Origin of the sequence: Streptomyces sp. NPDC047981 (assembly GCF_040653315.1) — a bacterium.
Classification (GTDB): domain Bacteria; phylum Actinomycetota; class Actinomycetes; order Streptomycetales; family Streptomycetaceae; genus Streptomyces.
On record NZ_JBEZNQ010000017.1, the window covers coordinates 1 to 57671 of the forward strand.

Sequence of the window (57671 nt, forward strand, 5' to 3'; positions counted from 1 at the left end):
GTGACCAGCCAGGCGATCCGGCGCGGGGTGGCGCGGCTGCCGAGTGCGGGGCCGAGGACGTAGAGCGCGGCGAGGGCTCCGGAGAGAGCGACGCGGCCGACGCGCCCGCGCCGCAGGGCGGCTACGGCTATCCCCAGCCCGGTCAGCCGGGTCAGCCGGGTCAGCCCCTCCCGCAGCCGCTGCCCACGCCCGTGCCTCCGCAGGCGCAGGATCCGGCGCAGCCGCAGGGCGGTTACGGTTTCCCGCATCCGGGTGCCCAGCCCGCCGCCCCCGGGCAGCCGCAGCACGAGGCGCAGCAGCTGCCCCCGCAGGCGGCGCCTGTCGATCCCCGGAGCGGTGCCGGGTGGCCCACTCCTGTCGCGCACGACCAGCGTGAGCGGTCCGTGCCGGGGGCTCCGCTCGGATACACCGCGGCCGTCGAGCTCTCCTCCGACCGGCTGCTGCGCAACAACAAGCAGAAGGCCAAGTCGAGCCGGAACCCCGGCCCCTCCGCCCGCTTCAAGCTCGGTGGGAAGCGCGAGGAGGCCGAGCGGCAGCGGAAGCTCGACCTGATCCGTACGCCCGTCCTGTCCTGCTACCGGATCGCGGTCATCTCGCTCAAGGGCGGTGTCGGCAAGACCACGACGACCACCGCGCTGGGCGCGACCCTGGCCAGCGAGCGGCAGGACAAGATCCTCGCGATCGACGCCAACCCCGACGCCGGTACGCTCGGCCGCCGGGTGCGGCGCGAGACCGGGGCCACCATCCGTGACCTCGTGCAGGCGATCCCGTACCTGCACTCGTACATGGACATCCGCCGCTTCACCTCGCAGGCGCCCTCCGGTCTGGAGATCCTCGCCAACGACGTGGACCCGGCCGTCTCGACGACGTTCAACGACGAGGACTACCGGCGGGCGATCGAGGTCCTGGGCAAGCAGTACCCGATCATCCTGACCGACTCCGGCACCGGTCTGCTCTACAGCGCCATGCGCGGTGTGCTCGACCTCGCCGACCAGCTGATCATCATCTCCACGCCCTCCGTCGACGGTGCCTCCAGCGCGTCCACCACGCTCGACTGGCTCTCCGCCCACGGGTACGCGGAGCTGGTGCAGCGTTCGATCACGGTCATCTCGGGGGTCCGCGAGACCGGCAAGATGATCAAGGTCGACGACATCGTGCAGCACTTCCAGACGCGGTGCCGGGGTGTCGTCGTCGTACCGTTCGACGAGCACCTGTCGGCCGGCGCGGAGGTCGACCTCGACATGATGCGGCCGAAGACCCGCGAGGCGTACTTCCACCTCTCGGCGATGGTGGCCGAGGACTTCGCGCGGGCGCAGCAGGTCCAGGGGCTCTGGACGGGTGACGGCGGTCAGGGTGGCGGCGTGCCGCCGCAGATGGCCCCGCCGGTCCCCGGTCAGCAGATGCCCGGCCAGCCCATGCCGGGTCAGCCGATGCCCGGCCAGCCGATGCCTGGTCAGCCGATGCCCGGCCAGCAGGGTTACGCACCGCAGGGCATGCCCGGTCAGCCGGTCCCCGGTCAGCCCGTGCCCGGTCAGCCGGTCCCCGGTCAGCCCGTGCCCGGTCAGCCGGCCCCGGGTCAGCCCATGCCCGGCCCTGCCGACCCCGGTCAGCAGCAGCCGTACCCGCCGCAGCAGGGTCAGCCGTACGCGCCCCAGCCGTACCCGCAACCCCAGCAGCCCCAGCAGCCCCAGCCGTACCCGCAGGCACCGGGACACCCCCAGCCCTACCCGCCGCAGCAGGAGCAGCCCGGCGCGCCGCAGGGCTGGCAGCAGCCCCCGGTGCAGCCGCAAGCGCAGCCCCAGGCGCAGCCGCAAGCGCCCGTGGATCCGAACGCTCCGGTACCGCAGCCGGGTTGGCCCCAGCAGGCTCAGCAGACGCCTCCGCAGGCTCCGCCAGCCCCTCAGCAGTAGGGCGTCACAGGAGTAGACCAATGAGGCCCCGCACCGGCTCCCCGGTGCGGGGCCTCCTTGCATTACCGCAGCCCACAAGGGGTTTGAGTCATCGTTGACGATGCTTGTCCACCGCTGATAAACCTTCGCTTCATCAGTTGGCGCCCAAGATCCACGACGCGAGGTACGTCCTATGGTCATGGTCACGAAGGTCCCGCCCAGCCCCGCAGCCCCCCGCGGACGCGCTCCCCGACGACTCCCCCGGCTGCTCCTCGCCGCAGGCGTCACCGCCACCACGCTCATGGCCGTCCCCCAGGTCGGCACCCCGTCCGCCGTCGCCGCCGAGGGCGACGCGAAGAGCGGCGGCACCACGCTCACCGTCGCCGTCTCGCAGAGCGTCGACTCCCTGAGCCCGTTCCTCGCCCAGAAGCTCGTCTCGACGAGCATCCACCGGTTGGCGTACGAGTACCTGACCAATTACGACGCGAAGGACGCCAAGCCGATCCCGGGGCTCGCGACCGAGTGGACGTCCTCGCCCGACAAGCTGACCTGGACGTACACGATCCGCAAGGACTCGAAGTGGTCCGACGGGAAGCAGGCCACGGCCGAGGACGCCGCCTGGACCTTCAACAAGATGATGACGGACGAGAACGCCGCCACCGCGAACGGCAGCTTCACGGCCAACTTCAAGAAGGTCAGCGCGCCCGACCCGCAGACGCTCGTGATCGAGCTGAAGAAGCCGCAGGCGACGATGACGGCCCTGGACGTGCCGATCGTGCCCAAGCACGTCTGGGAGAAGGTCGGCGACTTCTCGAAGTTCAACAACGACAAGCAGTTCCCGATCGTCGGCAACGGCCCGTTCGTCATCACGGACTTCAAGGTCGACCAGTACATCAGGATGAAGCCGAACAAGAGCTTCTGGCGTGGCGCACCCAAGTTCGACGAGCTGGTGTTCAAGTACTACAAGGACGGTGACGCGGCCGTCGCCGCGCTGCAGAAGGGCGAGGTGTCCTTCGTACCGAACCTGACGCCCGCTCAGGCCGCCGCCCTGAAGTCCATGAAGAACATCAAGGTCAACGACGCCCCAGGCCGGCGCTTCTTCGCGATCGCCACCAACCCGGGCGCGCGGGCGCAGGACGGCAAGACCTTCGGCAACGGCCATCCGGCGCTGCTCGACCCGGCCGTCCGCAAGGCGCTCTTCCTCGCCGTCGACCGGACCACCATCGTCGACAAGGTCTTCCAGGGCCACGCCGTCGAGGGCGAGGGTTACATCCCGCCCCGCTTCGGCTCGTACTTCTGGAAGCCGAGCGCCCAGCAGAAACTCGGCTACGACCCCGCCAAGGCCGCACAGCTCCTCGACCGGGCCGGATACAAGAAGAACGGCGACGGCAAGCGGACGGGCAAGGACGGCAAGGCCCTGGACTTCCGGATCCTGTGCCACGCCACCGACCCGAACGACAAGGCGATCGGCAAGTACCTCCAGGAGTGGTGGGGCGCGCTCGGCATCGGGCTGAAGGTCGAGTGCCTCGACAACGTCAGCGACCCGTGGATCAAGGGCGACTACGACCTCGCGTTCGACGGCTGGTCGGTCAACCCCGACCCCGACTACGTCCTGTCCATCCACACCTGCGGCACGCTGCCCGCGACCCCGAAGGACACCGGCGCGACCGACAACTTCATCTGCGACCGGCAGTTCGACACGCTCTACGCGCAGCAGGCGGTGGAGTACGACGCCGCCAAGCGGGCGGATCTGGTCAAGCAGATGCAGTCCCGGCTGTACGACACGGGGTACATGAACATCATGGCCTACCCGAACGCCCTCGAGGCGTACCGCACGGACCAGATCAAGTCCATCACGACCATGCCGGAGGCGGCAGGCAACCTCTGGGGCCAGGACGGCTACTGGAGCTGGTGGTCGGCCGTGCCGACCACGTCCGCCGCCGGGTCCGAGTCCGGCTCGGGCGGCGGTTCCTCCACCGGAGTGATCGTCGGCATCGGCGCGGCCGTGGTCGTCGTGGTCGGGTTCGGGATCTTCCTCTCCATGCGGCGCCGCTCCTCGGCCGACGACCGCGAGTAGACGAGCAGAGCCGTGACGACAGCGAGCACACCCGCCGACGTGGCGCGGACCGAACCGGTCCGCGCCACGGACGGCGCCTCCCGTACCGGTACGACGCTCCAGTACCTCCGTTACGTGGCCGGCAAGCTGGGCGGCGCGGCCGTCTCGCTCTTCGCCGTGCTGGTCACCAGCTTCTTCCTGTTCCGGATCATCCCCGGCGACCCGGTCAAGGCGATGACCCACGGCATCCCCACCTCGGCCGAGCAGCTGGCCACCCTGCGGCGCCAGTTCGGCCTCGATCTGCCGCTGTGGCAGCAGTTCACCGACTACTGCGCCAAGGCGCTGAGCGGCGACCTCGGCACCTCGTACCAGTTCCGGGCCCCGGTCGGCGAGCTCATCGCGCAGAAGCTGCCGGCGACGCTGCTGCTGACGGGGGTCGCCGTGGTGCTCTACTCGGCGCTCGGGCTCTGGCTCGGCACCCGCTCCGCGTGGCGCCACGGCGGGCTCGGCGACCGGCTGAACACGGGCGTCGCGCTGACCCTGTGGTCCGTGCCCTCGTTCTGGCTGGGGCTGCTCCTGATCATCGTGTTCTCCGTCGGCATCGGCCCGGTCCCGGGGCTCTTCCCGACCGGCGGCATGGAGTCGGGGACGGGCGCGACGGGCTTCGCGTACGCCCTGGACGTCGCCCACCACATGGTCCTTCCGGTGGTGACCCTGGTGGCGGTCGGCTACGCGCAGACGCTCCTGGTGATGCGCTCCTCGCTGCTCGACGAGATGGGCGGCGACTATCTGACGACCGCGCGGGCGAAGGGGCTGCGCGACGACGTCGTACGGCGCCGGCACGCCGTACCGAACGCGCTGCTGCCGACGGTGACCATGATCTTCATCAACCTCGGCCATGTGGCGGCCGGTTCGATCCTGGTGGAGACGGTGTTCTCCTGGCCGGGGCTCGGCGGGCTCTTCTACCAGGCGCTCAGCGTGCCCGATCTGCCGCTGGTACAGGGCCTGTTCGTGGTCTTCGCGGGCGCGATGATCGTGGCGAACCTGATCGCCGACCTGCTCTATCCGCTGCTCGACCCCCGGGTGGGCCGATGACGTCTCTTGTCTGGGAGCGCCGGCGCGGTTCGGTCTCCCGCTTCTGGAAGCAGTACCGCACCCACCGCGCGGGCCTCTACGGTCTCGCCGGGCTCGCCCTGATCGCTCTGCTCGCGCTGACCGCCCCGCTGACGGTGGGCGCGGACGTGCAGTCGGTGACGAACGCGCCGGGTTCGGCCCTGGAGTCGCCGAGCGCCGAATTCCCGCTCGGGACGGACCAGTTCGGGCGCTCGCTGCTCGGGCTGCTGATCTGGGGCGCGCGGATCTCGCTGCTCGTCGGGCTGCTCGCGGCGGTGCTCTCGGTCGCGATCGGCACCCTCGTCGGGATCATCGCCGGGCACTACGGCGGCTGGTTCTCGACGGTCGTCATGCGGATCACCGACTGGTTCCTCGTGATGCCGACGCTCGTCCTCGCGATCGTGCTCGCGACGGTCATGTCCCGTTCGATGTGGACGGTGATCCTCGCGATCGGGGTCACCAGCTGGCCGACCACGGCCCGGCTCGTCCGCGCGCAGACCATCGCGGTGGAGTCCCGGCCGTACATCGAGCGGGCCACGGCCCTCGGCGGCGGGCACGGGCACATCATGAGCCGGCACGTGCTGCCGAACGTGATGCCGCTGGTGCTCGCCCAGACCACGCTCGGCATCTCGACCGCGATCCTCACCGAGGCGACCCTGGCCTTCCTCGGCCTCGGCGATCCGACGGTGGTCTCCTGGGGCGGCATGCTCCAGGACGCCCGGGAGGCGGGCGCCGTGTCGTCCGGCCACTGGTGGTACCTGGCCCCGCCCGGGATCGCGATCGCCCTGGTCGCGCTCGCCTTCACGCTGTGCGGGCGGGCGGTCGAGTCCGTGCTGAACCCGAAGCTGGGGGTGGGGCGATGAGCCTCCTGGAGGTACGGAACCTGAGCGTGACGTACGGCTCGGGGGCGGGCGACGTCCCCGCCGTGCGGGGCGTCGACCTCACCCTGGCCGCCGGGCAGAAGCTCGGGGTCGCGGGCGAGTCGGGGTGCGGCAAGTCGACGATGGCGCTGGCGCTGCTGCGGCTGCTGCCCGCCTCCGCGCGGCTGAGCGGCCAGATCCTGCTCGACGGCGAGGACGTCCTCGCCATGAAGTGGGGGCGGCTGCGGGCGGTGCGCTGGGCGGGCGCGTCGATCGTCTTCCAGGGCGCCATGCACTCACTCAACGCGGTGCGCCGGATCGGCGACCAGATCGCCGAACCCCTCCTCGTACACGGGCGTCCGACACCGGCGGCGGCCCGCAAGCGGGTCGGCGAGCTCCTGGAGCACGTCGGTCTGCCGGCGGCGCGCGCGGCGGCCTATCCGCACGAGCTGTCCGGCGGTCAGCGGCAGCGGGTGATGATCGCGATGGCGCTCGCCTGCGATCCGCGGCTGATCGTGGCGGACGAGCCGACGACCGCGCTCGACGTGATGATCCAGGCACAGATCCTGCGGCTGATCGAGCGCCTGGTGGCCGACGACGACATCAGTCTGCTGATGATCAGCCACGACCTGGCGGTCCTCGCCGACACCTGCGACCGGCTCGCGGTGATGTACGCGGGGCGGGTGGTGGAGGAGGGCCCGGCGCGGGCGGTGTACGACGCGGCGGAGCACCCGTACGGGCGGGCGCTGTCCTCGGCGTTCCCGCGGATCGGCGACCCGGCGTCCCGGCGGGCGCCGCGCGGGCTGCCCGGCGATCCGCCCGACCCGGCCGACCTGCCGGGCGGGTGCGCGTTCCATCCGCGCTGCCCGGTGGCGGTGGCGGACGTGTGCGGGACACGGGACCAGGAACTGCGGGACGCGGGCGCGGGGCGCCGGGCTGCCTGCGTACATGTGGGGAGCGGCTCATGAACCCGTTGACACCGGACGGCGCGCCGTCGGGCGCGGGGGCGTCGGCGGCCGGTGCGTCCGTGGACGGAGCGTCGGGCGGCGGTGCCTCGGTGGATGGTGCACCGGGCAGCGGTGCGTCGGGCGGCAGTCCCTCGGCGGACGGTGCACCGGGCGGCGGTGCGTCGGTGGGCGGTGCGTCGGTCGCCACCGAGGTTCCCGCGTCGGAGGCCGTTCCGCTGCTGTCGGCGCGCGGGCTGCGCGTCACCTTCCCGGGGCGGCGGGGCGCGCCCGCCGCGCGCGCGGTGGACGGGGTGGACCTGGACATCGGCCCCGGGGAGATCGTGGCGCTCGTCGGCGAGTCGGGGTGCGGCAAGACGACACTGGCGCGCTCACTGCTCGGGCTCGTGCCGCCGACGGCCGGCGCGGTCGCCTTCGCCGGTGAGCCGCTGGCGTACACCTCGCGCGCGCTCAAGGCCTACCGCAGGCGGGCGCAGCTGGTCCTCCAGGACCCGAGCGGCTCCCTGAACCCGCGGCACACCGTGTACGACGCGGTGGCCGAGGGGCTGCGGATCCACGGGTACGCCGGGGACGAGCGGGCGGCGGTCGCCGAGGCGCTCGCGCGGGCCGGGCTGCGCCCGCCGGAGCGGTTCTTCCTGCGGTACCCGCATGAGCTGTCGGGTGGTCAGCGGCAGCGCGTCGTCATCGCGGGCGCGCTGGTCCTCCAGCCGGAGCTGATCGTCGCGGACGAGCCGGTGGCCTCGCTCGACGCGTCGGTACGGGGCGAGATCCTGGCGCTGCTGCTACGGCTCAGGGACGAACTGGGGCTCTCGGCGCTGGTCGTGACCCACGACCTGGGGCTCGCGTGGAACATCGCGGACCGGGTGGCGGTGATGTACCTGGGCCGGATCGTGGAGACCGGGACGGTGGAGTCCGTCCTGACGGCGCCTCGGCATCCGTACACCCGGGCCCTGTTGTCGGTGCTGCCCGAGTCCGAGGGCGCCCCGGTGGTCCTGACGGGCGAGCCGCCGGACCCCACCCGTATCCCGTCCGGCTGCCGCTTCCACGCCCGCTGCCAGGTCCTCGCCTCGGGTGAGGCGGCCCCGGTGGCGGACCGTTGCCGCACCGAGGACCTGCCGGTCCTCCCCGGTGGCGGCGTCCGGGGCGTGGCCTGCCACTGGGTGCGGGAGGCGGGCGCGCAGGGCGCCGGATAGGGCCCCTGGCACGCGCCCGGCGGGCCTCCTCGTGCGACGAGACCCGCCGGGCGGTGGGGCGAGTGCGGCTCGTCCCGTGTCAGTGGCCGGGGGCCGCGGGCTTCGCCGCCGCCGGGGCGGCCGGGGCCGGCTCGGCCGCCGCCGGGTCCGCGGGCTTGGCGGCCGCGGCATCGGCCGGCTCGGCCGCGGCCGGGTCCGCCGGCTTCTGGGCCGTGCTGGTGCTGGTGGCCGCCGGAAGGATCTCGCAGCCATTGATCGACGTCCGGGTCGAGACCGACTTCACCCGGCAGTCGTCCTTGCCGACACCGGCGTCGACACTGCCCCAGTGGCTGCGCTTGGGCCGACCGTGACCGGTCGGGGCCGACCGGCCGCCGAGCGGGCCGGGCGTGTGGCCGGGGCACCGGTGGTCGACAGCAAGGCGGGCCGATGGCCGCCCACCGCGACCCGGCGGTCTTCGACGACCCGCACAAGGTGGACTTCGATCGGGAGGGCACCGGCCATGTCTCCTTCGGCCACGGGCCCCACCACTGCATGGAATCCGAGGTGATGATCTCCACGCTGCTGCGGCGCTGTCCGGAGCTGCGGCTCGCGGGTCCGGCCGAGGAGACGGTGTTCCAGTACAAGGGCCTGATCCTCGGCCCGAGGGAGCTGGTCGTCACCCGGTGACGCGGCGGGCGCCTCGCACGGGCGGGGCGCCTCAGCTCTTCGCGTCGTACGCCCCGGTGAGTTCGCGACAGCGCTCCACATCCCCGGCCATCGCCGTGAGCAGGTCGTCCAGGGTGTCGAACTTGAGCATGCCGCGTACGTACGCCAGGAAGTCCACGGCCACGTGCAGGCCGTACAGATCGAGGCCCTCGCGGTCGATGGCGTACGCCTCGACGGTCCGCTCGGTGCCGTCGAACTGGGGGTTCGTGCCGACCGAGATCGCGGCGGGCATGCGCTCCCCCGCGGCGGTCAGCCAGCCGGCGTACACGCCGTCGGCCGGGATCGCGGTGTGCGGGAGGGTCTCGACGTTGGCCGTCGGGAAGCCGAGCTCGCGGCCACGCTGCGCGCCCCGGACGACGATGCCCTCCACGCGGTGCGGGCGGCCCAGGATCTCGGCGGCGCCCTCCACGTCGCCCTCGGCGACCAGCCGGCGGGTGAGCGTGGAGGAGAACGGGTCGCCGCCGCCCGCCGTACCGCTCACGAAGAGGTCGATGACCTCGACCTCGTAGTCGTAGGTGGCGCCGAGCTCGGTGAGGAAGCCGACGTTGCCCGCGGCGCGGTGGCCGAAGCGGAAGTTCGGTCCCTCGATGACGGCCTTCGCGTGCAGCTTGTCGACGAGGACCTTCACGATGAAGTCCGCCGGGGAGAGCTGCGAGAACTCGGCCGTGAACGGCAGGACGAGGACCGCGTCCACGCCCAGCTCCGCCATGAGCTCCGCGCGGCGGGGGTGCGGGGCGAGCAGCGGCGGGTGGCTGCCGGGGCGGACGACCTCGGAGGGGTGCGGTTCGAAGGTGACGACGACCGAGGGGACGCCCAGTTCACGGGCGCGTTCGACGGCCCGTCCGATGATCAGCTGGTGTCCGCGGTGCACCCCGTCGTAGGAGCCGATGGTGACGACGCTGCGCCCCCAGTCCTGGGGGATGTCCTCCAAGCCACGCCAGCGCTGCACTGTGACCGCTCCTCGTCCGCCTGTTCGCCGATTAAGCAGGTCTAAGACTGCCATGCCCACGGCCGTCGGCCCGCATCGGCATGGATCTGCCGAGCCGCTCGACCGTGCGGCGGGTGCTGGGACCGACGACGACGGCCCAGTCGTCGGGTGCGGCGGCCAGCCACCCGGTCAGGAGGTCGGCGAACGCGGGGACCTCGCGGGCCAGCTCGACGAGAGCGCGGTCGAGGCGGGTGGCGCCCTCGGGCGTGCGGACGAGCAGCAGTCCCGTGCGATGGACCAGCTCGCGGGAGCGGACCTCGGGGCGCCGTTCGCAGTCGAGGGCGGCGGCCCTCAGCAACGCGTCGAGGACGCTCGGATCCCGTGCGGCTCCGTACCGCTCGTGGTCGAGGAGTACGTCGAGGAGTTCGGTGCGCATCAGGCGGGAGGCGCCGGTGCCGGGGGCGGCGAGGACCGGGGCGAGTGCGCTGCGGACCTGGGCGGGACGGCCCCGGATCAGCCCGCAGACCAGGGGGAAGAGGACGGCCCGGGCGGCGGGCCCGTGTTCGAGGCGGCGGTCGACGAAGGCGGCGGCGTGCCGGGCGCCGTCGGGGTGGCGGTCGATGTAGGCGCGGACCAGGTCGGCGGCACGGCGGGCGAGGGCGGGGGTGGTGACCTCGGCGAGCGCCCGCAGCACGGCCCCGGCGTCCTCGCCCGGGCCGTGCAGCCGGGCCCGGAGGGCGGCGAGGACGGGTTCGGGGTGGGCGGCGAGCGCGGTGGTGAGCGCTTCGGCGGGGACGCGGGGGTCGGTCAGGGCGCGGGGCAGATGGCGGGAGCGGGTGTGCGGGTCGCGGACGAGGAGGCCGAGGGCGGCGCCGTGCAGGGCGGCGTCGGCGGGGCGGGCGAGCAGCGCGAAGGCGGCGTAGCGCAGGAGTTCGCGGTCGGGCCCGGTCGTCGCGTGCACGGCGACGAGGGCGCCGTACGTGGCGGCGGCGGCGCGGCGGGCGGGTCTGCCGTCGTCGTGGGCCCAGCGGTCGACGGCCCGGCAGAGGGCGGCCGGCTCGTCCTCGGCGAGCGCGGCGAGCAGCCCGTCGGCCAGCGGGTGTGCGGTGGCGACGAGCGCCTCGCACAGGTCGTCGACGGCGAGATGGCGGTGGGTGTGCAGCAGGGCTTGGGCGGCGGTACCGACGGTGGCGTGCGGGGCGGCGCCGAGGGCACGGCCGTCGCCGAACCAGCGGCAGAGCAGCGGCTGGACGCCCCGCGGCTCGGCGACGAGCCGTTCGGCGACGACGTCGAGGAACCGGGGCGCGGTGTGCGTGCCGGGCGGCGGGTCGGCGGGCACGATCCGCCGCAGCAGATCGAACCGCTCCCCCTCCCCGACCCGCAGCGCCGCCCAGAACTTGGGCCCGAAGAGGACGGAGGGGGCGGGGTCGCCTGCCTGGGCGGGCTCGGCCGAGGGGGACGGGCCGGTGGAGACGGCTGAGGCAGGATGGGCGGGGTCGGTCGAGGGGGACGGGCCGGTGGAGGCAGCTGAGGCGGGGTGGGCAGGCTCGGCCGAGGGAGACGGGCCGGTAGAGGCGGCTGAGGCAGGGTGGGCGGCCGGGTCGAGGTCGGCGGCCGGGTAGGCGGCTCTCGCGACCGGTCCGTGCCGCGGAGCGGGGATGGTCGCCGGAGCAGGGACGGTCGCCGGACCCGAGGCGGTCGCCGGACCGGAGGCGTTCGCCGGACCGGAGGCGGTCGCCGGGCCGGGAGTGGGCGGCAGGGCGGCACCGGGCGCCCGGCCGGGGACCCCCGCCACGCCGGGCGCGGGCGGTCGGCCGCCCAGGTGGTCGGCCAGGTGGCGGAGGGTCGGCAGGTAGGGCCGGGGGTCCGGGAGGCCGAGCAGGGTTCGGTGCAGGAGCCGGGAGGCCCACCAGGCTGCTTCGGTGGCCGTCCGGCCGTCCGCGCGGAGCCGGTCGAGCGCCTCGACCAGGTCGGTCAGCCGGTGCCCGAGCCGGTCGGCGCCGTGCTCGCGGTCCATCAGGAGGAGGGCCTGGACGACCGGGCCGATCCGGTGGCGCGGTACGGGGAGGGGGTCGGGGGTCGCGGTCGTGTGCGGGGTGCCGGGGCGGGCCGGGAGGCGCACCGGCGCGCCCTCGCCCCGGCGGTGCACCAGCGCGCGCAGGGCCGCGTCGACGTCCAGATGGGCGCCCTGGATCCAGTCGGCGATCTCCTCGTGGCCGAAGCGGTAGCCCGCGCCCGCCGGGACGAGGAGCCCCTCGGTCAGGACGGCGGAGGCCCAGCCGGTCCGCCACGGGAAGACCTCCTCGAAGGAGCCCCGGTCCAGCTCCCCCTGCCCGGGCCCCAGACACCGGCGGGCGGCCTCGTGGACCCGGCCCGCGACCCGCGCCGCGAGCCGGCGCACGTCGGCGCCGCGCGGGACTGGGCGGGTGCCCGCGGCGATCCGTACCGCGATCCGCAGGCACATCAGGGCGAGATGGGCGCCGAAGACCTCCTCCCGCCCCGGCCTGCCGGGCGCTCCTCCGGGCACGGCCGCCCGCACCTCGGCGAGCAGCCGCAGGACGAGCGGGTGCCGGGCGTCGTCGGCGGCCAGATCGCCCACGGCGAGCCCGTACCGCTCGCGGGCGAGCGCCGCCTCGTCCTCGGTGAGGTCGCCGAGCGCCACGGCACGGTGCGTGGCCGCCGCGGCGTGCGGGCGGGCGGCCCCCTCCCAGAACTCCGGGCGGCAGCCGAGGAGCAGCCGGCCGCCGTGGTCGCGGAGCCAGGCTTCGGTGCCCGTCGTCCAGGCCTGGAGCCGTCGGGCCAGGGCGGGGGGCATCTCCTCCGGGCCGTCGAGGACGACCAGGAGGGGGCGGCCCGCCGTGCGCGCGAGCGCGGCGGCCCGTTCGGGGGTGGCGGTCGACATGTCGGCATGGACACCGGAGGCGGTGACGATCCGGCCGGCCTGCCGCAGGGCGCGGCCCACGGCGTCGGCGACCGAGGCGTCGTCGGCGCGCAGGTCCGCGCCGCGCAGCCAGACCGTGGGGGCGGGTTCGGGGCTCCGGGCCCGCTCGGCGCAGTGCGCGGCGAGGGCGGTGGTCCGTCCGGTGCCGGGCGCGCCGACGAGGGCGAGGACCAGGGTGTCGGACGCGGTGAAGGCCGTGAACTCCCGGGCGCAGTCGGCCCGTTCGACCGGCGGTGGCCACGCCGACCGACTGCCCGCGCCGTCGGCGGCTCCGGCGGCTCCGGCGGCTCCGGCGGCTTCGGTGGCGGAGGCGTGGGCGGTCGCGGTCGCCGTGGCGGTCGCCGTCAGTTCCAGGACGCCCGCCAGGTTGAGTTCGCGGCCGTAGCAGGGCGCGGTCGCCGCGTTGCGCCTCAGCAGCTCGGCCAGTGGGCCCACGGGCGGCAGGGGCAGCGCGTATCCGGCGGCCCGGTGGTCGCCGTGGAGCGCGGTGCCGAGGACGCCGAGGACGGCTCCGGTCTCCGGGTCCACGACGGGCCCGCCGGTGGCCTGCCCGCCGAGCCGCAGGGCGTCGGCGCCCTCGGTGCCGATGGCCAGCTCCCAGGCCTCCCGGCCCAGGGCCTGCCGCCTGCCACCGGTGGCGTCCGTGACGGGTGCCGTGCCGAGCACCCGCGCCTCCCGCCAGCCGTGCGCCGCGATCCGTACGTACGTCCCGGCCTCGATCTCGGTCCGCGCCGAGACCGGCAGCGGACGGACCCCGATCCCCTCGGCCCGCAGCAGGGCGAGGCCGGATCCGGGCAGCAGGGTGACGGCGTCGCCCTCGGCGACCCGGTCGGACGCTCCGGGGACCCGCAGCAGGATCCGCGCGAGTCCGTCCACGGCCTCGTGGCTGGTGACGACCGTCCCCCGGTCGTCGGCCACGAAGCCCGTCCCGCGGGGGCGGCCCGCCGGATCGCAGATCCGTACCAGCGTTCCGAGGTCCCCGCTTCCCATGGTGTCGACGGTAGGTCGGCGGTGATCACCGCGAGAACCACACCGGCCGAACGCGCCCCCAAGCGCTCCCCCGTTTCACTCCGAGCGCCTGCCCGATGGAGTGAAAACGACGATCGGAATGGATAACACTCCTCTGGGGGAGGGGAACGTGGGGCGGCACGCATGCGTGCCGCCCCACGAAATACGCCGCGTGATCACTCACCGCGTGATCACACAAATGACGCGCCCGAGCCTCAGCCGAACACGGCCAGACTCTTCGCCTTGCCCTTCTGGTCCTCCACGAGCGCCAGCAGCCGCCCGTCCGGACCGAAGACGGCCACCGGCCCCGCGGGGTACGACGGCATCTCCAGGCGTACGCCGTTCAGCAGCAGCCGGGCCCGCTTCTCGTCGACGTCCCAGCGCGGGAACGCCGCCGAGGCCGCGTCGGCGACCGGCATGACCGTCAGCTCCTCCTGGAGCTGGTCGAGGGTCCTGGCCGCGTCCAGCTTGTACGGGCCGACCCGGGTGCGCCGCAGCGCGGTCAGATGACCGCCCACGCCGAGCCCGGCGCCCAGGTCGCGGGCGAGCGCCCGGATGTACGTACCGGAGGAGCAGACCACCGAGACGACCAGGTCCACGACCTGCGTGCCGTCCTCGGCGACGGCCTCCCGGACGTCGTACACCCGGAAGGAGGAGACGGTGACCGGCCGCGCCGGGATCTCGAACTCCTCGCCACCGCGCACCCGCGCGTACGACCGCTTGCCGTCGATCTTGATGGCGGAGACCTTCGACGGCACCTGCATGATGGCGCCGGTCAGCTCGGCCACGCCCGCGTCGATCTGCTCGCGGGTGACCTTCGACGCGTCCACCGACGCCGTGATCTCGCCCTCGGCGTCGTCGGTGATGGTCGTCTGGCCGAGCCGGATCGTGCCGAGGTACTCCTTCTCGGTCAGCGCCAGGTGACCGAGCAGCTTGGTCGCCCGCTCCACGCCGAGGACGAGGACGCCCGTCGCCATGGGGTCGAGCGTTCCCGCGTGGCCGACCCGGCGGGTCTTGGCGATCCCGCGCATCTTGGCCACGACGTCGTGCGAAGTGAAGCCCGACGGCTTGTCGACGATGACAAGCCCGTCGGGCGTCTTCCCTGCGGTGCTCATCAGGCGGTGGTGCCCTCTTCGTCCTCGTCCTCGGGCTTGCGGTACGGGTCGGCCCCGCCGGCGTACGTCGCCCCGGAAGAGGCCTCGCGCACGGCCGCGTCGGAGGCCCGCGCCTTGTCGAGGAGGTCCTCGATCGTCTTCGCGGTCTCGGGGAGGGCGTCCGCGACGAAGGTCAGCGTCGGGGTGAACTTCGTCCCCGCCGCGGCACCCACGGCGGACCGGAGGATGCCCTTGGCGCTCTCCAGGCCGGCGGCCGCGCTGGCCCGCTCCTCGTCGTCGCCGTAGACCGTGTAGAAGACCGTGGCCTCCCGCAGGTCACCGGTGACGCGGGTGTCCGTGATGGTCACGTGCGTACCCAGGCGCGGGTCCTTGATGCCGCGCTGCAGCTTCTCGGCGACCACCTCCCGGATGAGGTCCGCCAGCTTCTTCGCCCGCGCGTTGTCGGCCACTGGTCCTTCTCCTTCTTTGCCTTGCTCATTCAGTCTTCATCAGTGTGGAGCCTGCGTCGCACCGACAGCAGCTCCACCTCGGGCCTTGCCGCGACCAGCCGCTCGCAGCGGTCCAGCACGTCCGACACGAACCCCGCGTCCCCGGCCACCAGAGCGACCCCCAGACGGGCCCTGCGATGGAGGTCCTGGTCGCCCACCTCTGCCGCGCTCACGGAGAACTTGCGCTGGAGCTCGGCGACGATGGGCCGGACGACGGAGCGTTTCTCCTTCAACGAATGAACATCGCCGAGGAGCAGATCGAAGGACAGAGTCCCCACGTACATGCGGTGCCGGATGTCCCGCCGGTTCGGGTTCGATGGCCTGCCACGCCGTCGCTTGGCAGGAACACCAGAACCGTACACGCAACGGCCGGGGCCGATCGACGGAATACTTTCCCGCCGACCGGCCCCGGTACTACCGCTGCCGTCAGGCGCGCGGCTTCTCGCGCATCTCGTACGTCGCGATGACGTCGTCGATCTTGATGTCGTTGAAGTTTCCGAGGTTGATACCGCCCTCGAAGCCTTCGCGGATCTCGGTGACGTCGTCCTTGAAGCGGCGCAGACCGTGGATCGTGAGGTCCTCGGCGATGACCTTGCCGTCGCGGACGAGGCGCGCCTTGGTGTTGCGCTTGACCTCGCCGGAGCGGATGAGGACACCGGCGATGTTGCCCAGCTTGGACGAGCGGAAGACCTCGCGGATCTCCGCCGTACCGAGCTCGACCTCCTCGTACTCCGGCTTGAGGAGGCCCTTGAGCGCCGCCTCGATCTCCTCGATGGCCTGGTAGATCACCGAGTAGTACCGGACGTCGACACCCTCGCGCTCCGCCATCTGCGCCGCACGGCCGGCAGCCCGGACGTTGTAGCCGATGACGATGGCGTCGGAGCCCATGGCCAGGTCGATGTCGGACTCGGTGACCGCACCCACACCGCGGTGCAGGACACGGATGTCGACCTCTTCGCCGACGTCGAGCTGGAGCAGCGAGGCCTCGAGAGCCTCGACCGCACCGGACGCGTCGCCCTTGATGATGAGGTTGAGTTCCTGGACCAGACCGGCCTTGAGCACCTTGTCGAGGTCCTCGAGGGACACCCGGCGGACGCGCTTGGCGAAGGCGGCGTTGCGCTCACGCGCAGCGCGCTTCTCGGCGATCTGACGCGCCGTACGGTCCTCGTCGACGACCAGGAGGTTGTCGCCGGCACCCGGCACGTTGGTGAGACCGAGCACCAGGACGGGAGTCGACGGGGCCGCCTCCTCCACGTTGTTGCCCTTGTCGTCGAGCATCGCCCGGACACGGCCGTACGCGTCGCCGACCACCACGGTGTCGCCGATGCGCAGCGTTCCGCGCTGGACGAGGACGGTCGAGACCGCACCCCGGCCGCGGTCGAGGTGGGACTCGATCGCGATGCCCTGCGCGTCCTGGTTCGGGTTGGCCCGCAGGTCGAGCGAGGCGTCCGCGGTGAGGACCACGGCCTCGAGCAGGGAGTCGATGTTGAGACCCTGCTTGGCGGAGATGTCGACGAACATGGTGTCGCCGCCGTACTCCTCGGCCACCAGACCGAACTCGGTCAGCTGACCGCGGACCTTGGTCGGGTCGGCACCCTCGACGTCGATCTTGTTGACCGCGACGACGATCGGCACGTCGGCCGCCTTGGCGTGGTTGAGCGCCTCGATCGTCTGGGGCATCACACCGTCGTTGGCCGCCACCACGAGGATCGCGATGTCGGTCGACTTCGCACCACGGGCACGCATGGCGGTGAACGCCTCGTGACCCGGGGTGTCGATGAAGGTGATGGCCCGGTCCTCGTCGTTGACCTGGGTCGTGACCTGGTAGGCACCGATGTGCTGGGTGATGCCACCGGCCTCGCCCGCGACGACGTTGGTCTTGCGGATGGCGTCGAGCAGTCGGGTCTTTCCGTGGTCGACGTGACCCATGACGGTGACGACCGGCGGACGGGAGACCAGAGCCTCTTCGCCGCCCTCGTCCTCGCCGAACTCGATGTCGAAGGACTCGAGGAGCTCGCGGTCCTCCTCCTCCGGCGAGACGATCTGAACGGTGTAGTTCATCTCTTCGCCGAGCATGGTCAGCGTGTCGTCGGAGACGGACTGCGTCGCCGTGACCATCTCACCGAGGTTCATCATCACCGCGACGAGCGACGCCGGGTTGGCGCCGATCTTCTCGGCGAAGTCGGTGAGGGACGCACCGCGCGACAGGCGAATGGTCTCGCCGTTGCCGCGAGGCAGCATCACGCCGCCGACCGACGGGGCCTGCATGGCCTCGTACTCCTGGCGCCTCTGACGCTTCGACTTGCGACCGCGACGCGCGGGACCACCGGGACGACCGAAGGCACCCTGCGTGCCACCACGGGCACCGGGACCACCGGGACGGCCACCGAAGCCGCCGGGACGACCGCCGAAGCCGCCGCCACCGCCGCCGGGACCACCCGGACGACCGCCGCCGCCACCGGGACCGCCGGGACGACCGGCGAAGCCGCCGCCGCCACCACCGGGACCGCCCGGACGGCCGGCGAAGCCGCCGCCACCGGGACGACCGCCGCCGCCACCCGGACGACCGCCGGGGCCACCGGGGCCACGACCGCCGGGGCCACCACCGGGACGCGGGCCGGCAGCGGGACGCTGCGGCATCATGCCCGGGTTCGGACGGTTACCGCCGGGCGCGCCGCCCGGACGGGGAGCCTGCGGACGAGGCATGCCACCGGGGGTCGGACGGGGACCGCCCTGACCCTGGGGACGCGGGGCGCCACCGGGGCCGCCCTGCGGACGCGGGGCACCCGGAACGGCACCGGGGCCGCCGGGACGGGGGGCGCCGCCACCCGGACGGGGCGCCTGCGGGCGCGCCATTCCGGTGGAGCCACCCGAGGTGAAGGGGTTGTTGCCCGGACGCGGACCGGCCGGACGGGCACCGCCCGGACGCGGAGCGCCCTGGCCCTGCGGACGCGGGGCACCCTGGCCCTGCGGACGCGGCGCGCCCTGACCCGGACGGGCCGGACGCTCGCCGGTGGGCCGGGGGCCCGGGGTGGCGCCACCGGGGCGCTGACCGGCGGCCGGAGCCGACGGGGGCGCGCTGAACTCGGGGGCGGCCGGAGCCGGCGTGACCGGCTTGGGCGCGGGCTTCGGGCCCGGGCGGGGGCCCGAGGCGGCCGGAGCCGGAGAGGGGGTGCTGCTCGCGGGGGCCGCCGGCGTGACCGGGGCGGCCGGGGCCGCAGGCGCGGCGGGGGCCGGCTTGGGGGCCGGTGCGCCGGGCTTGGGGGCAGCGGGACGTGCCGCGGCGGCCGGAGACGGCGCCGCGGGCTTCGCGGGGGCGGCCTTACGAGGCGCGCCAGGCTTCGCAGCGGTCTTGCCGGCGCCACCGCCGGGACCCTGCAACGCATCAGTCAACTTGCGCACGACCGGCGCCTCGATCGTCGAGGACGCCGAACGGACGAATTCACCGAGTTCTTGGAGCTTGGCCATGACGACCTTGCTCTCCACACCGAACTCCTTGGCGAGTTCGTATACCCGGACCTTAGCCACTTCGCTCCTTTTAGGTCCGGTTACCGCCGGACCGTCGCTACTTCATGGGCGTACTCATCGCGTACTCATCGAGTGCTCATCGCAATCTCGACCTACTTCCAACTCGCGAGGTACCTGACCGCACGGTGTTCCGTGCCGTACTTCTTCTTACAAAGTGAGCTGCTCTGCCAGCAACGCCGTTTCGAGCGGCCCCTGGACCTTGAAGGCCCTCGGGAACGCCCGGCGGCGGACCGCCAGGTCGAGACAGACCGAGGCGGGGTGCAGATACGCACCCCGGCCGGGCAGCGTACCGCGATGATCGGGGACGCATGCGCCCTCGACCGCCACGATGCGCAGCAGATCGCTCTTGGCCGCTCGCTCCCGGCATCCCACACAGGTTCGCTCAGGGCACGCGCGGGCTTGCGTCCGGCCAGACACGCTTAAGTCTACCTCCCCGTAACGACCTCACCCGTTTGGGGCAGAAATCGAACGGTCGTCTGTCGTGATCTCGCCGTCGCACAACGTGACGACGGCGGGATTCATTCCTCGGGGCCCTCCCGGGCCCCCTCGCAGCGCGCGCTCAGTCGCGGGCGGGCGCGTCCTCGGCCGGGTGCTCGGTGTCCGGCCGGATGTCGATGCGCCAGCCGGTGAGCCGGGCGGCGAGACGGGCGTTCTGGCCCTCCTTGCCGATCGCCAGCGACAGCTGGTAGTCCGGCACCGTCACCCGGGCGGAGCGGGCGGCCAGATCGACGATCTCGACCTTGGAGACCCGGGCCGGGGAGAGCGCGCTGGCCACCATCTCGGCCGGGTCGTCGGACCAGTCGACGATGTCGATCTTCTCGCCGTGCAGCTCCGCCATCACGTTGCGCACCCGGCTGCCCATGGGGCCGATGCAGGCGCCCTTGGCGTTCAGGCCCGAACGGGTGGACCGTACGGCGATCTTGGTGCGGTGGCCGGCCTCACGGGCGATCGCCGCGATCTCGACGGAACCGTCGGCGATCTCGGGGACCTCCAGGGCGAACAGCTTCTTCACCAGATTGGGGTGCGTGCGCGAAAGGGTGACGGACGGGCCGCGGACACCCTTGGCGACCCGGACGACGTACGTGCGCAGCCGCAGACCGTGCGTGTACTCCTCGCCCGGCACCTGCTCCTGCACCGGAAGGATGGCTTCCAGCTTGTCGTCCAGGCGGACGAGGACGTTCTTCGGGTCCTTGCCCTGCTGCACCTGTCCGGCGACGATGTCGCCCTCACGGCGGGCGTACTCGCCGAAGGTGACGTCGTTCTCGGCGTCCCGCAGCCGCTGCTGGATGACCTGGCGGGCGGTGCTGGCCGCGATCCGGCCGAAATCCGACGGCGTGTCGTCGAAGTCCTTGGGCTCCTGGCCCTCCTCCAGCTCGGAGGGGTCCTCCTTCGCCCACACCGTCACATGACCGGTCTGCCGGTTCAGCTCCACGCGCGCGTGGCGGCGGGCCGAGGGGGTGCGGTGGTACGCGATGAGGAGGGCCGACTCGATCGCCTCGACCAGCATCTCGAAGGAGATCTCCTTCTCCTGTGCCAAGCCCTTCAGGAGCTTCACGTCGATGTCCACGGCTACGCCTCCTCTTCCTTCTTGTCCTTGCGGTTGAACTCGATCTCGACACGCGCCTTGGCGATGTCCGCGAACTCGGCCCTGCGGGCGGTGGGCTTGCGCCCCTTCACGCCCGGCACCTCGAGGTCGACGCCGGTCTCGTCCACGGCGAGGATCCGGGCGACGAGCTCGGCGCCGTCGGTCAGCTGCAGCTTGGCGAGGCGGCCGGTGGCGCGCACGTAGTGGCGGGGCTCGGTGAGCGGGCGCTCCGCGCCCGGGGTGCCGACCTCGAGGGTGTACTCCCCCTCGCCCATCGCGTCGGTCTCGTCCAGCGTCGCCGAGAGCGCGCGGCTCACATCGGCGACCTGGTCCAGGTCGGCACCTTCGTCGGAGTCGACGACCACGCGCAGCACCCGCTTGCGCCCCACGGAGGCCACCTCGATCTCTTCGAGGTCGAGTCCCTGCGCGGCGATGAGCGGCTCAAGGAGTGCTCGCAGCCTGTCGCTCTGGGTGGTGCTCATCCGGGTGACTCCTCGGCCGCGTGTGCTGTTGTGGGTTTCGTCGCGTGTCAGACCAAAGGGTATCCGGTCGCGGGGGGTGTTGCCGTCCACGGGCCCGGGGGCCGCGGGTACGCTCGCCTGCGGTGATCTTCGAACGGGCCGAGGGAGTGAATGTGGGGCGCACGGGGACCGTGGGCAGGCGCGCGCTCCTGGCCGCCGGGGCGGTGACGCTGGTCGGCTGCACCGCCGAGAGCGGCCCCGGGCGGCCGAGGAAGCCGAGCGCGGACCAGCTGGCGGCGCGGGCCGAAGCGGCGCTGCGGCGCCGTTCGGCGGCGACCAGCCGGACCCTGCTGGAACGTTACGACGCGGTGCTCGCCGCCCATCCGGTGCTGACCGCGCGGCTGACCCCGCTGCGGACGGCGGTGGCGGCGCACGCCGCCGCGCTCGCGGAGGGCGCGGAGGCCCTGGACGCCTACGGCCGCTCCGGGAGCGGGGCGACAGCCGGCCCGCCCGACGCGGCGGGGAACGGGACGGACGGGGACGCGACGGCCGACGGCGCGCCCGGGGACGCCGGGCAGGCCGGGGACGCCGGGAGCGCCGGAAACGCCGCTCCTTCGGCCGACACCCGGTCGGCCGATCCGGGCGACGCGCGGACCGCGACACCCGCCGCCTCCGCCCCTGCGACCCCCGCGCCGCCCCCCGTACCGGCCGATCCGGCGCTCGCGCTCAAGGACCTCGCGGCGCTCGCGCGGCGGACCGCCGACGCGCACGGGGCGGCCCTGCTCGGCGCCCCGCCCGAGTACGCCCGGCTGCTCGCCTCCGTGTCGGCCTCCGGCGCCGCACACGCGTATCTGCTGACCGAAGGAGGCCGGGCATGAGCGCCCTCGAAGCGGCCCGGGCGGCGCTCGCCGCCGAGCACGCGGCGGTGTACGGGTACGGGGTCGTCGGCGGCCGGATCGGCGCCGAGCGGCGGGCGGAGGCGATGGCCGCGCACGAGGCGCACCGGGCCAGGCGCGACGCCCTGCGCAGGACCGTGCGGGACCTGGGGGGTGAGCCGGTCGCCGCGGCGGCCGGCTACGAGCTGCCGTTCGCGGTGCCCGACCCGGCCGCGGCCGTACGGCTCGCCGCCGTCCTGGAGGACCGGGTGGCCGGGGTGTACTCCGACCTGGTCCGGGCGGCGGAGGGGCCGCTGCGGCGGGACGCCGCCGCCGCGCTGCGCGAGGCGGCGGTCCGGGCCGTCCGCTGGCGCGGCACCGACGTAACCTTTCCTGGGCTCGCCGAGCGGGTGTGACACGGGCCGGAAACGGCCCCGACCAGGCTTTCGTACTGCAGAAGGAACAACGCACGCATGGCTTTCGAACCGCCGCAGCGACTGGCGCGGACGCTCGGCGAGACGTACGGGGACGCGGTCGCGGCCGAGTGGCTCGGGAAGCTGCCCGAGCTCGCCCTGACCACGGTCGAGCACGCCTCCCTCGACGTCGAGCGGGTGATGGCGCCCGGCGGGCGCAGCAGCCTGGTGGTGCTGGTGCGGCGCGCCGACGGCTCCCCCGCCGCGCTGAAGATCGCCCCCGAGGCCGCACGTCCCGACCTGGAGCGGGACGCGCTGGCGCACTGGGACGGCTGGGGCGCGGTGCGGCTGCTCGACGCGCCCGAGGACGGTTCGCTGCTGCTCGAACGGCTGCACCCCGAGGTGTCCCTGCGGTCGCTGCCGGAGGCGAAGGCGCTCCTGGAGGCGGCGGGCACGGTACGCAGGCTGTGGGTCGAGCCGCCCGCCGGGCACGGCTTCGAGACGGTCGCCGAGCGCACGGCCCGGCAGGCGACGGCGATGGACCCCTACCGCGCCGATGCCGAGACGGCCGCGCTGACCGCCGCCGCGCTCGATGTGCGCGAGGAGCTGGTCGCGCTCCCCCCGGAGACGCTGCTCCTGCACGGGAACTTCCGGCAGGGCAAGGTGCTCGGGGGTGACCGGGCGCCGTGGCTGGCCGTGGGGCCCGAGCCGCTGGTCGGCGAGCGCGCCTACGACCTGGCGCGGCTGGTACGGGACCGGGTCGAGGACCTCGTGGCGGCCTCCGCCGGGGCTTCGGCGGCCCGCCGGCGGGTCAACCGTCTCGCGGACTCACTGGAGGTGGACCGGGAGCGGCTGCGCGGCTGGACGCTGTTCCGCGCGGTCGAGTCGGCGACGCGGGCGCTGACGGCGGGCCGTCGGCAGGACGCGGAGCTGCTCCTGGAGTTCGCGGGCTGGCTGTAGGGGAATACCTTTGCTGTAAGGCTCGGCTCGGACCTTTGGGGGCCGTGATGGTCGAGGAGCTTCTGGCGGCGGCTGCGGCGACCGGCGTAGCTGTCGTGGTGTACGTGGGCGCGGCAGCGCGCGTGGTGAAGCAGTACGAGCGGGGCGTGGTCTTCCGCTTCGGCCGGCTCCTGGGCGAGGTCCGCCCGCCGGGCTTCACGATGATCCTTCCGTTCGTGGACCGGCTCCACAAGGTGAACCTGCAGATCGTGACGATGCCGGTGCCCGCGCAGGAGGGCATCACGCGGGACAACGTGACGGTGCGGGTGGACGCGGTCGTCTACTTCAAGGTGGTGGACGCGGCCGAGGCGCTGGTGCGGGTGGAGGACTACAAGTTCGCGGTCTCGCAGATGGCGCAGACCTCGTTGCGGTCGATCATCGGCAAGAGCGATCTGGACGACCTGCTCTCCAACCGGGAGAAGCTCAACCAGGGCCTCGAGCTGATGCTGGACTCGCCGGCGATCGGCTGGGGCGTGCAGATCGACCGCGTCGAGATCAAGGACGTGTCGCTGCCGGAGACCATGAAACGGTCGATGGCCCGGCAGGCGGAGGCGGACCGGGAGCGCCGGGCGCGGGTGATCAACGCGGACGCGGAGCTGCAGGCGTCGAAGAAGCTGGCGGAGGCGGCGAGCGTGATGTCGGCGGAGCCCGCGGCGCTGCAGCTGAGGCTGTTGCAGACGGTGATGGCGGTGTCGGCGGAGAAGAACTCGACGCTGGTGCTGCCGATCCCGGTGGAGCTGCTGAGGTTCCTGGAACGTGCGGCGCCCGCGCCGGGCGAGAGCGCGACGCCCCGGCAGGAGGCCCTGCCGGGTGTCCCCGCCGTGGAGGACCTGGCCCTTCCGGAGCCCCCGCTCCCCCTGGACGAGACGCTGACGGGCGCGCCCGTGGAGCCGTTCCCCCGGGACGAGGCGGCGTGACGCCACGCGGGGGCGGGTGCCCGAAGGCGCCCGCCCCCGCGTGTCCCGCTGTCAGGCGCTGAGGCGGGCGATCGCCTCGTCGACCGTGAGTTCCTCGCGCTCGCCCGTGCGGCGGTCCTTCAGCTCCAGGACGCCCTCGGCCGAGCGGCGGCCGGCGACGAGGATCTTCGGGACGCCGATGAGTTCCGCGTCGGTGAACTTGACGCCCGGGGAGACGCCCGCGCGGTCGTCGACCAGGACGCGCAGGCCCGTGGCGCGCAGCTTCTCGGAGACTTCCAGGGCCAGTTCGGTCTGGAGCGCCTTGCCCGCGGCGACCACGTGCACGTCGGCCGGGGCGACCTCGGCGGGCCAGCACAGGCCCTTGTCGTCGGCGGACTGCTCGGCGAGTGCGGCGACGGCGCGGGAGACGCCGATGCCGTACGAGCCCATGGTGACGCGGACGGGCTTGCCGTTCTGGCCGAGGACGTCGAGCTTGAGGGCGTCGGCGTACTTGCGGCCGAGCTGGAAGATGTGGCCGATCTCGATCGCGCGGTCCAGCTTCAGGCCGGTGCCGCACTTGGGGCACGGGTCGCCCTCCTGGACGACGACCACGTCGACGTACCGGTCGACCTCGAAGTCACGCCCCGCGACGACGTTCTTCGCGTGCATGCCCTCCTTGTTGGCGCCGGTGATCCACGCGGTGCCGGGGGCCACGCGCGGGTCGGCGATGTACGTGACCTTCTCCAGGCCCTGCGGGCCGACGTAGCCGCGGACGAGGTCGGCGCGCTCGGCGAAGTCGGCCTCGGTGACCATCTCGACGGCGGCGGGGGCGAAGTGCTCCTCGACCTTGCCCAGGTCGACCTCGCGGTCGCCGGGCACGCCCACGGCGATGATCTCGCCGTCGACCTTCACCAGGAGGTTCTTGAGGGTGGCGGAGGCCGGGACGCCGAGGGAGGCGGCCAGGGTCTCGATGGTCGGGGTGTCGGGGGTGGGGATCTCCTCGGCGGCGGGGACCGCGGAGCCGTCGACCGGCTGGAGGTCGTAGGAGATCGCCTCGGTGTTGGCGGCGAAGTCGCAGTTCGGGCAGTCGGCGAAAGTGTCCTCGCCGGCCTCGGCCGGGGCGAGGAACTCCTCGGACTTCGAGCCGCCCATGGCGCCGGCGGTGGCGGCGACGATGCGGTAGTCGAGGCCGAGGCGCTCGAAGACGCGCCGGTAGGCCTCGCGGTGCAGGGCGTAGGACTTGGCCAGGCCCTCGTCCTCCGTGTCGAAGGAGTACGAGTCCTTCATCAGGAACTCGCGGCCGCGCAGGATGCCGGCGCGGGGGCGGGCCTCGTCGCGGAACTTCGTCTGGATCTGGTACAGGATGACCGGCAGGTCCTTGTAGGACGAGCACTGGTCCTTCACCAGGAGGGTGAAGATCTCCTCGTGGGTGGGGCCGAGGAGGTAGTCGCCGCCCTTGCGGTCGTTCAGGCGGAACAGCTCGGCGCCGTACTCGTCCCAGCGGCCGGTGGCCTCGTAGGGCTCACGGGGCAGCAGGGCGGGGAGGGAGACCTCCTGGGCGCCGATGGCGTCCATCTCCTCGCGGACGATCCGCTCGACGTTGGCGAGGACCTTCTTGCCCAGGGGCAGCCAGCTCCAGATGCCGGCCGCGGTGCGACGGACGTAGCCGGCCCGGACGAGGAGCTTGTGGCTGAGGACCTCGGCGTCCGCCGGGTCGTCGCGCAGCGTCTTCGCCATCAACTGGGACATGCGCTGGACCGGTGCGTTGGCCATGGTTCTCGTACTCCTGCCGGAAACTGGGTGATGGCTAGGAGGTTAGCCGGGCGGCCCGCGCGGGCGGAAATCAGTTCCCGTTCGCGGCCCGTCGCGGCAGTGGGAGGCCCATTCACGGCGTAGGGGCGCGGGGCGCTCGGACGGCATCTCCCCGGGGCGACCCCCGGACCCCCGGGCAGGGCTCACCGCCGCGGCAGCGGCAGCGGGGCGCCCATCACGGCGTACGGGCGCGAGGCGCTCGGACGGCATCCCCCGGGGGCGACCCCCGGACCCCCGGGCAGGGCTCACCGCCGCGGCAGTGGGAGCGGGGCACCCATCACGGCGTACGGGCGCGGGGCGCTCGGGAAGTGGACCTGGCGGGCGAGGTCGATGTAGCCGAGGGAGCGGTAGAGGCCGCGGGCGGGGCTCTCGGTGTCGATGGCGGAGAGGATCGAGCGGGGCAGCTTCGACTGGTCGGTGATGGTGGTGATCAGCTCGCGGCCGACGCCTCGGCCCTGGTGGCCGGGGTGAACGTGCAGCTCGGTGATCACGAAGGAGTCGTCGAGCCAGTCGACGGTGCCGTTGGCGCGGAGGTACGGCTCGACGATGCCGGACCACCAGTGGGCGCGGTCGTTGGGCATCCCGTACACGAAGCCGACCAGCCGGCCCGAGTCGGCGATCGCGCCGTACGCGCGGGCGCCGGGGTTCTGGAGGTGGCGCAGCACGATGTGGCGGCGGACGACGACCTCGTCCTGACTCAGTCCGAAGGCGACCGCCTGAACGGCGAGGGCCTCGTCGACCCGTTCGGCGAGGTCGATCGGTCCGATCCTGACGTGGGTCGCGGCGTCATCCATGCGCCGCACCTTACAAGCGCTCCAGAACGTGTGCTTCGGAACAGGACGCTTCAGAACAGGACGCTCATGAAGGCGCCGACCTCGCGGAAGCCGACGCGGCGGTACGCGGCCCGGGCGGGGGTGTTGTAGTCGTTGACGTACAGGCTGACGACGGGGGCGACGTCGGCGAGCGCGTAGCGGAGCACGGCGGCCATGCCGGTCTCGGAGAGGCCGCGGCCGCGGTGTTCGGGGGCGACCCAGACGCCCTGGATCTGGCAGGCCTGGCGGGTCGCGGCGCCGATCTCCGCCTTGAAGACGACCTTGCCGTCCTCGACGCGGGCGAAGGAGCGGCCGGTGCCGACGAGTTCGGCGACGCGGGCCTGGTAGAGCAGGCCGCCGTCGCCGGCCATCGGGGAGATGCCGACCTCCTCGGTGAACATGGCCACGCACGCGGGCATGATCAGCTCCATCTCGTCCTTGCGGACGCGGCGGACGAGCGGATCGGCCTCGACGGTCGCGGAGGGCGCCTCGGTGACCATCAGCGGCTGGTGGCCACGGATGTCGCGGGCGGGGCCCCAGCTGGGCTCCAGGAGGCTCCAGAGCTGCGCGGTGGGCTCGGCGGGGCCGACGATCGAGGAGCAGCGGCGGCCGGTCCTGCGGGCGCGGTCGGCGAAGGCGCGGACGGCGTCGGGGGTGGCGCAGATGGGGACGAGGTTGGCGCCGGAGTAGCACAGCGAGCGCAGCCGCCCGTCGGTGTACCAGCCCCACATCTCACCGCCCAGACGCCACGGGTCGAGTCCGGCGGCCTGGACGCGGGCGGTCACGAAGGCGTTCTCGACGGGGGCGCTCTCCAGGACGGCGAGCGCGGCGCCGAGGTCGGCGGGTTCGAGGACCCGGGTGGTGGTCTGCGTCAACACGAGGGGGCCTCACCATGCGGTCTGCTGATTCTCCGCACTGTACCTGGCGCGTCGGGGAGGCGGCGGGCGAGCGACGGGGAGCCCGCCCGGAGAGCGGGGACGAGGCGCCGGGATGCGGCGAGGCCCCGGCGCTGGTGCGGCGGGGCCTCGTGGCGTGCGTGCGGGGTGGGGTCAGACGCCGATGGCGACCGTCGGCTCGCCCGAGGTGACGCCGTCCTTCTCCATCTGCTCGGCGATCTTCAGCGCCTCCTCGATGAGGGTCTCGACGATCTTCGACTCGGGGACGGTCTTGATGACCTCGCCCTTGACGAAGATCTGGCCCTTGCCGTTGCCGGAGGCGACGCCGAGGTCGGCCTCGCGGGCCTCGCCGGGGCCGTTGACGACGCAGCCCATGACGGCGACGCGCAGCGGGACCTCCATGCCCTCGAGGCCGGCGGTGACCTCTTCGGCGAGCTTGTACACGTCGACCTGGGCGCGGCCGCAGGACGGGCAGGAGACGATCTCCAGGCGGCGCGGCTTGAGGTTCAGCGACTCCAGGATCTGGTTGCCGACCTTGACCTCCTCGACCGGCGGCGCGGAGAGCGAGACGCGGATGGTGTCGCCGATGCCCTCGGAGAGCAGCGCGCCGAAGGCGACGGCGGACTTGATGGTGCCCTGGAAGGCGGGGCCGGCCTCGGTGACGCCGAGGTGCAGCGGGTAGTCGCACTGGGCGGCGAGCTGGCGGTAGGCGTTGACCATCACGACCGGGTCGTTGTGCTTGACCGAGATCTTGATGTCGCCGAAGCCGTGCTCCTCGAAGAGGGACGCCTCCCAGAGGGCGGACTCGACGAGCGCCTCGGGGGTGGCCTTGCCGTACTTCTTCAGCAGCCGGGCGTCGAGCGAGCCCGCGTTGACGCCGATCCGGATCGGCGTGCCCGCGTCCTTGGCGGCGTGCGCGATCTCCTTGACCTTGTCGTCGAACTGCTTGATGTTGCCCGGGTTGACACGGACGGCCGCGCAGCCGGCGTCGATGGCGGCGAAGACGTACTTCGGCTGGAAGTGGATGTCGGCGATCACCGGGATCTGCGACTTCCTCGCGATCGTCGCGAGCGCGTCGGCGTCGTCCTGCGTGGGGCAGGCGACGCGCACGATCTGGCAGCCGGAGGCGGTCAGCTCGGCGATCTGCTGCAGGGTGGCGCCGATGTCGGAGGTCCGGGTCGTCGTCATCGACTGGACCGAGACGGGTGCGTCGCCGCCGACGGCCACGGTACCGACCTGGATCTGGCGGCTCTTGCGCCGCTCGGCGAGCCGGGTCGGAACGGACGGGATACCGAGAGAGATCGCGGTCATCAGCTGTACAACCCCAAGGTGTGGTTCATCGGGCTCAGGTCTTCGAGGTTACCGCCCCCGCGGTGGGCGGCCGGACACCCCGGGGGTCCGGCCGCCCGAGGGTCACGTCAGCTTCACCGGATTGACGATGTCCGCGGCGAGGACGAGCAGGGTGAAGCAGACGAACACGCCCGCCACGACGTACGCGGCCGGCATCAGCTTGGCCACGTCGAACGGGCCCGGGTCGGGGCGCCGGAAGATCCGCGCCGTGTGACGGCGGACGGACTCCCACAGGGCGCCGGCGATGTGACCGCCGTCGAGCGGGAGCAGCGGCAGCATGTTGAACAGGAACAGCGAGACGTTGAACATCACGAGCAGCTGCAGGAAGAAGACCAGCCGGGTCTCCGCCGGTGCCTCGATGCTCATCAGCTCGCCGCTGATGCGGGCCGCGCCGACGACGCCCACGGGCGAGTCCTGCTTGCGCTCGCCGTCGCCGAAGGTGGCGTCCCAGAGGTCCGGGATCTTGCCGGGCAGGGCGAGGACGGACTCGAAGCCGGCCTGGAGCTGGTCGGTCATCCGGGAGGCGGACTCGCCGAAGGTGAGCGGGACGACCTCCCGGCCGGACTCGAAGCCGAGGTAGCCGGCGGAGACGTACTGCGCGGGCTGCACGACCCGGCCGTCCGCGTCCTTCTTGAGGACCTTGTTCTCCAGGAGGGTGGCCTTGAGGTCCACCTCCTTGCCGTCGCGCAGCACGGTGACCGTGGCGGCCCCGGTGGTGGCGCGGATGCGGTCGGAGAGGGTGTTCCAGTCGGTGACGCGCTCGCCGTTGAAGGCGACGATCCGGTCGCCCTTGAGCAGGCCGGCCGCCTTGGCCGGCGAGGGCCGGTCGGTCGACGTGCAGGTGTCGCGCTTCTCGCTCTGGTCGATGACGCAGTTGGTGACGCCCGCGACCTTGGTGGTCTGGGTCTCGAAGCCGACGGCCATCGCGCTGCCGAAGAAGAGCAGGACGGCGAGGATCAGGTTCATGAACGGGCCGGCGAACATCACGATGACGCGCTTCCACGGCTTGCGCGTGTAGAAGAGCCGCTTCTCGTCGCCGGGCTGGAGCTCCTCGAAGGAGGCCTCGCGGGCGTCCTCGATCATGGCGCGCCAGGGCGAGGTGGAGCGGGCCTCGATCCGGCCGTCCTTGCCGGGCGGGAACATGCCGATCATCCGGATGTAGCCGCCGGCCGGGATGGCCTTGATGCCGTACTCCGTCTCGCCCTTCTTCCGGGACCAGATCGTCGGGCCGAAGCCGACCATGTACTGCGGCACGCGGATGCCGAAGAGCTTGGCCGTGGAGAGGTGGCCGAGCTCGTGCCAGGCGATGGAGACGAGCAGCCCGAACGCGAACAGCGCGATGCCGAGGAGCGTCAGAAGTACGGTCATGCGCGCGCCTCCGCGGTCGCCTTCGCAGCCTGTGCTGCCAGTTCCCGGGCCCGGGCCCTGGCCCAGGTCTCCGCTTCAAGGACGTCCGACACCGTGAGCGGGGTTCCCCGGTCGGGGGTGCCGTGCTCGGTGACGACTGCCGTGACCGTATCCATGATTCCGTTGAACGGCAGCCTCCCGGCGAGAAACGCCTCGACGCACTCCTCGTTCGCCGCGTTGAAGACGGCGGGCGCGGTGGAGCCCAGCTCGCCGACGTGCCGGGCGAGGCCGACGGAGGGGAAGGCCTCGGTGTCGAGCGGGAAGAACTCCCAGCTGGAGGCCTTGGTCCAGTCGAAGGCGGGTGCCGCGTCCGGGACGCGCTCGGGCCAGCCGATGCCGAGGGCGATCGGACCGCGCATGTCCGGCGGGGTGGCCTGGGCGAGGGTGGAGCCGTCGGTGAACTCGACCATGGAGTGGACGTACGACTGCGGGTGGACGACGACCTCGATGCGGTCGAAGGGGATGTCGTAGAGGAGGTGCGCCTCGATGACCTCCAGGCCCTTGTTCACCAGGGTCGCGCTGTTGACCGTGATGACGGGGCCCATGGCCCAGGTCGGGTGGGCGAGCGCGTCCTCGCGGGTGACGTGGGCCAGCTCCGCCCGCGTACGGCCGCGGAAGGGGCCGCCGGAGGCGGTGACGACCAGCTTGCGGACGTCGGCACGGGTGCCGGCGGCGAGCGCCTGGAAGAGGGCGGCGTGCTCGGAGTCGACCGGGATGATCTGGCCGGGCTCGGCCAGCGCCTTGACCAGCGGGCCGCCGACGATCAGCGACTCCTTGTTGGCGAGGGCGAGGGTGCGGCCGGCTTCGAGGGCGGCGAGGGTGGGCGCCAGACCGATGGAGCCGGTGATGCCGTTGAGGACCGTGTGGCAGGGCGAGGCGGCCAGCTGGGTGGCCGCGTCGGGCCCGGCGAGGATCTCGGGGAGCGCCGCGCCGGGGCCGTAGAGCGCGGTGAGCGCCTCCCGAAGCTCGGCGGCCTTGTCCTCGCGGGCGACGGCCACCGCCCCGACGCGCAGCCGGTGGGCCTGCTCGGCGAGCAGCTCGACCCGGCCGCCGGAGGCGGCGAGGGCGGTCACCCGGAAGCGGTCGGGGTGGCGCAGGACCAGGTCGATGGCCTGCGTGCCGATGGACCCGGTGGAGCCGAGGACGACGATGTCCCGGCGGCCTTCGGTCGGATCGAAGACCAGGTGCGGGTCGGCGAGAGGAGAGGGGCGGTCGCTCATGCCCCCATTCTTGCCGCAAAGACCGCGCGCCCTTCACCGGGTGCGGGTGAACGCTCCGAAGGCGGCGCCGAAGACCTGGTGGAACGCGGGGAACGTCTTCCGTACGCAACCGGGGTCGTCGAAGGTGACGCCCGGGGTGCGCAGCGCGGTGACGGCGAAGGACATGACGATCCGGTGGTCGCCGTGGGTGGCGATCTCGGCGGGTCCGGTGGGGGTGCCCGGCAGGATCTCGATCCAGTCGGGGCCGGTGGCGACGGTGACGCCCAGGCGGCGGAGGTTCTCGGCGCAGGCGTCGAGGCGGTCGCACTCCTTGACGCGGGTGTTGGCGACGTCCTCGATGCGGACGGGCCCGTCGGCGAAGGGCGCGAGGGCGGCGAGGGTCGGCATGGTGTCGGAGATGTCGCGCATGTTGACGGTGAGCCCGCGCAGCCGGCCGGTGGAGCGGACGGTGGTGGCCGCGTCGGTGATCTCCACCTCGGCGCCCATCCGGCGCAGGACGTCGACGAAGCCGAGGTCGCCCTGGAGGGCGCCGGTGCCGAGGCCGGGGACGGTGACCTCGCGGCCGGGGGTGGGGTCGAGCGCGGCGGCGGCGAAGAAGTAGGAGGAGGTGGAGGCGTCGGGCTCGACGGCGTAGGTGGTGGCGGTGTAGCCGGTGGGCGCGACGGTGTACGTACGCCCCTCGTGGCCGTCCCGGGCCACGGTGACGTCCGCGCCGAACGCGCGCATCATCGCGAGGGTGATCTCGACGTACGGCTCCGAGACCAGGTCGGTCACGGTGATGGTGAGGCCTTCGGCGGTGAGCGGGCCGAGCATGAGGAGCGCGGTCAGGTACTGGGAGGACTGGCCTGCGTCGAGCGTGAGCGCACCGCCCTTGATCCCGGCGGCGTGCACGGTGAGGGGGTGGTGACCCTCGCGCTCGTGGTGGCGGAGGTCGACGCCGAGGGCGCGCAGGGCGGTGGTGAGGGGGCCGAGGGGGCGGCGGCGCATCTGCGCGGAGGCGTCGAAGCGGTACGTGCCGTGGGCGCCGGCGGCGGCGAGCGTGGGGAGGAAGCGGGCGGTGGTCGCGCCGTCGCGGCAGTAGACGTCGGCCTCGTCGGCGGCGGGGCCCTGGGGGCGCCCCTGGATGTGCCAGGCGTCGGCCTCCTGCCGGACCTCGTACCCGAGGGCCTTGAGCCCTTCGGCGAAGCCCTCGGTGTCGTCGGAGACGAGCGGCCGCAGGAGCGTGCTGGTCCCGTCGGCCGCGGCGGCGAGGAAGAGCGCGCGAGCGGTGACGGACTTGGAGCCGGGGATGTCGATGACGGTCACGGGCCCATGGTGCCGTGGGCCCGAGCGGTGGGCGTTTCCCGTCCGGCCCGTGGACGGGGGCGGGGGGTGAGGGGTGGGGGGTGAGGGGCACCGCGCCTGGGGGAGGGGGGCGAGCGGGAGCGGCAGCGTGCCCGGGGGTCGGGGGGACGAGCGGCTCGTCCCCCGGGTTCGGGGGACGCGCGGCACGGCCCCCGGGTTCAGGGGGACGCGCGGCACGGCCCCCGGGTTCAGGGGGACGAGCGGCACCGCGCGCCCCCGGGTTCGGGGCGACGAGCGGCACGGCCCCCGGGTTCGGCGGACGAGCGGCACCGCGCCCGGGGGTGAGGCTCCGGGCGCGGTGGGCTCGTCGCTACGGGATCTTGCGGTGGGCGTTCTCCTGGGTCGACGGGCCCGGGGTGGCGTCGGCGATCCAGGGGCCGTCGCCGCTCGGGTCCACGATCCCCGCCTCCAGCCACTCGTACCGGCCGGCCAGGACCCCGTCCACGACCCGGCGGTCGAGGTCGTCCGTGTTGGACCAGAGGCGGCCGAAGAGCTCCTCCACGCGCAGCCGCGCCTGGCGGCAGAACGCGTCCGCCAGCGCGTGGGCCTCGCGGCCGTGCGGGTCGCCCGAGGACCGCAGCCACTCCGCCCGTACGCAGGCCGCGCTCATCGCGAAGAGCTCCGCCCCGATGTCCACGATCCGGCCGAGGAACGCCTGCTTGAGCTCCATCCGGCCCTGCCACCGCGACATCGCGTAGAACGTCGAGCGGGCGAGCTTGCGCGAGGTCCGCTCCACGTACCGCAGGTGCGTCGCCAGGGCGCCGAACTCCGCGTAGGAGGTCGGGAGTTGTCCGGGTCCGGCGACCAGCTTCGGCAGCCAGCGGGCGTAGAAACCGCCCGCTCGCGCGCCCGCCTTCGCCTTGTCGCCCAGCGACTTGTCCGGGTCGATGATGTCGCCCGCCACGGCGAGGTGCGCGTCGACCGCCTCGCGCGCGATCAGCAGGTGCATGATCTCGGTCGAACCCTCGAAGATCCGGTTGATCCGGAGGTCACGGAGCAGTTGCTCCGCCGGGACCGCCCGCTCGCCGCGGGCCGCGAGCGAGTCCGCCGTCTCGTAGCCGCGCCCGCCCCGGATCTGGACCAGCTCGTCGGCGATGAGGCAGCCCATCTCGGAGCCGTAGAGCTTCGCGAGCGCCGCCTCGATCCGGATGTCGTTGCGGTCCTCGTCGGCCATCTGGGAGGAGAGGTCGACGACGGCCTCCAGGGCGAACGTGGTCGCCGCGATGAAGGAGATCTTCGTGCCGACCGCCTCGTGCCGGGCGACCGGCTTGCCCCACTGCTCGCGTACCGCCGACCACTCACGCGCGATCTTCAGCGCCCACTTCCCGGCGCCGACGCACATCGCGGGGAGCGAGAGCCGGCCGGTGTTCAGGGTGGTGAGCGCGATCTTGAGACCGGCGCCCTCGGGGCCGATGCGGTTGGCCGCGGGCACCCGGACGCCGTGGAAGCGGGTGACGCCGTTCTCCAGGCCGCGCAGCCCCATGAAGGTGTTGCGGTGCTCGACGGTGACGCCGGGCGAGTCCGCCTCGACGACGAAGGCGGTGATGCCGCCCCGGTGGCCCTCGGACTTCGGCACCCGGGCCATGACGACGAGCAGGTCGGCTACGACCCCGTTGGTGGTCCAGAGCTTGACGCCGTCGATGACGTAGCCGTCGTCGCCGTCCGGTACGGCGGTGGTGGCGAGCCGGGCCGGGTCGGAGCCGACGTCCGGCTCGGTGAGGAGGAAGGCGGAGATGTCGGTGGTCGCGAGGCGCGGGAGGTAGGCGTCGCGCTGTTCCTGCGTACCGAAGATCTTCAGTGGCTGCGGTACGCCGATCGACTGATGCGCCGAGAGCAGGGCGCCGATCGCGGGGCTCGCGGAGCCCACGAGGGCGAGCGCCCGGTTGTAGTACACCTGGGTGAGACCGAGGCCTCCGTACTTCGTGTCGATCTTCATCCCGAACGCGCCGATCTCCTTGAGGCCGGTGACGACCTCGTCGGGAACGCGGGCCTCGCGTTCGATCAGCCGGCCGTCGATCCGCGTCTCGCAGAAGTCGCGCAGCTTGGCGAGAAAGGCCTCGCCGCGCCGTACGTCCTCCTCGGAGGGGAGCGGGTGGGGATGGATGAGGTCCAGGCGGAAGCGGCCGAGGAACAGCTCCTTGGCGAAGCTGGGTTTGCGCCAGTCCTGCTCGCGCGCTGCCTCGGCGACCTGCCGGGCCTCGCGTTCCGTGACCTTGGGCCGCTGGGTGGGTGCGGACATGAGGAGCTCACCTCGCCGCTCGTCGGATGCCTTTGTGGCTACTGTCCGTGGTACCCGATTCCGGGCGGTACGGAAAGACGAACGGCGACCGGACGACAGGGCGCGGGGCGCTCCTGGTGGCGCGCTCCTGACCCGCCCCTGGGAGAATGCGGCGACCACGGGAGGGGAACATGATCATTGCGGTGGCTCTCGGAGCCCTCGTGCTCGCCGTCGGCGGGTGCGTGTGCGTGGTGTGGGCGGATCGCGGCGGGGCGCGCTGGGTGCGCGGCGTGGCGGCGGTGACCCTGGCGGCCGGAGAACTGGCGCGCCGTCCGGGCAAGGGCGGAGGCGGCCGGAACCAGGGTGACTCGGACGCCCTCGGCGACTGAGCGGGCTGCTGCGGGCGTGCCGGACGCGGCGGGCCCGCCCCTGACACACGAGGACGGCCGGAGCCCCCGCACAGTGGGCTCCGGCCGTCGGCTTGTGTGCCGTACGGGTTACAGCGCCAGGCCCGTGAGGACCAGGACGCGCTCGTACGTGTAGTCGTCCATGGCGTACTTGACGCCCTCGCGGCCGACGCCGGACTTCTTGGCGCCGCCGTACGGCATCTGGTCGGCGCGGTAGGACGGGACGTCGCCGATGATCACGCCGCCGACCTCGAGCGCGCGGTGGGCGCGGAACGCGGTCTGCAGGTCGTGGGTGAAGACGCCGGCCTGGAGGCCGAAGTCCGAGTCGTTGACGGCGGCGAAGGCCTCGGCCTCGCCGTCGACCTTGGCGACCGTGAGGACCGGGCCGAAGACCTCGGCGCGGGCCAGGGTGACGTCGGCCGGGAGGTCGGCGAGGACGGTCGGGGCGTAGGTCGCGCCCTCGCGGCCACCGCCGGTGAGCAGCTTCGCGCCGCCCTTGACGGCCTCGTCCACCCAGGACTCGACGCGCTTGGCGGCGTCCTCGTTGACCAGCGGGCCGACGTCGGTGGCGTCGTCCGCCGGGTCGCCGGTGACCTGGGCCTCGACGGCCGCGACGATCTTCGGGACGAGGCGGTCGTAGACGGCCGCGTCGGCGATCACGCGCTGCACGGAGATGCAGGACTGGCCGCCCTGGTAGTTGGAGAAGGTGGCGATACGGGTCGCCGCCCAGTCCAGGTCCTGCTCGGACGCCCAGTCGCCGAGGACGACGGCGGCGGCGTTGCCGCCGAGCTCCAGGGTGCAGTGCTTGTGCGGCACGGACTCCTGGATGGCGTAGCCGACGGTGTCCGAGCCGGTGAAGGAGATGACCGGGAGGCGCTCGTCCTTGACGAGGGCCGGCATGCGGTCGTTCGGCACGGTCAGGATGGACCAGGAACCGGCCGGGAGGTCGGTCTCGGCCAGCAGCTCGCCCAGGATCAGGGAGGAGATCGGGGTGGCCGGGGCCGGCTTGAGGATGATCGGGGCGCCGACGGCGATGGCCGGGGCGACCTTGTGCGCGCTGAGGTTCAGCGGGAAGTTGAAGGGCGCGATGCCGAGGACGACACCCTTCGGGATACGGCGGGTGATCGCGAGGCGACCGACGCCACCGGCCTCGGTGTCGAGGCGCTGGGCCTCGCCGCCGTTGAAGCGGCGGGCTTCCTCGGCCGCGAAGCGGAAGACGGAGACGGCACGGCCGACCTCGCCGCGGGCCCACTTGATGGGCTTGCCGTTCTCGGCGGAGATCAGCTGGGCGATCTCCTCGGTGCGCTCGGCGAGCCGCTTCGATACGTGGTCGAGGGCCGCGGCGCGCACGTGCGCCGGGGTGGCGGCGAACTCGTCGACGACGGCGTGCGCGGCGGCGACGGCCTCCTCGACCTGGGCCTCGGTGGGCACGCTGACCTTGCCGACCAGTCGTCCGTCATAGGAGTTCGTGACGTCGAAGGTGGCCTCGCCGGTGGCCTCGCGGCCGGCGAGCCAGAAGGCGTGGGTGGCAGTCATTGCGTCCCGGCCCTTTCGTATCGGGGGTGCGAGCGATTGCTCTCGTGCCACGTTAGGGCGAAGCGGGCGGGCGGTGGTTTGTGCGGTGTGGAGTGGTGGGGGCGGTCGACTCTTACGGATTGGCGCGGCGGGGGTGTGGGGCGAGGTGAGGGCGGTGCCCACGGCGGCGGGCCTGGTGCCTCGCGCCCTGCGCGGCGCGTGCCGTCCTGCCCGCCGCTCCCCCGCGCAGGTCGCGCCGCGTCGTCGTCGCACCCTGCGCTGTGGTCAGCGGCGGCGTTCCGTCGACACGATCAGGCACACCCCTGCCACGACCACCGCCCCGCCCACGGCGATGGGCCAGGTGAGTGCCTCGCCCAGGACGAGCGCGCCGAGGAGGACGGCGACGACGGGGTTGACGTACGCGTAGGTGGCGACGAGCGAGAGCGGCGCGGTCTGGAGCAGCCAGGCGTACGCGGTGAAGGCGATCAGGGACCCGAAGACGACGAGGTACGCGAGGGCGACCCAGGAGCGGGTGGACACGTCGGCAAGCTCGAAGCCCTGGTGCTCGCCGCGGAGCAGGGCGACGGCAAGGCCGCCGAGACCGCCGGCGAGCATCTCGTACGCGCTGGCGGTGAAGGGGTTGGCGGGCATCGTGAGTCGCCCCGAGGCGAACGACCCGATGGACCACAGGAGCGCGGCGACCACGACGAGGACGACGCCGCCGATCCTGACCTCGCCGCTGAGGCCGGGGAGGGTGAGGACACCGAGGCCGACGAGACCGAGGGCCACTCCGGCGAAGGCGCCACGGCCGGGGCGCTCGCCCGCGGCGGCGCGCAGGACGACGACCCAGGCGGGGACGCTCGCGACGAGCAGCGCGGCGAGACCGGAGGGGATCGAGGTCTCGGCGAGGACGACGAGCGCGTTCCCGCCGACGAGGAGCAGAACGCCGACCAGGGCGGCCGAGCCGAGCTGCCGCGGGGTCACCTTCAGCGCGGCGGGCCCCTGGCGCCAGGCGATGACGGCAGCGAGGAGCAGGCCCGCGACGACGTACCGGGCCCCGGCGGAGAGGAACGGCGGCACGGTCTCGACGACGACCCGGATCCCGAGGTACGTGGACCCCCAGACGACGTAGACGATTCCGAGGGCGGCCCACACGGCACCGGATATCCGCCGAGGGGTGGGGGCGGTCGGCGGGTGCGGGGTGTCGGGGCGGACCTCGTGAGCCGGTTCGGCGGGGGTTGTCATGCGCAGGAGATTAGGGAATCCAGGAGCGAATCACCAAGAAAATTGCCCGAGTTCGGGCAGGGGGAGCGGGTTTTGGCGCGCGAGTGGGGGGTGGGTGCGGGTGGGGAGTGGATGCGGGTGCGGGTGCGGGGCGCCTGCGGCGGGCCTCTCCCCCACCCCGCCCCTTCCCGAAACCGGGGCTCCGCCCCGGACCCCGGTGACCCTGCGGGCCCTGGGCCACGTTCCGGGCGCGCCGCTCTCGGGGCTCAGGCACGGGGCTCCGCCCCGCACCCGGCGCGGGCAGGCCCAGGGGCAGGGAGTCCGGGAGGCCCTGCGGCCCGCGGACCGGGGTCCGGGGGCGCCGGACGTCCTCTCGGGGCTCCGCCCCGGACCCGGCGCGGCGCGGGCACGCCGCCGGGGCACAAGGCCAGGACGTCCGGAGGCCCGGCCGGCCCCGGGACGGGTTCAGGACGTCCCCTCAGGGCTCCTGGCCCCTGGAAGGCACGCCGGGGCTCGGGTGGGGGCCCCGCGCCCGGGGCTCACGCCCTGCGGGTCAGTGGTCGTCCGGGGTTGTGCTCGTGGCCTTCAGGGCGAGCCAGAGTTCCATACGGACGTCCGGGTCGTCGAGGGAACGGCCGAGGATCTCCTCCACGCGGCGCATGCGGTAGCGCAGGGTGTGTCGGTGGACGCCCAGGTCGGCCGCGGCCGCGTCCCACTGGCCGTGCCGGGAGAGCCAGGCCCGCAGGGAGGCGACCAGGTCGCCGCGGCCGGTCGCGTCGTGTTCGTACAGCGCGCGCAGCATGCCGTCCGCGAAGGCCCGCACGGCGTCGTCGGCGAGCAGGGGCAGGACGGAGCCGGCCGCCAGGTCCTCGTGCTCGACCAGGGCCTTGCCGCGCCGCCGCGCGACCGAGAGCGCCTGCTCGGCCTGCTTGTAGGCGGCCGCCGCGGCGATCGGGCCCGCCGGGGCGGAGAGCCCGACGACGACCCCGGCCTCCTCGGCGTCCCGTTCGGTGTACGCCTCGCAGGCCGAGACGACCGCCCCGCCGTCCCCGGCCAGGACCAGCAGGCGCTCCTCGCCCTCGGGGACCGTCAGGACCGTCTCGCCCGCGCGCGCCGCCGCCGACTCCAGGGCCTCGGCCAGCTCCGGAAGCGGCGGCTCGCCCTCCCGGTCGCCCGACGCCGGTTCGGCGATGAGGAGCCGGAAGGGGGCGTCGAGCAACCCGCCGTACAGGTCGCCCGCCACCGCCCGCGCGTGGTCCGGCTGGCCGGAGAGCATCATCCGCAGCACCGCGGCGCCGAGCCGCTCCTCCGCCGCCTGGAGCGAGCGCGAGCGCTCGGTGGTCAGCGTGAGCAGGGCGATCGCGGAGTGCACGGCGTACCGTTCCGCCGTGCCGAGCGGCGCTCCGGTACCGACCGCGAGGGCGCCCCTGACGCGCCGCCCCGTGCCCAGGGACTGGAGCTCGACCCGGTCCTCGGTACCGCCGACGACCGCGCTCGCGGGCGCGGGCCGCTCCCGGAGCCGTTCGACGTCGGGGGTCAGCCGGGCGGCCCGGCGCGCCGCCCACTCGGGCGACACGGCGAGGACCGTTCCCGAGGTGTCGTACAGCGCCGCCCAGCCGTCCACGTGCGCCGCGAGCCGGGCGACGACGGCGTCCGGGCCCTCGGCGAGGGCCGCCCGGGTCATCTCCCGCTGGGCCTCGAAGCCCGCGGTGACCGCCCGGTACTGGTCGGCCGCGATGGCCGCCGACACGGCCTTGCTGATGGCCAGGAACGGCGTCCGGCGCGGTACTTCGAGCAGCGGCATCCCCTCCGTGCCCGCCGCCTCGACGAGCGCGGCCGGGATGTCGTCGTAGTTGACGCCGATGGCGAAGCCGAGCCCGACGACACCCGCGCCGAGCAGGCGCCGGACGTAGCGGCGCATCGCCTCCGCGTCCTCGGCGTCCAGGGTGAGCCCGGTGGTGAGCAGCAGTTCGCCGCCCTCCATGTAGGGGACGGGGTCGGCGAGCTCGCTGACGTGGGCCCAGCGCACGGGCGTGTCCAGGCGGTCCTCACCCGCGCGGACGGTGAGCTTGAGCGCCGAGTGCTGGGCGAGTGAGGCGAGGGTGGGCGGCATTGGGGACCGTCGGACCTTTGGGGAGGGGAGGTCGCCGCTCAGCCGAGCGGCGCCCTCGATTGTGCCAGGGCCCGCGCGCGACCGCTTCGGCTCGACTCGGCCACGCGGCGCGGCCCCCGGCGCCTCGTCAGCCCCGCAGGTCCACCAGGAGCGGTGGCGTGTGCTCGCCACGGACGTGGGTCAGGGAGAGCACCGCGTGTCCCGCGGGGACGGCGTGCGCGAGGTCCGAGGCCGACCAGCGCTCGCGCTCCACCTCGCGTACGGTCACGGCCTCCGCGGTCGCCGCCCGGCCGGTCACCAGGCGGCGCATGAAGTGCAGCGCCTTGGTCAGCGGCTCGTCGGAGATGATCTGCCGGTTGGTGACGTCCCGGGTCTGCACCCATTCGGTGCCCCAGGTCTCGGCGAACCGGCCGCCGTCCCAGGGCGCGATCCCGGCGAACGCCATCCGGCAGCCGACGGCCCCGAGCAGCGGCCCGCGCAGCGTCTCCGGCACGTCCTCCAGGCTCCGGAGCGCGAGCACGACGCCCGCGTTGGCCGAACGCAGCCGTTGCAGGGCCCGCACGGAGTCGCCGGTGACGGTGTACGTGGCGTCGTCGAGGACCAGGCAGGCGAAGAGGGAGCGGTCGCGGCGGGCGAGGGCGGCCTCCGCGAACTGGGCGAGGAGCAGTCGGGAGACGATCCGGGAGGCCTCGGCGTGCCCGCGTTCGGGCAGGTCCACGCGGACCCGGAGCGGGTGCTCGACGGCCCGGAGGGAGAACTGCGGCCGGTCGTCTCCCGTCGCCGGCTTCCCCTCCGTGCGGAAGAAGCCCGCGAAGGCAGGGCGGTCGAGGAAGGCGATGCGCTCGGCGAGCAGGACGCCGGCCTCGTCTCCGCGGTCCGCCTGGCGCTGCCGCGCGTCGAGCTCGCGCAGCTGGGCGGGGTCGTCGGCGACGGCGGCCCGGAGCGCGCCGAGCGACTCGGGCGTCCCGGCGAGCAGCTCGCGCAGCTCGGGCACGCCGGGGAAGCGGCCGTACGCGGCCCGGAACGGGCCGATCAGCTGGGCGAGCGCGGTGCCGGCCCGGCGGCTGTCGGTGGCGAGGTCACCGACGAGCGCCTCGGCGAGGATCCGGGCGGCCTCGTCGGGGTCGTCGGAGCCGCCGTACAGGTCGAGGTCGTGGGTGGAGCCGGGCCGCCCGACGGAGACGACGACGTCGAAGGAGTCGTCGGGGCCGATGCCGGCGCCCCGGTCGGTGACGGCGACGACGGCGGCCCGGTTGGCGAGGGCCTGCAGGCAGAGCGCCTCGACGACGGGCCGGACGAGCCGCACGGTCTTGCCCGTGCCCGCGGGCCCGACGGCGAGCAGCGAGGTCCCGAGGACGGCGGGCTCCAGGGCGACGCCGGTGGTGCGCCGGGCGTAGGGGTTGCGCGGGTGGTCGGCGGCGGTGCCGATGAGGACCTGGCCGGTGGCGAGGTCGTGGGTGGCCGTGCGGACGGGCAGGTCGCGCAGGCCCGAGGGGTGGCCGCAGGCGGCGGCGCCCCGGGTGCGGACGGCCTCGGTGAAGGCGGCGAGCCGCTCGGGCCGGGTCCGTACGCCCTGCCAGGCGCGCCGGATCCGGGCGTAGTCGACGTCCCCGAGCGTGCCCTGCCGGGTGGCCTCGGCGAGCCGGTCGGCGGCCTCGGGCAGCCCGGCCTCCCGCAGTTCGGGCCAGCCTGCGGGGTCGGCGGCCGGCGGGGGCGGCGCGGGGGCCTTCGTCCCGTCGGGGCCGCCGATCCTGCGGCGCACGGCGGGCCAGGCGCCGGCCCGGCCCACGGCGGCGACGGCGGCGGCGATCAGGAGGACGTAGTAGAGGTTCGAGACCCAGGTCAGCCAGGTGACGGTGCGGGGCATGTCGCGCCAGACGCCCGGCAGGAGCACGAAGAGCGGCCAGATGGGCACGCCGAAGCGCTGCCAGATCTCGCGCCAGTTGCCGACGCGGCCGAAACCGACGGCGAAGAGGGAGAGGAGGACCGCGTACCAGAGGTAGGTGGCACCGACGTAGACCGCGAAGTCCGGGCTGGCGGGGTTGCGCCACTCGTCGGGGACGAGCCAGAGCATGGGGAGCAGCCACCAGTCGTTCACGAAGATCCACCACCCCTCCAGATAGCCGTTCCAGAGGAGCGACCAGAGGAGCCAGCCGCAGAGGTACGCGACGAGCGCGCCGGTGATCAGCTGGCGGCCGGGGACGAGGTCGGGCTCCGTCTCGGGCCGCTCGCGGTGGCCGAGCCGCCAGATGCCGGGGGCGGCGGCGGGGCGCGGGATCCGGAGCCACTCGGCGACCCCGAGCCGGCTGGGCGCGTGGGCGGGCGGCGGCGGTACGGGCGACGGTGCGGCGGCCCCGCGCGCGGGAGGCGCCTGGGGCGGGGGGCCGGCCGGTACGGGTGGCCCGGACGGCCCCGCCGGGCGCGGGACCGCGCCTCCCCGGGGCTCGTGCGGCTCGCCGCTCCCCCGGGTGTCGCGTGACTCGTACGTGCCTTCGGTCTCCATGAAACCCCTGCCCCCTGACCAGCCAGGTCGCCGCATCTGTGCCACCGTCAATCTAGTGGGCGGGACCGGGCGCGGAGCGGTTTCCCCGCCGCCATGTCCACACCGGACAACGACATACCCGCAACACTCCCGATCGGCGCATGCCCGTGCCCCGCCGTCGCGCCTAGCCTGCGGAAGAAACCCACAAGAGCGTCCAGAACACCCCAGGAGCCCCGCATGAACGCTGTCCCGCAGGAGCGGCGCGTCGTCACCGCCATTCCCGGCCCGAAGTCGCAGGAGCTTCAGGCCCGCCGCCTCGACACCGTGGCCGGCGGCGTGGGCTCCGTGCTGCCCGTCTTCACCGCGAAGGCCGGCGGCGGCATCATCGAGGACGTCGACGGCAACCGCCTGATCGACTTCGGTTCCGGTATCGCCGTGACCTCCGTCGGCGCCTCCGCCGAGGCCGTCGTGCGCCGCGCCGCCGCGCAGCTCGCCGACTTCACGCACACCTGTTTCATGGTGACGCCGTACGAGGGTTACGTCGAGGTCTGCGAGGCCCTCGCCGAGCTGACCCCGGGCGACCACGCCAAGAAGTCCGCGCTCTTCAACTCGGGCGCCGAGGCCGTCGAGAACGCGGTCAAGATCGCCCGCTCGTACACCAAGCGCCAGGCCGTCGTCGTCTTCGACCACGGCTACCACGGCCGCACCAACCTCACGATGGCGCTGACGGCGAAGAACATGCCGTACAAGCAGGGCTTCGGTCCGTTCGCCCCCGAGGTCTACCGCGTGCCGGTCGCCTACGGCTACCGCTGGCCCACCGGCCCGGAGAACTGCGGCCCCGAGGCCGCCGCGCAGGCGATCGACAACATCACCAAGCAGATCGGCGCCGAGAACGTCGCCGCGATCATCATCGAGCCGGTCCTCGGCGAGGGCGGCTTCATCGAGCCGGCCAAGGGCTTCCTGCCGGCGATCGTGAAGTTCGCCAACGACAACGGCATCGTCTTCGTCGCCGACGAGATCCAGTCCGGCTTCTGCCGCACCGGCCAGTGGTTCGCGTGCGAGGACGAGGGCATCGTCCCCGACCTGATCACGACCGCCAAGGGCATCGCGGGCGGTCTGCCGCTCGCCGCCGTCACCGGCCGCGCCGAGATCATGGACTCCGTGCACGGCGGCGGCCTGGGCGGCACCTACGGCGGCAACCCGGTGGCCTGCGCCGGCGCGCTCGGCTCCATCGAGACCATGAAGGAGCTCGACCTCAACGCCAAGGCGAAGCACATCGAGTCCGTCATGAAGACCCGCCTGTCGGCGATGGCGGAGAAGTTCGACGCCATCGGTGACATCCGTGGCCGCGGCGCGATGATCGCCATCGAGCTGGTCAAGGACCGCGCGACCAAGGAGCCGAACCCGGAGGCTGCGGGCGCGCTCGCGAAGGCCTGCCACGCCGAGGGCCTGCTGGTCCTGACCTGTGGCACCTACGGCAACGTGCTCCGCTTCCTGCCGCCGCTGGTCATCGGCGACGACCTCCTGAACGAGGGTCTCGACATCATCGAGAACGCGTTCGGCCAGATCTGATCCGATCAGACGCGGTGTGAAGAGAGTGTGGGGGGCCGATGGCGGGATGGAGATCCGGCTGTCGGTCCCCTGCCGTCTGCCGTACGGTTTCTGCAGATGAGAGAAACACCCCGCTCGCAGGAGACTGCGGGCGACAACAGGCCGGAGCCTCCCCAGCCCCGTCCTGCTCGCGCCCTGGCGCACACCACTGGAGCCTCGCGCTCCGGAACTCCTCACCGATCGGACGCCCGCCCGCCCCACACCCCCCGGGGCGCGCGGCAGTCCGGTCACCTCGGACGCCCCGGAACCACCCCCCCTGTTCCGGGGCGTCCGGCTGTCTTCCTCTCGGTCGTCGCGCTGGCGGTCCTCACCTGGCAGGTCCTGGTGGAGGGCCCGCTGGCCCGGCTCGACGAGCGCGTCTCCCGCTCCCTCGTCGACCTCGTGCCGCGCGGCCTGTCCGAACTCGGTGCCGACCTCGGCAACATGACGGTCGCTCTCCCGGTCCTTGCCTGCGCGATGGCGTACGCGGCCTGGCGCGGCCGGCGGGCCCAGGCCCTGTGCGCGGGCGGGACGATGGCCCTCGTGCCGCTCCTGGTGATCCCGCTGAAGGAGTGGACGGCCCGTCCCGGCCCCCTGGAACCCTGGGCGGCCGGCTACTACCCCTCGGGCCACACGGCCACCGCGATGGTGGCGTACGTCGGCGCCGCCTTCCTGGTCTCGAACCGCCTGATCCCTCTGGCCGCCCTCCTCACGGCCCTGACGGGCGCGGGCCTGATCCTCCGCGGCTACCACTGGCCCCTGGACGTCCTCGCCTCGGTCGCCCTGTGCGTCCCCCTGCTGAGGTGGCCTGTCGTCGCCGCGCGATACGGTCGCCCCGCACGTTCGTGACCGACGTTCCGGAGCAGAGATGACGATTCAACGGCCCGGCCTCCCCGGAGACTTGCCCGACCCCGAGCTGCTGTGGGCGCGCTGGGCCCTGGTGGCCGTCCTGGGGGCGACCACCGAGGAGGAGGAGAGCACCCGCTACCGGACCGGGCACTGGATCGACGACGAGGGACTCCACCTCGACGACTGCGGCTGCACCTGGTGGACGTTCTCCCGGATCGGCGAGGGCCGTTGGGTGCTCTTCGGCGAGGACGAGTCGAGCGGCTGCAAGTGGTACGAGCCGCCTGTCGACATGCTGGCGGGCGGCCCCGAGTGGCTGCCGTACGAGGAGCTGCGCGACCGCCTCGCGGGGAACGAACTGGGCTGCGTCTACTGGTACGAGAACGGGGCCTGGGCCCGTGCGGCGTACCCGGAGGACCTGGACGACGACGGTCTCGACTGCGGCATGAGCCGTTTCGTGGAGCGCGACGCCGCTCTGAGGTCGCTGTTCGACCACGTCAGCGACGGCACGACGTCCGCCGAGACCCTCCTGAGCCACGCCGAGCGGTACGCCCTGACGCCGGAGCTGCTCGAGACCCACGCCGCTTCGGAGGACGGGAGCGCCCTGGACCTGCCGGCGATGGGCAGGGCCCTCGACCGCGCGGGCCTGGCCCCGCGTGCGGCGACGGCGGGCTGAGACGGGGACGCGGCGGGGCCGGCCGCGCGAAGGGTCTCGCGCGGCCGGCCCGCCCTCCTGGGAGCCCGCGGGCTCAGCTCCAGTTGTAGGCGTCGAAGTTGCGGCTGAACTCGCCGCCGTTGAAGCGGTCCCAGTTGATCGACCACGTCATCAGGCCGCGCAGGGCGGGCCAGGTGCCGTGGGTCTGGTAGGTGCCGCAGTTCGTCTTCTTCGTGAGGCAGTCGAGGGCCTTGTTGACCTCGGCCGGGGTGGTGTGGCCGTTGCCCGCGTTGGGCGAGGCCGGGAGGCCGATGGCGACCTGGTCGGGCCGTAGCGCCGGGAAGACGCGGGCGGTGTTGCCGGCGACCGGGAAGCCGGTGAGGAGCATGTCGGTCATGGCGATGTGGAAGTCCGCGCCGCCCATGGAGTGGTACTGGTTGTCGAGGCCCATGATCGGGCCCGAGTTGTAGTCCTGGACGTGGAGCAGGGTGAGGTCGTCGCGCAGGGCGTGGATGACCGGGAGGTACGCGCCGGCGCGCGGGTCCTGGCCGCCCCACTGGCCGGAGCCGTAGAACTGGTAGCCGAGCTGGACGAAGAAGGTCTCCGGGGCCATCGTCAGGACGAAGTCGGCGCCGTACTTGGCCTTCAGGGACTTGATCGCCGAGATCAGGTTGACGATCACCGGGCTGGTCGGGCTGCGGAAGTCGGTGTCGCCGGTCTGGAGCGACAGGGAGTGGCCCTCGAAGTCGATGTCCAGGCCGTCGAGGCCGTACTCGTCGATGATCTTCGAGACGGAGGTGACGAAGGCGTCGCGCGCGGCCGTGGTGGAGAGCTGGACCTGGCCGTTCTGGCCGCCGATGGAGATCAGGACCTTCTTGCCCGCGGCCTGCTTGGCCTTGATGGCCGCCTTGAAGTCGGCGACCGACTCGACGTTCGGGCACTCGGTGGCCGGGCAGAGGGAGAAGCGGATGTCACCCGAGGTCACCGAGGTGGGCTCGCCGAAGGCGAGGTTGATGACGTCCCAGGAGTCGGGGACGTCGGCCATCCGGGTGTAGCCGGAGCCGTTGGCGAAGCTGGCGTGGAGGTAGCCGACGAGGGCGTGGGCGGGCAGGCCCGGGTTCCCGCCGCCGCCGGACGTCGTGGTCGCCGAGACCGCCGCGGACTTCGCCGACTCGCCCGCGCTGTTCACGGCCGAGACCTGGAAGCTGTACGAGGTCGAGGGCGTCAGGCCGGTCGCGGTGTACGAGGTGCCGGAGGCCGTCCCCGCGAGGGCGCCGCCCCGGTAGACCTTGTAGGAGGTGGCTCCGGAGACCGCGGGCCAGGACAGCGGTACGGAGGTGGAGGTCGGGGAGCCCGCCGTGAGGCCGGTGGGGACGGCCGGTATCTGGACGGGGTCGCCGCCGGGGCCGAAGAGGGAGACGTCGTCCGCGTGGTAGGCCCCGGTGCCGTACCAGCCGTGGGTGTAGATCGTCACGGAGGTGGTCGAGGCGCCGGTGGTGAAGGTCGTGTTGAGCTTCTGCCAGTCGGGTGCGGACTGGGTCCAGGTGGAGACGTCGGTGGTGCCCGTGCCGGACGCGCCGAGGTAGACGTAGCTGCCGCGCACCCAACCGCTGAGCGTGTAGGCGGAGTTCGGCTTCACGGTGACGGTCTGGGAGCACCGGGCCTGGTCGTTGCCGACCGGGGTCGCCTGCAGGGCCTTCGTACCGCCGTGCACGGGAGAGGAGACGACGGCTCCGCTGCCCGCCGTACAACTCCAGCCGTCCAGGCCGGATTCGAAGCCGCCGTTGCGGGCCAGCTCGGAGTCGGCGGCCTGGGCCGCGGGGGTGAGGGCGACGAGCCCGCCGGCGGCGAGCACTCCGGCCAGGGCGAGGACGAGGGGCCTGGTGCGCCTGGTACGTCTGGCGCGTCCGGCGCCTCGGGAAGTGGTGCGGTCCACAACTGCCTCCGGGGGTGGGGGAATCGAGGTGGAGCGAGCGCGCCACAGCATGGTCCAGACCAATCAAGCGGTCAAGACCTCTGTCCGTCCGCCCAGGACCTGTCCAGTCGGTCAGGACCTCCGCCCGGCCGTTGGATCAGACCTCCGCCCGACCGGTCAGGACCTCCGCCCGCCCTCCCCGCGCGCGAGCCCGCCCGCCGCCTCGTGCATCGCCAGCTCCAGGAGCGCCGTGTCGTTGAGGGTGCCGCTGCCGTCCGGAGTCACCAGCCAGCGCACCCCGCCGGTCGTCCGCCCGGGGTACGGGACGACGATCCAGGTGCCGCGTCCGGCGCTGCGCACGCCCGTGCCGAGCCAGCGGGAGGCCGTGCCCGGCGGCACGAAGAAGCCCATCCGCTCCTCCCCGAAGTCGGCGAGGACCGGGCCCGGCCGGTCCACCAGCCGGGTCAGCACATCGAGCGTGGGACAGCCGAGCTCCCCCGGCAGGATCAGCACGTCCCACCGCCTGCCGGCCGGCAGCAGCGCGATCCCGAGCGGGTTGCGCTCCCACTCCCACCGGCAGGCGTCGGGATCCGGTGCCACCGACGCCAGCCACTCCACCGCGGTCTTGGCCGCCCCCGAACCCGTCATGGCCTACGGCCTCCCTTCCCTGTGCGGACACGGTGTCCACACGCAGAGAGCGGGGTCCTGGACGATCATTACGCGGGTTCGCGTCACGAGTGGGTAGTGATCTGGGTCACAGAGGGAGCGAGTGGGGTGCGCCGGGGGCGTGCACCGCCCCGGCCGCGCCCCTCTCGTCCCTCACCCGGACGCACCGCGACACCCCTGTCCGGCACTCACCCGGACGCACCGTCACACCTCCTCCGGCGCGCGCCCGTTCGGGTGGAGAGCGGTCGGCCGGGTCGGCGGCCTCCCGGTCCCGCCCGCCGCCGCGTGTTCGTATGGCCCTCCGCCGTCCGCACGCGTGCCGCACTCGCCCCGGGAGTACCCATGTCGAACCCCACCCCGCCGGGCAAGGGACTGCTGCGACGGATGGGCGAATGGTCCGCCCGGCACTTCGTCGTCGTGCTCGTCGCCTGGCTCGTGGCGCTGGGCGCCCTCATCGGGCTGAACAACGCGTTCGGCGGCGAGTACTCCGACAACTACTCGCTGCCCGGCACCCAGTCCCAGGAGGGGCTCGACGTGCTCCGGGAGCACGAGCCCGCCGCCGGCGGCTACAGCGCCCAGGTGGTGCTGTACGACGGCGCCAAGCCGCTCACCGAGGTGAGCGACCAGATCTCGTCCACCGTGGACGCGCTGAAGAAGCTCCCGGACGTCCTCAACGCCACGAGCCCGCTGCCGGCGCCCGGCAGCCAGCCGCCCACCCCGCCCCCGGGCACGCCCAACGTCGGGCCGCTGTCCACCGACGGGAAGACCGGGTACATCACGATCCGCTTCAGCGTGCAGCCCAGCACGCTCGGCGACTCCTACCTGACCGGTGTCGACAGCGCCGTACAGCCCCTGCGCGACGCCGGGGTCGAGGTCGAGTACGGCGGTTCGCTGGGCGAGCTGGCCCGGCCCGAGGCGGACGACCGGGTGAGCGAGGCGATCGGCTTCGGTGTCGCGATCGTCGTCCTGGTCATCGGCTTCGGCAGCCTGATCGCCGCCGTTCTCCCCCTGGTCACCGCCCTCGTGGCGGCCCTCTGCGGACTCTCGGCGCTCGGTCTCCTCGCCTCCGTGTGGACCTTCGCGACGGTCTCCCCCACCCTGGCCACGATGATCGGCATCGGCGTCGGCATCGACTACGCCCTCTTCCTGATCACCCGGCACCGGCAGCTCCTGATGAACGGTCAGGATCCTGTCACCGCCGCCGGGCTCGCCACGGCGACCAGCGGCCGCGCCGTCCTCGTCTCGGGCTGCACCGTCATCATCGCCCTCTGCGGGCTGTGGGTCTCCGGACTGAGCTTCATCGGGCTGCTCGGCCTGGCCGCGACCTCCACGGTGGTCACCGCCGTCATCGGCGCCCTCACCCTCGTACCGGCCATGCTCGGGCTCATCGGGCGCCGCATCGACCGGTACCACCTGGGCACCCCGGTGGCCGAGGCCGACGAGACGGCCGGCGAGGCGCACGGCACCTGGCACCGCTACGCCCTGCGCGTGGAGCGCCGCCCCTGGTGGTTCCTGACCTCGGGCGTCGTCATCCTTGCCGTGCTCGCCATCCCGCTGTTCTCCATCCAGCTCGGGCACATCGGCGACGGCGCGGACCCGAAGTCCTTCACCGACCGGCGTGCCTACGACCTGATGTCCGCGGCCTTCGGGCCCGGCTCCAACGGGCCGCTGACGCTGGTCATCGACCAGACCACGGTCCCCGAGGCGGACCGCTCCTCGCTCGCGAGCCAGGCGCAGAAGGCGCTCACCGGCGTGCCCGACGCGCTCCTGATCACCCCGCTCACGCCGACCTCGGACGGTGACGTCCTGCTCGCCACGGCCTACTCGGTCGCCGCCCCGCAGGACGAGAAGACCACGTCCCTGACCAACCACCTGTCCGACGACGTGCTCCCACAGGCGGTCAGCGGCACCACCGCGCAGACGTACGTCACCGGCACGACCGCCGCCCAGGTCGACTTCCTCGACATCGTCTCCAGCCGGCTGCCGCTGATCATCGCGGTGGTCGTGGCCCTGGCGTTCCTCGTCATCCTGGTCGTCTTCCGCGGCCCGCTCGTCGCCCTCAAGGCGGCGCTGCTCAACCTGCTCTCGATCGCCGCCTCGTACGGCGTGGTCGTCGCCGTCTTCCAGTGGGGCTGGGGCGGTCCGGCCCTCGGGGTCTCCGGCGACGTGCCGATCGAGAGCTATGTGCCGATGATGATGTTCGCCATCGTCTTCGGCCTCTCCATGGACTACGAGATCTTCCTGCTGTCCCGGGTCCACGAGGCGTGGCTGCGCACCGGCGACGCGAAGGCGAGCGTGGCCCACGCCCTGGAGATCACGGCCCGGGTCATCACCTGCGCGGCGCTCATCATGGTGAGCGTCTTCGCGGCCTTCATCCTCAACGACAACATCGTCATCAAGATGATGGGCCTCGGTCTGGCGGCGAGCGTGCTCATCGACGCGACGGTCGCGCGGCTGCTCCTCGTGCCCGCCGTGATGACGCTGCTCGGCAAGTCGGCCTGGTGGACCCCGCGCTGGCTGGACCGGATCCTGCCGCACATCGACACCGAGGGCGAGGGCCAGCTGCCCCCGCCGGCGGGCGGGGGCAGCTCCGAGCCGCGCGTCTAGCTGTCGAAGCCGAGGCCCACGCGGTCCATGGCCTTCAGCCACAGGTTGCGCCGGCCGCCGTTCTCGTCGGCGCGCGCGAGCGACCACTTGGTGATGCCGATGCCCGCCCAGGCGATGGGCTCCGGCGGGAACGGCAGCGGCTTGGAGCGGACCATCTCCAGTTCGGTGCGCTCGGTCCGCTCACCGGCCAGCAGGTCGAGCATCACGTCGCCGCCGAAGCGGGTGGCGCCCACGCCGAGGCCGGTGAAGCCCGCCGCGTACGCGACCCTGCCCTGGTACGCCGTACCGAAGAAGGCCGAGAAGCGCGAGCAGGTGTCGATCGCGCCGCCCCATGCGTGGCTGAAGCGCAGCCCCTCCAGCTGCGGGAAGCAGCGGAAGAAGTGCTCGGCGAGCTTCAGATACGTCTCCGGGCGGTGGTCCATCTCGGCGGTGACCTTGCCGCCGAAGCGGTAGATCGCGTCGTAGCCGCCCCACAGGATCCGGTTGTCGGCGGTGATCCGGAAGTAGTGGAACTGGTTGGCGCTGTCCCCGAGGCCCTGGCGGTTCTTCCAGCCGATGGCGGCGAGCTGCTCGGCCGAGAGCGGCTCGGTCGTCAGGGCGTAGTCGTAGACCGGAACGGTGTAGTGCCGGACCCGCTTGACCAGCGAAGGGAAGACGTTGGTGCCGAGGGCGACCCGACGGGCGAGGATCCTGCCGTACGGGGTGCGCACCCCCATGCCCGCGCCGACGGAGGTCAGGTCGAGGCCCGGGGTGTTCTCGTAGATCCGGACGCCCAGGTCCTGGCAGGCCCGCTTCAGGCCCCAGGCCAGCTTCGCCGGGTTGAGCATGGCGACGCCGCGCCGGTCGTACAGGCCGCCGAGGAAGGTCGGGGAGTCGACCTCCGCGCGGACGGCGTCGCCGTCGAGGAGGTCGAGGCCGTCGGCGAGGCCGAGGCGCTCGATCTCCTCGTACACCTCGTGGAGTTCCTCCACCTGGTACGGCTCGGTGGCGACGTCGATCTCGCCGGTGCGCTCGAAGTCGCAGTCCAGGCCGTAGCGGGCGACCGCCGCCTCGATGGCGTCGAGGTTGCGCTCGCCGAGTTCCTCCAGCTTCGGCAGCTCGCCCGGCCAGCGGGCGAGCCCGTTGCCGAAGCCGTGGGTGAGGGAGGCGGCGCAGAAGCCTCCGTTGCGGCCCGAGGCGGCCCAGCCCACCTCGCGGCCTTCGATCAGCACGACATCCCGGGAGGGGTCCCGCTCCTTGGCGAGGAGCGCGGTCCACAGTCCGCTGTAGCCGCCGCCGACGACGAGGAGATCGCACTTCTCGGTGCCGGTGAGGGCGGGCAGGGCTCCGGGCTTGCCGGGGTCTTCCAGCCAGAAGGGGACGGGCTGGGCGTCGGAGAGAGATTGTGCAGCGAGACGCATGGCGGCTGGGGCCATGGTTTCCAACTCCTTCAGGTGTTGCTCGGGGTACTCAGCTTGTCGCTGTTTTCTTGCGCCGGTTGGTGATGATCTGTCCGGCTACGACCACCAGTACAGCAAGGACGAACATCGCCGTGCCGATGACGTTGATCTGGACGGGCGTACCGCGCTGTGCCGAGCCCCAGACGAACATGGGGAAGGTGACGGTGGAGCCCGCGTTGAAGTTGGTGATGATGAAGTCGTCGAAGGAGAGCGCGAAGGCGAGCAGCGCGCCGGCCGCGATGCCGGGGGCGGCGATCGGCAGCGTCACGCGGACGAAGGTCTGCACCGGCCCCGCGTAGAGGTCGCGTGCGGCCTCCTCCAGGCGCGGGTCCATCGACATCACGCGCGCCTTGACCGCGGTCACCACGAACGACAGGCAGAACATGATGTGGGCGATCAGGACCGTCCAGAAGCCCAGCTCGGCGCCCATGTTGAGGAAGAGCGTGAGCAGGGAGGCGGCCATGACGACCTCGGGCATGGCCATCGGCAGGAAGATCAGCGAGTTGATCGCGCCGCGCGCCCGGAAGCGGTAGCGGACCAGGGCGAAGGCGATCATCGTGCCGAGGATCGTGGCGCCGAGGGTGGCCCAGGCCGCGATCTGCAGGGACAGGGTCAGCGAGCCGCACAGGTCGGCGACGCCGCAGGGGTCCTTCCAGGCGTCCAGCGAGAAACGCTGCCAGGCGTAGTTGAACCGCCCGTTCGGCTTGTTGAACGAGAACACCATCACGACGATGTTCGGCAGGATCATGTACGCGAGCGTCAGCAGGCCCGCGATGACGACAAGGTTCCGACGGATCCAACGCATCAGACCAGGTCCTCCGTTCCCGCGCGGCGGATGTAGACGGTGACCATGAGCAGCACGATCGCCATGAGGATGAAGGACAGCGCGGCGGCCGTCGGGTAGTCGAGCACGCGCAGGAACTGCGACTGGATGACGTTGCCGACCATCTTGGTGTCGGTCGAGCCGAGCAGTTCCGCGTTGACGTAGTCGCCGCTCGCCGGGATGAAGGTGAGGAGGGTGCCGGAGACGACGCCGGGCATCGACAGCGGGAAGGTCACCTTGCGGAAGGTGGTGGCGGGCGAGGCGTACAGGTCCTGCGCGGCCTCGTGCAGCCGGCCGTCGATCCGCTCAAGGGAGGTGTAGAGCGGCAGGATCATGAAGGGCAGGAAGTTGTACGTGAGACCGCAGACCACCGCCATCGGGGTGGCGAGCACGCGGTCGCCCTCGGTCCAGCCGAGCCAGCTGGTCACGTCCAGGACGTGCAGCGTGTTCAGCACGTCGACGACCAGGCTGTCGTCCGCGAGGATCGTCTTCCAGGCCAGGGTCCGGATGAGGAAGCTGGTGAAGAACGGCGCGATCACGAGGACGAGCACCAGGTTGCGCCAGCGGCCGGCCTTGAAGGCGATCAGGTACGCCAGCGGGTAGCCGAGCAGCAGGCACAGGAGCGTGGCGGTGCCGGCGTAGAGCAGGGACCGGACGAACTGCGGCCAGTACTCCTGGAAGGCCTCCCAGTAGGTCTGGAAGTGCCAGGTGACCTCGAAGCCCTTCTCCAGGGAGCCGGTCTGCACGGAGGTCGAGGCCTGGTAGACCATCGGCAGCGCGAAGAAGACGAGCAGCCAGATGATGCCGGGCAGCAGCAGCCAGTACGGGACGAGCCGCTTGCGCGTGGAGGGCTTGCGCAGCACCGGTTCCTCGACCGGGGCCGCGTCCTCCTTGGTGAGGGTGGAGGTGCTCATCCGGCGTCCTCCACCGTCTCCACGCCCGCGTCGATGTCCTGGTCGGCGTCGAGGCCGAAGGTGTGCGCCGGGTTCCAGTGCAGGACGACCTGGGCGCCGGGGACCAGGCGGGAGTCGCGCTCGATGTTCTGCTCGTAGACCTGGAGCTCCGCGCCCGCCGGGCTGTTCACCACGTACTGCGTGGAGACGCCGATGAAGGACGAGTCGGCTATCCGGCCGGTCACCTTGTTGCGGCCGTCGGCGATCGAGGCCGCGTCGTCGGCGTGGGTGAGGGAGATCTTCTCGGGGCGTACGCCCACGAGGACCTTGCCCCCCGTGCGGACGTTCGCGGAACATCGGTCGGCCGGCAGCCGGAGCTTGCCGCCGCCGGCCGTCACGACCAGGTCGGCGCCGCCGGTCTCGACGGCCTCGGCCTCGATGAGGTTGGAGGTGCCGAGGAAGTTGGCGACGAAGGTGGTGCGCGGGTTCTCGTAGAGGTCGGCGGGGGCGCCGAGCTGCTCGACCCGGCCACCGTTCATCACCGCGACCTGGTCGGCCATGGTCATGGCCTCCTCCTGGTCGTGGGTGACGTGCACGAAGGTGATGCCGACCTCGGTCTGTATCCGCTTGAGCTCCAGCTGCATCTGGCGGCGCAGCTTGAGGTCGAGCGCGCCGAGCGGCTCGTCGAGGAGCAGGACCTGCGGGTGGTTGATGAGGGCGCGGGCGACCGCGACGCGCTGCTGCTGGCCGCCGGAGAGCTGGTGCGGCTTGTGCCGGGCCTTGTCGCCGAGCTGGACGAGCTCCAGCATCTCGTCGACCTGCTTCTTCACCGATTTGATGCCCCGGCGGCGCAGGCCGAAGGCGATGTTCTCGGTGATGTCCATGTGCGGGAAGAGCGCGTAGGACTGGAAGACGGTGTTGACCGGCCGCTTGTAGGGCGGGAGGTCGGTGACGTCCGTGTCGCCGAGGAAGACCGAGCCGGTGCTGGGGTCCTCGAGGCCGGCGATCATCCGCAGGGTGGTCGTCTTGCCGCAGCCGGAGGCGCCGAGGAGTGCGAAGAACGAGCCCTGCGGGACGGTCAGGTCGAGCGGGTGGACGGCGGTGAAGGAGCCGTACGTCTTGCTGATGCCGGTGAGACGGACGTCGCCGCCGGTGTTCTTGTCAGTCATGGGTTGCGATCCCAGCGTTCGTGAGTAAGAGGGGGACGGCGGTGTCTCAGGCGCCGATGAGCTTGGCGAACTTCTCCTCGTACGCCGTCTCCTCCTGGCTGCTCAGGGAGCGGAAGGCGTGCGACTTCGCGGCCATGGCCTTGTCCGGGAGGATCAGCGTGTTGGAGGCGAGCTCGGGGTCGATCTTGCCGAGTTCGTCCTTCACCCCGTCGACCGGGCAGACGTAGTTGATGTACGCGGCGAGCTGGGCGGCGACCGGGAGCTCGTAGTAGTAGTCGATGAGCTTCTCGGCGTTGGCCTTGTGCCGGGCCTTGGCGGGGACGAGCAGGTTGTCGCTGGAGGTGATGTAGCCGGCCGAGGGGATCGCGTACTGGATGTCCGGGTTGTCGGCCTGGAGCTGGATGACGTCACCGGCCCAGGCGAGGCAGGCGGCGAGGTCGCCCTTGTCCAGGTCGGAGGTGTAGTCGTTGCCGGTGAAGCGCCGGATCTGCTTCTTGTCGACGCCCTTCTGGAGCCGGCCTATCGCCGCGTCGTAGTCGGCATCGGTGAACGCCCCGGGGTCCTTGCCCATGTCGAGCAGGGTCATGCCGACGGAGTCGCGCATCTCCGTGAGGAAGCCGACCCGGCCCTTGAGGGCGGGGTCGTCGAGGAGCTGGGTGACGGAGTCGATCCGCTTCCCGCCGGTCGCCTTGGTGTTGTAGGCGATGACGGTGGAGATGCCGGTCCACGGGTAGGAGTAGGCGCGGCCCGGGTCCCAGTCGGGGCGGCGGAACTGCGCGGAGAGGTTGGCGTACGCGTTCGGGAGGTTCGACGGGTCGAGCTTCTGCGCCCAGCCGAGCCGGATGAGGCGGGCGGCGAGCCAGTCGGTGACGCAGATCAGGTCGCGGCCGGTGTCCTGGCCGGCCGCGAGCTGCGGCTTGATCTTGCCGAAGAACTCGACGTTGTCGTTGATGTCCTCGGTGTACTTGACCTTGATCCCGGTGCGCTTGGTGAACGCCTCCAGGGTCGGGCGGGACTTCTCGTCCTCGCTGACGTCCATGTACTCGGTCCAGTTGGAGAAGCTGAGCTGCTTCTCCTTGGCCGAGAAGTCGCTCGACACGGGGCCCTCGCCCTCGCGCTTGGCCGGCGGGATGCCACACGCGCTCAGCGTGGTGAGGCCGCCGATCGTGAGCGCGCCGACGCCTCCGGCGCGCAGCATCGAACGGCGGGTGAGGGCGCCCCGGCCGCTCGTCAGACTGCGTCGCATCGCCGCCAGTTGCGCGGCGGAGAGGCTGTCGGGCTCGTACTGGTCCATGCGCTGTGCCTTCCGGGGGTTGGGGAGGACTACCGGTCTCCGAAGATCGTGCGGTGCCAGTCCTTCCTGGCCACCGCGGTGTTTTCGTACATCACATGCTTGACCTGCGTGTACTCCTCGAAGGAATACGCCGACATGTCCTTTCCGAACCCGGAGGCCTTGTAGCCGCCGTGGGGCATCTCGCTGATGATCGGGATGTGGTCGTTCACCCACACGCAGCCCGCCTTGATCTCGCGGGTGGCGCGGTTGGCGCGGAAGACGTCTCGGGTCCAGGCGGAGGCGGCAAGCCCGTAAGGGGTGTCGTTGGCGAGGCGGAGGCCCTCGTCGTCGCTGTCGAAGGGCAGCGCGACGAGCACGGGCCCGAAGATCTCGGACTGGACGATCTCGCTGTCCTGGGCGGCACCGGTGATCAGGGTGGGCCGGTAGTACGCGCCCTTCGCCAGCTCCCCGCCCGGTGCCTCACCGCCGGTGACGACGGTGGCGTAGCCGCGGGCGCGGTCGACGAAGCCGGCGACGCGGTCGCGCTGGACGTGGCTGATGAGCGGGCCCAGGTCGGTGGAGGGGTCGAAGGGGTCGCCGAGGCGGACGGACTCCATCAGCTCGGCGACGCGGGCGACGAAGGCGTCGAAGAGCGGGCGCTGGACGTAGGCACGGGTGGCGGCCGTGCAGTCCTGGCCGGTGTTGATGAGGGAGGCGGCGACGGCACCGTGCGCGGCGGCCTCCAGGTCGGCGTCGTCGAAGACGACGAAGGGGGCCTTGCCGCCGAGTTCGAGGTGGAGCCGCTTCACGGTGGAGGTGGCGATCTCGGCGACCCGCTTGCCGACCGGGGTGGAGCCGGTGAAGGAGGTCATGGCGACGCCGGGGTGGCCGACGAGGTGCTCGCCGGCGACGCGCCCCGCGCCGTTGACGACGTTGACGACGCCGTCGGGGATACCGGCGTCGGTGGCGGCCTGGGC

General features: G+C 72.7%; 47 protein-coding genes (1 of these 47 running past the window's edge). 16 read left to right on the plus strand and 31 right to left on the minus strand.

What is annotated here, in order from left to right; genetic code table 11:
* Positions 1-365, minus strand: a 365-nt coding sequence (locus tag AB0E14_RS12765) for a hypothetical protein (RefSeq protein WP_362415555.1), incomplete at its 3' end; no start/stop codon positions are given.
* Between the two features lie 18 nt (positions 366-383).
* On the opposite strand from AB0E14_RS12765, the gene AB0E14_RS12770 reads away from it, so the two are divergent.
* From AB0E14_RS12770 to AB0E14_RS12795, 6 genes are all read left to right on the plus strand, one after another.
* The gene (locus AB0E14_RS12770) at positions 384-1910 is read left to right on the plus strand and encodes an AAA family ATPase (protein WP_362415557.1); all 1527 of its coding nucleotides are present in this window, start codon (positions 384-386) and stop codon (positions 1908-1910) included.
* Between the two features lie 178 nt (positions 1911-2088).
* Positions 2089-3966 carry an ABC transporter substrate-binding protein gene (locus AB0E14_RS12775; RefSeq protein WP_362415740.1) on the plus strand — a complete coding sequence of 626 codons (1878 nt, stop codon included), beginning with the start codon at positions 2089-2091 and terminating at the stop codon, positions 3964-3966.
* Positions 3967-3978: 12 nt separating this feature from the next.
* Complete coding sequence (locus tag AB0E14_RS12780) at positions 3979-5040, plus strand: ABC transporter permease (RefSeq protein WP_362415559.1); 1062 nt, start codon at positions 3979-3981, stop codon at positions 5038-5040.
* Positions 5037-5921: an ABC transporter permease gene (locus AB0E14_RS12785; RefSeq protein ID WP_362415561.1), complete on the plus strand. Its 885-nt coding sequence runs from the start codon at positions 5037-5039 to the stop codon at positions 5919-5921. The genes AB0E14_RS12780 and AB0E14_RS12785 overlap by 4 nt, the downstream gene beginning before the upstream one ends.
* On the plus strand, positions 5918-6886 hold the full coding sequence (locus AB0E14_RS12790) for an ABC transporter ATP-binding protein (RefSeq protein ID WP_362415563.1): 969 nt from the start codon (positions 5918-5920) through the stop codon (positions 6884-6886). The genes AB0E14_RS12785 and AB0E14_RS12790 overlap by 4 nt, the downstream gene beginning before the upstream one ends.
* Positions 6883-8076, plus strand: coding sequence for an ABC transporter ATP-binding protein (locus AB0E14_RS12795; RefSeq protein WP_362415565.1), 1194 nt, complete (start codon positions 6883-6885; stop codon positions 8074-8076). Before AB0E14_RS12790 ends, AB0E14_RS12795 begins: the two co-directional genes overlap by 4 nt.
* A 79-nt stretch (positions 8077-8155) precedes the next feature.
* Here the strand turns inward: AB0E14_RS12795 and AB0E14_RS12800 are convergent, their stop codons facing one another.
* Positions 8156-8359, minus strand: coding sequence for a hypothetical protein (locus tag AB0E14_RS12800; protein ID WP_362415567.1), 204 nt, complete (start codon positions 8357-8359; stop codon positions 8156-8158).
* 143 nt (positions 8360-8502) lie between these two features.
* Between AB0E14_RS12800 and AB0E14_RS12805 the strand changes: the two genes are divergently transcribed.
* On the plus strand, positions 8503-8742 hold the full coding sequence (locus tag AB0E14_RS12805) for a hypothetical protein (protein WP_362415569.1): 240 nt from the start codon (positions 8503-8505) through the stop codon (positions 8740-8742).
* Positions 8743-8773: 31 nt separating this feature from the next.
* Here the strand turns inward: AB0E14_RS12805 and AB0E14_RS12810 are convergent, their stop codons facing one another.
* The 9 genes from AB0E14_RS12810 to rimP form a co-directional block, all read right to left on the minus strand.
* Positions 8774-9730 carry a bifunctional riboflavin kinase/FAD synthetase gene (locus AB0E14_RS12810; RefSeq protein ID WP_362415571.1) on the minus strand — a complete coding sequence of 319 codons (957 nt, stop codon included), beginning with the start codon at positions 9728-9730 and terminating at the stop codon, positions 8774-8776.
* A gap of 31 nt (positions 9731-9761) precedes the next feature.
* Complete coding sequence (locus tag AB0E14_RS12815; RefSeq protein WP_362415573.1) at positions 9762-13640, minus strand: trypsin-like peptidase domain-containing protein; 3879 nt, start codon at positions 13638-13640, stop codon at positions 9762-9764.
* Positions 13641-13873: 233 nt separating this feature from the next.
* Complete coding sequence (truB, locus tag AB0E14_RS12820; RefSeq protein WP_362415575.1) at positions 13874-14773, minus strand: tRNA pseudouridine(55) synthase TruB; 900 nt, start codon at positions 14771-14773, stop codon at positions 13874-13876.
* Positions 14773-15222 carry a 30S ribosome-binding factor RbfA gene (gene rbfA, locus AB0E14_RS12825; protein ID WP_362415577.1) on the minus strand — a complete coding sequence of 150 codons (450 nt, stop codon included), beginning with the start codon at positions 15220-15222 and terminating at the stop codon, positions 14773-14775. Before rbfA ends, truB begins: the two co-directional genes overlap by 1 nt.
* 29 nt (positions 15223-15251) lie before the next feature.
* Complete coding sequence (locus tag AB0E14_RS12830) at positions 15252-15545, minus strand: DUF503 domain-containing protein (protein ID WP_362415579.1); 294 nt, start codon at positions 15543-15545, stop codon at positions 15252-15254.
* Between the two features lie 142 nt (positions 15546-15687).
* Positions 15688-18789, minus strand: a complete 3102-nt coding sequence (gene infB, locus AB0E14_RS12835) for a translation initiation factor IF-2 (RefSeq protein ID WP_362415581.1) — start codon at positions 18787-18789, stop codon at positions 15688-15690.
* 147 nt (positions 18790-18936) lie between these two features.
* Positions 18937-19206 carry a YlxR family protein gene (locus AB0E14_RS12840; RefSeq protein ID WP_362415583.1) on the minus strand — a complete coding sequence of 90 codons (270 nt, stop codon included), beginning with the start codon at positions 19204-19206 and terminating at the stop codon, positions 18937-18939.
* A 142-nt stretch (positions 19207-19348) separates the two neighbouring features.
* Positions 19349-20356, minus strand: coding sequence for a transcription termination factor NusA (nusA, locus tag AB0E14_RS12845; RefSeq protein WP_362415585.1), 1008 nt, complete (start codon positions 20354-20356; stop codon positions 19349-19351).
* A 2-nt stretch (positions 20357-20358) separates the two neighbouring features.
* The gene (rimP, locus tag AB0E14_RS12850; RefSeq protein WP_362415587.1) at positions 20359-20856 is read right to left on the minus strand and encodes a ribosome maturation factor RimP; all 498 of its coding nucleotides are present in this window, start codon (positions 20854-20856) and stop codon (positions 20359-20361) included.
* Positions 20857-21008: 152 nt separating this feature from the next.
* Between rimP and AB0E14_RS12855 the strand changes: the two genes are divergently transcribed.
* The 4 genes from AB0E14_RS12855 to AB0E14_RS12870 are packed head-to-tail and all read left to right on the plus strand — an operon-like array spanning position 21009 to position 24039.
* Complete coding sequence (locus tag AB0E14_RS12855; protein ID WP_362415589.1) at positions 21009-21713, plus strand: hypothetical protein; 705 nt, start codon at positions 21009-21011, stop codon at positions 21711-21713.
* The gene (locus tag AB0E14_RS12860) at positions 21710-22126 is read left to right on the plus strand and encodes a ferritin-like domain-containing protein (RefSeq protein ID WP_362415591.1); all 417 of its coding nucleotides are present in this window, start codon (positions 21710-21712) and stop codon (positions 22124-22126) included. Before AB0E14_RS12855 ends, AB0E14_RS12860 begins: the two co-directional genes overlap by 4 nt.
* A gap of 57 nt (positions 22127-22183) precedes the next feature.
* The gene (locus AB0E14_RS12865) at positions 22184-23083 is read left to right on the plus strand and encodes an aminoglycoside phosphotransferase family protein (RefSeq protein WP_362415593.1); all 900 of its coding nucleotides are present in this window, start codon (positions 22184-22186) and stop codon (positions 23081-23083) included.
* A 47-nt stretch (positions 23084-23130) separates the two neighbouring features.
* Positions 23131-24039, plus strand: coding sequence for a slipin family protein (locus tag AB0E14_RS12870; protein ID WP_362415596.1), 909 nt, complete (start codon positions 23131-23133; stop codon positions 24037-24039).
* A gap of 51 nt (positions 24040-24090) precedes the next feature.
* Here AB0E14_RS12870 and AB0E14_RS12875 read toward each other — a convergent pair whose 3' ends face one another.
* The 8 genes from AB0E14_RS12875 to AB0E14_RS12910 all read right to left on the minus strand — a co-directional run bounded on the left by AB0E14_RS12875 (position 24091) and on the right by AB0E14_RS12910 (position 35098).
* Positions 24091-25791, minus strand: a complete 1701-nt coding sequence (locus tag AB0E14_RS12875) for a proline--tRNA ligase (protein WP_362415598.1) — start codon at positions 25789-25791, stop codon at positions 24091-24093.
* A 284-nt stretch (positions 25792-26075) separates the two neighbouring features.
* The gene (locus AB0E14_RS12880) at positions 26076-26624 is read right to left on the minus strand and encodes a GNAT family N-acetyltransferase (RefSeq protein WP_362415600.1); all 549 of its coding nucleotides are present in this window, start codon (positions 26622-26624) and stop codon (positions 26076-26078) included.
* 50 nt (positions 26625-26674) lie between these two features.
* Entirely contained in the window at positions 26675-27520 is an 846-nt protein-coding gene (locus AB0E14_RS12885) for a GNAT family N-acetyltransferase (protein ID WP_362415602.1), read from the minus strand.
* Between the two features lie 171 nt (positions 27521-27691).
* Positions 27692-28849 (minus strand): flavodoxin-dependent (E)-4-hydroxy-3-methylbut-2-enyl-diphosphate synthase, encoded by a 1158-nt coding sequence (ispG, locus tag AB0E14_RS12890; protein ID WP_362415604.1) that lies wholly within the window; start codon positions 28847-28849, stop codon positions 27692-27694.
* Positions 28850-28951: 102 nt separating this feature from the next.
* Entirely contained in the window at positions 28952-30256 is a 1305-nt protein-coding gene (locus tag AB0E14_RS12895) for a site-2 protease family protein (RefSeq protein ID WP_362415606.1), read from the minus strand.
* Positions 30253-31515 carry a 1-deoxy-D-xylulose-5-phosphate reductoisomerase gene (gene dxr, locus AB0E14_RS12900; RefSeq protein ID WP_362415608.1) on the minus strand — a complete coding sequence of 421 codons (1263 nt, stop codon included), beginning with the start codon at positions 31513-31515 and terminating at the stop codon, positions 30253-30255. Before dxr ends, AB0E14_RS12895 begins: the two co-directional genes overlap by 4 nt.
* Before the next feature lie 33 nt (positions 31516-31548).
* Positions 31549-32820, minus strand: a complete 1272-nt coding sequence (gene aroA / locus AB0E14_RS12905) for a 3-phosphoshikimate 1-carboxyvinyltransferase (RefSeq protein ID WP_362415610.1) — start codon at positions 32818-32820, stop codon at positions 31549-31551.
* Positions 32821-33169: 349 nt separating this feature from the next.
* Positions 33170-35098 (minus strand): acyl-CoA dehydrogenase family protein, encoded by a 1929-nt coding sequence (locus AB0E14_RS12910; protein ID WP_362415612.1) that lies wholly within the window; start codon positions 35096-35098, stop codon positions 33170-33172.
* Positions 35099-35268: 170 nt separating this feature from the next.
* Between AB0E14_RS12910 and AB0E14_RS12915 the strand changes: the two genes are divergently transcribed.
* Positions 35269-35466 (plus strand): hypothetical protein, encoded by a 198-nt coding sequence (locus tag AB0E14_RS12915; protein ID WP_362415614.1) that lies wholly within the window; start codon positions 35269-35271, stop codon positions 35464-35466.
* A 108-nt stretch (positions 35467-35574) separates the two neighbouring features.
* On the opposite strand, the gene AB0E14_RS12920 is transcribed toward AB0E14_RS12915, so the two are convergent.
* From AB0E14_RS12920 to AB0E14_RS12935, 4 genes are all read right to left on the minus strand, one after another.
* Positions 35575-37020 (minus strand): aldehyde dehydrogenase family protein, encoded by a 1446-nt coding sequence (locus tag AB0E14_RS12920; RefSeq protein ID WP_362415616.1) that lies wholly within the window; start codon positions 37018-37020, stop codon positions 35575-35577.
* A 264-nt stretch (positions 37021-37284) separates the two neighbouring features.
* Positions 37285-38244 carry an EamA family transporter gene (locus AB0E14_RS12925; protein WP_362415618.1) on the minus strand — a complete coding sequence of 320 codons (960 nt, stop codon included), beginning with the start codon at positions 38242-38244 and terminating at the stop codon, positions 37285-37287.
* Positions 38245-38776: 532 nt separating this feature from the next.
* On the minus strand, positions 38777-40336 hold the full coding sequence (locus tag AB0E14_RS12930; protein WP_362415620.1) for a PucR family transcriptional regulator: 1560 nt from the start codon (positions 40334-40336) through the stop codon (positions 38777-38779).
* A 127-nt stretch (positions 40337-40463) separates the two neighbouring features.
* Positions 40464-42839 carry an ATP/GTP-binding protein gene (locus AB0E14_RS12935; protein WP_362415622.1) on the minus strand — a complete coding sequence of 792 codons (2376 nt, stop codon included), beginning with the start codon at positions 42837-42839 and terminating at the stop codon, positions 40464-40466.
* Between the two features lie 216 nt (positions 42840-43055).
* Here AB0E14_RS12935 and gabT point away from each other — a divergent pair, with 216 nt between their 5' ends.
* From gabT to AB0E14_RS12950, 3 genes are all read left to right on the plus strand, one after another.
* Positions 43056-44390 (plus strand): 4-aminobutyrate--2-oxoglutarate transaminase, encoded by a 1335-nt coding sequence (gene gabT, locus AB0E14_RS12940; protein ID WP_362415624.1) that lies wholly within the window; start codon positions 43056-43058, stop codon positions 44388-44390.
* Positions 44391-44753: 363 nt separating this feature from the next.
* Positions 44754-45257, plus strand: coding sequence for a phosphatase PAP2 family protein (locus AB0E14_RS12945; protein ID WP_362415626.1), 504 nt, complete (start codon positions 44754-44756; stop codon positions 45255-45257).
* Positions 45258-45276: 19 nt separating this feature from the next.
* Positions 45277-45930 carry a hypothetical protein gene (locus tag AB0E14_RS12950; protein ID WP_362415628.1) on the plus strand — a complete coding sequence of 218 codons (654 nt, stop codon included), beginning with the start codon at positions 45277-45279 and terminating at the stop codon, positions 45928-45930.
* A 73-nt stretch (positions 45931-46003) separates the two neighbouring features.
* On the opposite strand, the gene AB0E14_RS12955 is transcribed toward AB0E14_RS12950, so the two are convergent.
* Together AB0E14_RS12955 and AB0E14_RS12960 are read right to left on the minus strand one after the other, a co-directional pair.
* A complete protein-coding gene (locus AB0E14_RS12955) occupies positions 46004-47773 on the minus strand; it encodes a glycoside hydrolase family 18 protein (protein WP_362415742.1) in 1770 nt (589 codons plus the stop codon).
* Between the two features lie 228 nt (positions 47774-48001).
* Positions 48002-48472 carry a hypothetical protein gene (locus AB0E14_RS12960; protein ID WP_362415630.1) on the minus strand — a complete coding sequence of 157 codons (471 nt, stop codon included), beginning with the start codon at positions 48470-48472 and terminating at the stop codon, positions 48002-48004.
* A gap of 360 nt (positions 48473-48832) precedes the next feature.
* Here AB0E14_RS12960 and AB0E14_RS12965 point away from each other — a divergent pair, with 360 nt between their 5' ends.
* Complete coding sequence (locus AB0E14_RS12965; RefSeq protein WP_362415632.1) at positions 48833-51097, plus strand: MMPL family transporter; 2265 nt, start codon at positions 48833-48835, stop codon at positions 51095-51097.
* On the opposite strand, the gene AB0E14_RS12970 is transcribed toward AB0E14_RS12965, so the two are convergent.
* The 6 genes in view from AB0E14_RS12970 to AB0E14_RS12995 are tightly spaced (at most 46 nt apart) and all read right to left on the minus strand, a layout consistent with a single transcriptional unit that may run on beyond the window.
* A complete protein-coding gene (locus AB0E14_RS12970; RefSeq protein WP_362415634.1) occupies positions 51094-52512 on the minus strand; it encodes an FAD-binding oxidoreductase in 1419 nt (472 codons plus the stop codon). The genes AB0E14_RS12965 and AB0E14_RS12970 overlap by 4 nt on opposite strands.
* Before the next feature lie 34 nt (positions 52513-52546).
* Positions 52547-53341, minus strand: coding sequence for an ABC transporter permease (locus tag AB0E14_RS12975; protein ID WP_362415636.1), 795 nt, complete (start codon positions 53339-53341; stop codon positions 52547-52549).
* Positions 53341-54273, minus strand: a complete 933-nt coding sequence (locus AB0E14_RS12980; protein ID WP_362415638.1) for an ABC transporter permease — start codon at positions 54271-54273, stop codon at positions 53341-53343. Before AB0E14_RS12980 ends, AB0E14_RS12975 begins: the two co-directional genes overlap by 1 nt.
* Complete coding sequence (locus AB0E14_RS12985; protein WP_362415640.1) at positions 54270-55421, minus strand: ABC transporter ATP-binding protein; 1152 nt, start codon at positions 55419-55421, stop codon at positions 54270-54272. Before AB0E14_RS12985 ends, AB0E14_RS12980 begins: the two co-directional genes overlap by 4 nt.
* A 46-nt stretch (positions 55422-55467) precedes the next feature.
* Positions 55468-56715, minus strand: a complete 1248-nt coding sequence (locus AB0E14_RS12990; protein ID WP_362415642.1) for a spermidine/putrescine ABC transporter substrate-binding protein — start codon at positions 56713-56715, stop codon at positions 55468-55470.
* 29 nt (positions 56716-56744) lie between these two features.
* Positions 56745-57671 carry the 3' portion of a gamma-aminobutyraldehyde dehydrogenase gene (locus AB0E14_RS12995; protein ID WP_362415644.1) on the minus strand. Its footprint extends 588 nt past the window's final position, so the window shows 927 of its 1515 coding nt (coding positions 589-1515); the start codon falls outside the window, past its right edge — the gene reads right to left on this strand; its stop codon occupies positions 56745-56747.

Bases quoted from the DNA above. Each gene is read 5' to 3' on its own strand.
- AB0E14_RS12775 (WP_362415740.1), top strand. From the start codon at position 2,089: ATGGTCACGAAGGTCCCGCCCAGCCCCGCAGCCCCCCGCGGACGCGCT.
- AB0E14_RS12785 (WP_362415561.1), top strand. From the start codon at position 5,037: ATGACGTCTCTTGTCTGGGAGCGCCGGCGCGGTTCGGTCTCCCGCTTC.
- AB0E14_RS12790 (WP_362415563.1), top strand. From the start codon at position 5,918: ATGAGCCTCCTGGAGGTACGGAACCTGAGCGTGACGTACGGCTCGGGG.
- AB0E14_RS12795 (WP_362415565.1), top strand. From the start codon at position 6,883: ATGAACCCGTTGACACCGGACGGCGCGCCGTCGGGCGCGGGGGCGTCG.
- AB0E14_RS12805 (WP_362415569.1), top strand. From the start codon at position 8,503: ATGGCCGCCCACCGCGACCCGGCGGTCTTCGACGACCCGCACAAGGTG.
- AB0E14_RS12815 (WP_362415573.1), bottom strand. From the start codon at position 13,640: ATGGGAAGCGGGGACCTCGGAACGCTGGTACGGATCTGCGATCCGGCG.
- truB (WP_362415575.1), bottom strand. From the start codon at position 14,773: ATGAGCACCGCAGGGAAGACGCCCGACGGGCTTGTCATCGTCGACAAG.
- AB0E14_RS12830 (WP_362415579.1), bottom strand. From the start codon at position 15,545: ATGTACGTGGGGACTCTGTCCTTCGATCTGCTCCTCGGCGATGTTCAT.
- rimP (WP_362415587.1), bottom strand. From the start codon at position 20,856: ATGAGCACCACCCAGAGCGACAGGCTGCGAGCACTCCTTGAGCCGCTC.
- AB0E14_RS12860 (WP_362415591.1), top strand. From the start codon at position 21,710: ATGAGCGCCCTCGAAGCGGCCCGGGCGGCGCTCGCCGCCGAGCACGCG.
- AB0E14_RS12865 (WP_362415593.1), top strand. From the start codon at position 22,184: ATGGCTTTCGAACCGCCGCAGCGACTGGCGCGGACGCTCGGCGAGACG.
- AB0E14_RS12870 (WP_362415596.1), top strand. From the start codon at position 23,131: ATGGTCGAGGAGCTTCTGGCGGCGGCTGCGGCGACCGGCGTAGCTGTC.
- AB0E14_RS12875 (WP_362415598.1), bottom strand. From the start codon at position 25,791: ATGGCCAACGCACCGGTCCAGCGCATGTCCCAGTTGATGGCGAAGACG.
- AB0E14_RS12880 (WP_362415600.1), bottom strand. From the start codon at position 26,624: ATGGATGACGCCGCGACCCACGTCAGGATCGGACCGATCGACCTCGCC.
- ispG (WP_362415604.1), bottom strand. From the start codon at position 28,849: ATGACCGCGATCTCTCTCGGTATCCCGTCCGTTCCGACCCGGCTCGCC.
- AB0E14_RS12895 (WP_362415606.1), bottom strand. From the start codon at position 30,256: ATGACCGTACTTCTGACGCTCCTCGGCATCGCGCTGTTCGCGTTCGGG.
- dxr (WP_362415608.1), bottom strand. From the start codon at position 31,515: ATGAGCGACCGCCCCTCTCCTCTCGCCGACCCGCACCTGGTCTTCGAT.
- AB0E14_RS12910 (WP_362415612.1), bottom strand. From the start codon at position 35,098: ATGTCCGCACCCACCCAGCGGCCCAAGGTCACGGAACGCGAGGCCCGG.
- AB0E14_RS12915 (WP_362415614.1), top strand. From the start codon at position 35,269: ATGATCATTGCGGTGGCTCTCGGAGCCCTCGTGCTCGCCGTCGGCGGG.
- AB0E14_RS12920 (WP_362415616.1), bottom strand. From the start codon at position 37,020: ATGACTGCCACCCACGCCTTCTGGCTCGCCGGCCGCGAGGCCACCGGC.
- AB0E14_RS12925 (WP_362415618.1), bottom strand. From the start codon at position 38,244: ATGACAACCCCCGCCGAACCGGCTCACGAGGTCCGCCCCGACACCCCG.
- AB0E14_RS12930 (WP_362415620.1), bottom strand. From the start codon at position 40,336: ATGCCGCCCACCCTCGCCTCACTCGCCCAGCACTCGGCGCTCAAGCTC.
- AB0E14_RS12935 (WP_362415622.1), bottom strand. From the start codon at position 42,839: ATGGAGACCGAAGGCACGTACGAGTCACGCGACACCCGGGGGAGCGGC.
- gabT (WP_362415624.1), top strand. From the start codon at position 43,056: ATGAACGCTGTCCCGCAGGAGCGGCGCGTCGTCACCGCCATTCCCGGC.
- AB0E14_RS12950 (WP_362415628.1), top strand. From the start codon at position 45,277: ATGACGATTCAACGGCCCGGCCTCCCCGGAGACTTGCCCGACCCCGAG.
- AB0E14_RS12960 (WP_362415630.1), bottom strand. From the start codon at position 48,472: ATGACGGGTTCGGGGGCGGCCAAGACCGCGGTGGAGTGGCTGGCGTCG.
- AB0E14_RS12965 (WP_362415632.1), top strand. From the start codon at position 48,833: ATGTCGAACCCCACCCCGCCGGGCAAGGGACTGCTGCGACGGATGGGC.
- AB0E14_RS12970 (WP_362415634.1), bottom strand. From the start codon at position 52,512: ATGGCCCCAGCCGCCATGCGTCTCGCTGCACAATCTCTCTCCGACGCC.
- AB0E14_RS12975 (WP_362415636.1), bottom strand. From the start codon at position 53,341: ATGCGTTGGATCCGTCGGAACCTTGTCGTCATCGCGGGCCTGCTGACG.
- AB0E14_RS12980 (WP_362415638.1), bottom strand. From the start codon at position 54,273: ATGAGCACCTCCACCCTCACCAAGGAGGACGCGGCCCCGGTCGAGGAA.
- AB0E14_RS12985 (WP_362415640.1), bottom strand. From the start codon at position 55,421: ATGACTGACAAGAACACCGGCGGCGACGTCCGTCTCACCGGCATCAGC.
- AB0E14_RS12990 (WP_362415642.1), bottom strand. From the start codon at position 56,715: ATGGACCAGTACGAGCCCGACAGCCTCTCCGCCGCGCAACTGGCGGCG.